Origin of the sequence: Flavobacterium sp. WC2421, from assembly GCF_040822115.1 — a bacterium.
Lineage (GTDB): Bacteria > Bacteroidota > Bacteroidia > Flavobacteriales > Flavobacteriaceae > Flavobacterium.
Window position 1 is genome coordinate 3431028 of record NZ_CP162004.1, and the last position, 57671, is coordinate 3488698.

Annotated in this window: 52 protein-coding genes (1 of these 52 only partly in view); 47 read left to right on the forward strand and 5 right to left on the reverse strand. The window is 32.8% G+C overall.

Annotated features, from left to right (window positions below):
* From AB3G33_RS14640 to AB3G33_RS14670, 7 genes are all read left to right on the forward strand, one after another.
* Window positions 1-107 carry the final stretch of a TetR/AcrR family transcriptional regulator gene (locus tag AB3G33_RS14640; RefSeq protein ID WP_367754050.1) on the forward strand. Its footprint begins 487 nt before the window's first position, so the window shows 107 of its 594 coding nt (coding positions 488-594); the start codon falls outside the window, past its left edge; the stop codon is at window positions 105-107.
* On the forward strand, window positions 104-1360 hold the full coding sequence (locus AB3G33_RS14645; RefSeq protein ID WP_367770892.1) for a TolC family protein: 1257 nt from the start codon (window positions 104-106) through the stop codon (window positions 1358-1360). Before AB3G33_RS14640 ends, AB3G33_RS14645 begins: the two co-directional genes overlap by 4 nt.
* A gap of 141 nt (window positions 1361-1501) precedes the next feature.
* Window positions 1502-2380 (forward strand): HlyD family secretion protein, encoded by an 879-nt coding sequence (locus tag AB3G33_RS14650; RefSeq protein WP_367770895.1) that lies wholly within the window; start codon window positions 1502-1504, stop codon window positions 2378-2380.
* A gap of 58 nt (window positions 2381-2438) precedes the next feature.
* A complete protein-coding gene (locus tag AB3G33_RS14655) occupies window positions 2439-3350 on the forward strand; it encodes an ABC transporter ATP-binding protein (RefSeq protein WP_367770898.1) in 912 nt (303 codons plus the stop codon).
* 3 nt (window positions 3351-3353) lie between these two features.
* On the forward strand, window positions 3354-4088 hold the full coding sequence (locus AB3G33_RS14660; RefSeq protein WP_367770901.1) for an ABC transporter ATP-binding protein: 735 nt from the start codon (window positions 3354-3356) through the stop codon (window positions 4086-4088).
* A gap of 47 nt (window positions 4089-4135) precedes the next feature.
* Window positions 4136-5242 (forward strand): ABC transporter permease, encoded by a 1107-nt coding sequence (locus tag AB3G33_RS14665; RefSeq protein ID WP_367770904.1) that lies wholly within the window; start codon window positions 4136-4138, stop codon window positions 5240-5242.
* 98 nt (window positions 5243-5340) lie between these two features.
* Window positions 5341-6465: an ABC transporter permease gene (locus tag AB3G33_RS14670; RefSeq protein WP_367770907.1), complete on the forward strand. Its 1125-nt coding sequence runs from the start codon at window positions 5341-5343 to the stop codon at window positions 6463-6465.
* A gap of 37 nt (window positions 6466-6502) precedes the next feature.
* Here the strand turns inward: AB3G33_RS14670 and AB3G33_RS14675 are convergent, their stop codons facing one another.
* Entirely contained in the window at window positions 6503-13255 is a 6753-nt protein-coding gene (locus AB3G33_RS14675; protein WP_367770910.1) for a PAS domain S-box protein, read from the reverse strand.
* Between the two features lie 176 nt (window positions 13256-13431).
* Here AB3G33_RS14675 and AB3G33_RS14680 point away from each other — a divergent pair, with 176 nt between their 5' ends.
* The 5 genes from AB3G33_RS14680 to AB3G33_RS14700 all read left to right on the forward strand — a co-directional run bounded on the left by AB3G33_RS14680 (window position 13432) and on the right by AB3G33_RS14700 (window position 19862).
* On the forward strand, window positions 13432-14745 hold the full coding sequence (locus AB3G33_RS14680) for a TolC family protein (protein WP_367770913.1): 1314 nt from the start codon (window positions 13432-13434) through the stop codon (window positions 14743-14745).
* 47 nt (window positions 14746-14792) lie between these two features.
* A complete protein-coding gene (locus tag AB3G33_RS14685) occupies window positions 14793-15872 on the forward strand; it encodes an efflux RND transporter periplasmic adaptor subunit (RefSeq protein WP_367770916.1) in 1080 nt (359 codons plus the stop codon).
* A 184-nt stretch (window positions 15873-16056) separates the two neighbouring features.
* Window positions 16057-19248, forward strand: a complete 3192-nt coding sequence (locus AB3G33_RS14690; RefSeq protein ID WP_367770918.1) for an efflux RND transporter permease subunit — start codon at window positions 16057-16059, stop codon at window positions 19246-19248.
* Window positions 19249-19321: 73 nt separating this feature from the next.
* Complete coding sequence (locus AB3G33_RS14695) at window positions 19322-19627, forward strand: hypothetical protein (RefSeq protein WP_367770920.1); 306 nt, start codon at window positions 19322-19324, stop codon at window positions 19625-19627.
* A gap of 49 nt (window positions 19628-19676) precedes the next feature.
* On the forward strand, window positions 19677-19862 hold the full coding sequence (locus tag AB3G33_RS14700; RefSeq protein ID WP_367770923.1) for a DUF2892 domain-containing protein: 186 nt from the start codon (window positions 19677-19679) through the stop codon (window positions 19860-19862).
* A gap of 141 nt (window positions 19863-20003) precedes the next feature.
* Here the strand turns inward: AB3G33_RS14700 and AB3G33_RS14705 are convergent, their stop codons facing one another.
* Both AB3G33_RS14705 and AB3G33_RS14710 read right to left on the reverse strand, forming a co-directional pair.
* Window positions 20004-21011: a type II toxin-antitoxin system antitoxin SocA domain-containing protein gene (locus tag AB3G33_RS14705; RefSeq protein ID WP_367770925.1), complete on the reverse strand. Its 1008-nt coding sequence runs from the start codon at window positions 21009-21011 to the stop codon at window positions 20004-20006.
* Window positions 21012-21031: 20 nt separating this feature from the next.
* On the reverse strand, window positions 21032-21382 hold the full coding sequence (locus tag AB3G33_RS14710) for a hypothetical protein (protein ID WP_367770928.1): 351 nt from the start codon (window positions 21380-21382) through the stop codon (window positions 21032-21034).
* A gap of 489 nt (window positions 21383-21871) precedes the next feature.
* On the opposite strand from AB3G33_RS14710, the gene AB3G33_RS14715 reads away from it, so the two are divergent.
* The 14 genes from AB3G33_RS14715 to AB3G33_RS14780 all read left to right on the forward strand — a co-directional run bounded on the left by AB3G33_RS14715 (window position 21872) and on the right by AB3G33_RS14780 (window position 33808).
* Window positions 21872-22954, forward strand: coding sequence for a DNA alkylation repair protein (locus AB3G33_RS14715; protein ID WP_367770930.1), 1083 nt, complete (start codon window positions 21872-21874; stop codon window positions 22952-22954).
* 58 nt (window positions 22955-23012) lie between these two features.
* Complete coding sequence (locus AB3G33_RS14720; protein WP_367770933.1) at window positions 23013-23543, forward strand: GNAT family N-acetyltransferase; 531 nt, start codon at window positions 23013-23015, stop codon at window positions 23541-23543.
* Window positions 23544-23874: 331 nt separating this feature from the next.
* Complete coding sequence (locus AB3G33_RS14725; protein ID WP_367770936.1) at window positions 23875-24330, forward strand: MarR family winged helix-turn-helix transcriptional regulator; 456 nt, start codon at window positions 23875-23877, stop codon at window positions 24328-24330.
* A gap of 11 nt (window positions 24331-24341) precedes the next feature.
* A complete protein-coding gene (locus tag AB3G33_RS14730) occupies window positions 24342-24974 on the forward strand; it encodes an NAD(P)H-dependent oxidoreductase (RefSeq protein WP_367770939.1) in 633 nt (210 codons plus the stop codon).
* Window positions 24975-25014: 40 nt separating this feature from the next.
* A complete protein-coding gene (locus tag AB3G33_RS14735; RefSeq protein WP_367770941.1) occupies window positions 25015-25581 on the forward strand; it encodes a YceI family protein in 567 nt (188 codons plus the stop codon).
* A 331-nt stretch (window positions 25582-25912) separates the two neighbouring features.
* Complete coding sequence (locus AB3G33_RS14740) at window positions 25913-27313, forward strand: anthranilate synthase component I family protein (RefSeq protein WP_367754089.1); 1401 nt, start codon at window positions 25913-25915, stop codon at window positions 27311-27313.
* Between the two features lie 93 nt (window positions 27314-27406).
* Window positions 27407-27970: an aminodeoxychorismate/anthranilate synthase component II gene (locus tag AB3G33_RS14745; RefSeq protein ID WP_367770943.1), complete on the forward strand. Its 564-nt coding sequence runs from the start codon at window positions 27407-27409 to the stop codon at window positions 27968-27970.
* 53 nt (window positions 27971-28023) lie between these two features.
* Window positions 28024-29016: an anthranilate phosphoribosyltransferase gene (trpD, locus tag AB3G33_RS14750; RefSeq protein WP_367770946.1), complete on the forward strand. Its 993-nt coding sequence runs from the start codon at window positions 28024-28026 to the stop codon at window positions 29014-29016.
* A gap of 84 nt (window positions 29017-29100) precedes the next feature.
* A complete protein-coding gene (gene trpC, locus AB3G33_RS14755) occupies window positions 29101-29886 on the forward strand; it encodes an indole-3-glycerol phosphate synthase TrpC (protein ID WP_367770949.1) in 786 nt (261 codons plus the stop codon).
* Window positions 29887-29996: 110 nt separating this feature from the next.
* The gene (locus AB3G33_RS14760) at window positions 29997-30635 is read left to right on the forward strand and encodes a phosphoribosylanthranilate isomerase (protein ID WP_367770951.1); all 639 of its coding nucleotides are present in this window, start codon (window positions 29997-29999) and stop codon (window positions 30633-30635) included.
* A gap of 13 nt (window positions 30636-30648) precedes the next feature.
* Window positions 30649-31830 (forward strand): tryptophan synthase subunit beta, encoded by a 1182-nt coding sequence (gene trpB, locus AB3G33_RS14765; protein WP_367770954.1) that lies wholly within the window; start codon window positions 30649-30651, stop codon window positions 31828-31830.
* Window positions 31831-32024: 194 nt separating this feature from the next.
* The gene (locus AB3G33_RS14770) at window positions 32025-32345 is read left to right on the forward strand and encodes a gamma-glutamylcyclotransferase family protein (protein ID WP_367754100.1); all 321 of its coding nucleotides are present in this window, start codon (window positions 32025-32027) and stop codon (window positions 32343-32345) included.
* A 50-nt stretch (window positions 32346-32395) separates the two neighbouring features.
* Window positions 32396-33157: a tryptophan synthase subunit alpha gene (gene trpA, locus AB3G33_RS14775; protein WP_367770957.1), complete on the forward strand. Its 762-nt coding sequence runs from the start codon at window positions 32396-32398 to the stop codon at window positions 33155-33157.
* Window positions 33158-33292: 135 nt separating this feature from the next.
* Window positions 33293-33808, forward strand: coding sequence for an N-acetyltransferase family protein (locus AB3G33_RS14780; protein WP_367770960.1), 516 nt, complete (start codon window positions 33293-33295; stop codon window positions 33806-33808).
* A gap of 117 nt (window positions 33809-33925) precedes the next feature.
* Here the strand turns inward: AB3G33_RS14780 and AB3G33_RS14785 are convergent, their stop codons facing one another.
* Window positions 33926-34489, reverse strand: a complete 564-nt coding sequence (locus AB3G33_RS14785; RefSeq protein WP_367770964.1) for a DUF4494 domain-containing protein — start codon at window positions 34487-34489, stop codon at window positions 33926-33928.
* Window positions 34490-34820: 331 nt separating this feature from the next.
* On the opposite strand from AB3G33_RS14785, the gene AB3G33_RS14790 reads away from it, so the two are divergent.
* Genes AB3G33_RS14790 through AB3G33_RS14805 form a run of 4 tightly spaced genes read left to right on the forward strand, consistent with a single transcriptional unit; the run spans window position 34821 to window position 39445 of the window.
* A complete protein-coding gene (locus AB3G33_RS14790) occupies window positions 34821-35453 on the forward strand; it encodes a TetR/AcrR family transcriptional regulator (protein ID WP_367754114.1) in 633 nt (210 codons plus the stop codon).
* Window positions 35443-36771: a TolC family protein gene (locus AB3G33_RS14795; protein ID WP_367770967.1), complete on the forward strand. Its 1329-nt coding sequence runs from the start codon at window positions 35443-35445 to the stop codon at window positions 36769-36771. Before AB3G33_RS14790 ends, AB3G33_RS14795 begins: the two co-directional genes overlap by 11 nt.
* Before the next feature lie 12 nt (window positions 36772-36783).
* The gene (locus AB3G33_RS14800) at window positions 36784-37863 is read left to right on the forward strand and encodes an HlyD family secretion protein (RefSeq protein WP_367754118.1); all 1080 of its coding nucleotides are present in this window, start codon (window positions 36784-36786) and stop codon (window positions 37861-37863) included.
* A gap of 1 nt (window position 37864) precedes the next feature.
* A complete protein-coding gene (locus AB3G33_RS14805) occupies window positions 37865-39445 on the forward strand; it encodes an MDR family MFS transporter (protein WP_367770970.1) in 1581 nt (526 codons plus the stop codon).
* Between the two features lie 64 nt (window positions 39446-39509).
* Here AB3G33_RS14805 and yaaA read toward each other — a convergent pair whose 3' ends face one another.
* Window positions 39510-40268, reverse strand: a complete 759-nt coding sequence (yaaA, locus tag AB3G33_RS14810) for a peroxide stress protein YaaA (RefSeq protein WP_367770972.1) — start codon at window positions 40266-40268, stop codon at window positions 39510-39512.
* Window positions 40269-40445: 177 nt separating this feature from the next.
* Here yaaA and AB3G33_RS14815 point away from each other — a divergent pair, with 177 nt between their 5' ends.
* The 17 genes from AB3G33_RS14815 (at window position 40446) to AB3G33_RS14895 (ending at window position 57604) form a co-directional block, all read left to right on the forward strand.
* Window positions 40446-40967, forward strand: coding sequence for a GNAT family N-acetyltransferase (locus AB3G33_RS14815; protein ID WP_367770975.1), 522 nt, complete (start codon window positions 40446-40448; stop codon window positions 40965-40967).
* A 72-nt stretch (window positions 40968-41039) separates the two neighbouring features.
* Complete coding sequence (locus AB3G33_RS14820) at window positions 41040-42047, forward strand: LLM class flavin-dependent oxidoreductase (protein WP_367770977.1); 1008 nt, start codon at window positions 41040-41042, stop codon at window positions 42045-42047.
* A gap of 274 nt (window positions 42048-42321) precedes the next feature.
* Window positions 42322-43512 carry a Na+/H+ antiporter NhaA gene (nhaA, locus tag AB3G33_RS14825; protein ID WP_367754128.1) on the forward strand — a complete coding sequence of 397 codons (1191 nt, stop codon included), beginning with the start codon at window positions 42322-42324 and terminating at the stop codon, window positions 43510-43512.
* Window positions 43493-44833, forward strand: coding sequence for a TIGR00341 family protein (locus tag AB3G33_RS14830; RefSeq protein WP_367770980.1), 1341 nt, complete (start codon window positions 43493-43495; stop codon window positions 44831-44833). Before nhaA ends, AB3G33_RS14830 begins: the two co-directional genes overlap by 20 nt.
* Before the next feature lie 237 nt (window positions 44834-45070).
* Window positions 45071-45919 carry a transglutaminase domain-containing protein gene (locus AB3G33_RS14835; protein WP_367770982.1) on the forward strand — a complete coding sequence of 283 codons (849 nt, stop codon included), beginning with the start codon at window positions 45071-45073 and terminating at the stop codon, window positions 45917-45919.
* Window positions 45920-46001: 82 nt separating this feature from the next.
* On the forward strand, window positions 46002-46835 hold the full coding sequence (locus AB3G33_RS14840) for a bifunctional helix-turn-helix domain-containing protein/methylated-DNA--[protein]-cysteine S-methyltransferase (protein ID WP_367770984.1): 834 nt from the start codon (window positions 46002-46004) through the stop codon (window positions 46833-46835).
* A 139-nt stretch (window positions 46836-46974) separates the two neighbouring features.
* A complete protein-coding gene (locus AB3G33_RS14845; RefSeq protein ID WP_367770986.1) occupies window positions 46975-47262 on the forward strand; it encodes an Ada metal-binding domain-containing protein in 288 nt (95 codons plus the stop codon).
* Window positions 47199-47813 (forward strand): alpha-ketoglutarate-dependent dioxygenase AlkB, encoded by a 615-nt coding sequence (locus AB3G33_RS14850; RefSeq protein WP_367770987.1) that lies wholly within the window; start codon window positions 47199-47201, stop codon window positions 47811-47813. Before AB3G33_RS14845 ends, AB3G33_RS14850 begins: the two co-directional genes overlap by 64 nt.
* Before the next feature lie 165 nt (window positions 47814-47978).
* Window positions 47979-48521, forward strand: coding sequence for an STM3941 family protein (locus AB3G33_RS14855; RefSeq protein WP_367770989.1), 543 nt, complete (start codon window positions 47979-47981; stop codon window positions 48519-48521).
* Between the two features lie 164 nt (window positions 48522-48685).
* The gene (locus tag AB3G33_RS14860; RefSeq protein ID WP_367770991.1) at window positions 48686-49714 is read left to right on the forward strand and encodes a primase-like DNA-binding domain-containing protein; all 1029 of its coding nucleotides are present in this window, start codon (window positions 48686-48688) and stop codon (window positions 49712-49714) included.
* Between the two features lie 157 nt (window positions 49715-49871).
* Entirely contained in the window at window positions 49872-51860 is a 1989-nt protein-coding gene (locus tag AB3G33_RS14865; RefSeq protein ID WP_367770994.1) for an AAA-like domain-containing protein, read from the forward strand.
* Between the two features lie 166 nt (window positions 51861-52026).
* A complete protein-coding gene (locus tag AB3G33_RS14870; protein WP_367770997.1) occupies window positions 52027-52878 on the forward strand; it encodes a tetratricopeptide repeat protein in 852 nt (283 codons plus the stop codon).
* A gap of 308 nt (window positions 52879-53186) precedes the next feature.
* A complete protein-coding gene (locus AB3G33_RS14875) occupies window positions 53187-53612 on the forward strand; it encodes a GNAT family N-acetyltransferase (RefSeq protein ID WP_367770999.1) in 426 nt (141 codons plus the stop codon).
* A 24-nt stretch (window positions 53613-53636) separates the two neighbouring features.
* Complete coding sequence (locus tag AB3G33_RS14880; protein WP_367771002.1) at window positions 53637-54113, forward strand: DinB family protein; 477 nt, start codon at window positions 53637-53639, stop codon at window positions 54111-54113.
* A 138-nt stretch (window positions 54114-54251) separates the two neighbouring features.
* On the forward strand, window positions 54252-55565 hold the full coding sequence (locus AB3G33_RS14885) for a M16 family metallopeptidase (protein ID WP_367771005.1): 1314 nt from the start codon (window positions 54252-54254) through the stop codon (window positions 55563-55565).
* A 4-nt stretch (window positions 55566-55569) separates the two neighbouring features.
* Window positions 55570-56952 (forward strand): M16 family metallopeptidase, encoded by a 1383-nt coding sequence (locus AB3G33_RS14890; RefSeq protein WP_367771008.1) that lies wholly within the window; start codon window positions 55570-55572, stop codon window positions 56950-56952.
* A gap of 205 nt (window positions 56953-57157) precedes the next feature.
* Window positions 57158-57604, forward strand: coding sequence for an endo-arabinase (locus tag AB3G33_RS14895; protein ID WP_367754162.1), 447 nt, complete (start codon window positions 57158-57160; stop codon window positions 57602-57604).
* Window positions 57605-57671: the final 67 nt, after the last annotated feature.

Here is a 57671-nt window from a genome sequence, read left to right on the forward strand (position 1 = left end):
TGATGGTAAAAGGAATATTACATATCACTGATCAGGAGTTCAATGAAATGATGGAAAAAAGAAAAACCAGTATAGCAGAACAAATAATAAATTCGATAAAAAAATGAGAAAACTCTTGCTAGTCCTACTATTTGCAATACCTCTATTTTCTGTTGCACAACAAACGTTGTCACTAGAAGACTGTTACACTTTGTCCAATAAAAACTACCCATTAGCCAAACAAAATGAGTTGTTGCAACAAAAATCCAATTTAGATACTCAAGTGCTCAATACAGGAAAACTTCCAAAAATGGATTTGAATGCACAAGCTACTTATCAATCTGCAGTAACACAATTACCCATTAAATTACCAAACGTTACTGTAAATCCTCCCAACAAAGACCAATACAAAGCGACCCTAGACATCAATCAATTATTGTATAATGGAGGTTTGATCGATGCCAACACCAAAATTAAAAAAGCACAAACCAAAACCCAACAACAACAAGTTGAAGTAAATTTATACCAATTGAAAACTAGAATCAATCAATTGTATTTCTCTACCTTATTATTGCAAGAACGTGCTGCCTTATTGCTATCCAAAAACGAACAATTAGACTCGAAAATTAAGGAGATAAAAGTAGGAGTAAAGTTTGGTGCTATCCTTCCTGCATCCGAAAAAGTGTTAGAAGCAGAGAAACTAAAGATTAAACAGCAACTTGTTGAAATTCGCTTTGACAAAAGTAAAGCACTCGAAAGCCTATCGACACTCACTTATTCAACTATAGATGAAAAAGTGACTTTGCTAAAACCAAATTTAGTAAGCACTTTCGACACCCAAAATAATCGACCTGAATTAAAACTATTTGATTTACAAAACGAACAAATCAACCTTTCGAAAAATATACTTTTAAAAAACAATTTACCCAAAGTAAATGCTTTTGGACAAGCTGGTTATGGAAATCCAGGACTTAACATGCTTGACAATTCATTTCAACCTTTCTATGTTTTGGGAGTAAAAGCCAATTGGAATGTTTTTGATTGGAATAAAACCAAAACAGAGCAGCAAGCATTATCGATCTCCGAAGCCATTGTCACGACCGAAAAAGAAACTTTTGAACTCAACACCAATTTGCAATTGCAGGAAATGGTAAACGAAATCAAGAAAATAGAGGAAGTCATTACTACCGATGGGGAGATAATTGAGCTGAGGGAATATGTAGTCAAATCATCAGATGCTCAACTAAAAAACGGAGTCATCACAGCATCCGAATATGTAGTCGAACTAACCAATTTATTTGAAGCCAAAACAAATGAAAAACTCCATCAAATTCAATTGGCTTTAGCCAAGGCAAATTACCAAGTTATAAAAGGATTATAACTTGAAAATGACTTTTCACTTCAATGCAAATTATCAAGTTATAAAAGGGTTAAAATATAATTATAAATGATGAATTATAAATTTTGAATTATCCGCTTTGCACATTCAATTCATAATTACAATTCACAATCCAAAACTAAAATGAAAAAAATACTAACATTATTGATTTTCGGCTCTTTGTTCTCTTGCAATAACAGTGATGACAAAGCAGATGGATACGGAAACTTTGAAGCTACCGAAACGACCATTTCAGCAGAAACCAATGGAAAATTAACCTTTCTAAATGTAGAAGAAGGAGCTGTCCTAGAACCAAACATCCAGATAGGCCTTGTAGACACCATACAATTGTATTTGAACAAGCAACAACTAATTGCCTCTAGAAATACGATTGTTTCAAAATCTAAAAATGTTTTATCGCAAGAGCAAGTTTTGCTAGAGCAATTAAAAACGACATTGATTGAGAAAAAAAGAATTGAAAACATGTATGCCGAAAATGCGGCCACAAAACGACAAGTAGACGAGATTGACGGGAAAGTAAATGTCTTAAAAGAGCAGATAAAAAGTGTAGGAACACAAAATGCACCTATCACAAATGAAGCCAAATCAATCGATGTTCAAATTGAAAAAATCGACGACCAAATCCTTAAAAGTAAAATTATCAACCCAATAAAAGGAACGGTACTGGCCAAATATGCGGAACCAAATGAAATAACGTCATTTGGCAAACCTTTATACAAAATAGCCGATATATCCCAAATGACTTTGCGCGTTTATGTAAGTGAAACCCAATTACCAAAAATAAAAATTGGTCAAAAAGTGACCGTTAAAATTGATGCGGAATCAGCAATGAAAAATTACAGCGGAACCATTTCTTGGATATCAGCTTCGGCAGAATTTACCCCAAAAATCATCCAAACCAAAGAAGAACGCGTCAACTTAGTCTATGCTGTAAAAGTAACTGTAGTCAATGATGGTAGTCTTAAAATAGGAATGCCTGCCGAAATGTGGATCACACCATAAGTCCTAACAGTTTGTAGTAAAAATGTAAAAGCAATTTTCCAATTAAAACCTTTGTAACGTGAGTATTTCAGTTCAAAATATTTCAAAATCCTACCAAAAAACTGTTGCGGTGGACTCCATTACTTTTCAAGTGAAGACAGGGGAATTGTTTGGACTTATTGGACCTGATGGCGCCGGAAAAACAACCTTGTTTAGAATTCTCACTACACTCCTACTTGCCAATGAAGGCACTGCTACTGTAGCTGGTTTTGACGTTGTTAATGACTATAAATCCATAAGGAATGTGGTAGGATATATGCCTGGAAAATTCTCGTTGTACCAAGATTTGACTGTAGAAGAAAATCTTAACTTTTTTGCCACCATATTTGGTACTACAATTGAAGAAAACTACGATATCATCAAAGAGATTTACGTACAGATTGCCCCATTTAAAAACAGACGCGCTGGAAAACTTTCGGGCGGAATGAAACAAAAATTGGCTTTATGTTGCGCATTAATTCATAAACCCAAAGTATTATTTCTCGACGAACCTACCACTGGTGTAGACCCCGTTTCTAGAAAAGAGTTTTGGGAAATGTTGAAACGATTACAACAAAAAGGTATCACCATTCTTGTTTCTACACCCTACATGGACGAAGCGGCTTTGTGCGATAGAATTGCATTGATCCAAAAAGGAAGTATCTTAAAAATTGACAGTCCACAAAACATTATTGACAACTATGAAAAAACAATATATGCTGTTCAGGCAAAAAACACCTACCAACTTATCGAAGATCTAAAAAATTATTCAACTCAATACAGTGTTTTTGTCTTTGGGGAATACATTCATTACATTGATAAAAACGAATTTTTCGATACGCAGGAATTAGAAAAATATTTGCATAATAATCATCATCAAGACATTGTAATAAAAATTTCAAAAACTACAATCGAAGATGTATTTATGGATTTAACCAACCTAAATCAATAAGTTTTGAGCCAAGAAAAAATCATATCTGTAAAAAACCTCAGCAAAAAATTTGGTGCTTTCACCGCAGTGAACGCTATTACTTTTGAAGTGAATAAAGGAGAAATTTTTGGTTTTCTAGGAGCAAACGGTGCGGGTAAAACCACTGCCATGAAAATGCTTATAGGAATTTCAAAACCCAGCTCAGGAGAAGCAATCGTAGCTGGTTATGATGTCAAAACCAATTCAGAAATGGTGAAGAAAAGTATTGGTTATATGAGTCAAAAATTTTCAATGTATGATGATTTAACCATAAAGGAAAACATCACTTTTTTTGGTGGAATCTATGGATTGAACAAAACGCAAATCAAAGAAAAAACAAATCAATTGATTCAAGAATTACAACTTGAAGCCGTTGCTGATAAACTGGTTGGTTCGCTGCCATTGGGCTGGAAACAAAAACTGGCTTTTTCAGTCGCTTTATTGCACGAACCTAAAATTGTATTTCTAGACGAGCCTACAGGCGGTGTGGATCCCATTACTAGAAGGCAATTCTGGGAAATGATTTACGCAGAAGCACACAAAGGAACTACCCTATTTGTAACTACACATTATATGGATGAAGCCGAATATTGCGACCGAGTTTCTATCATGGTGGAAGGTAGAATCGAAGCGCTGGATACCCCGAAAAATTTGAAAAAACAGTATAATGTGGATTCTATGAATGAAGTATTTTTAAAATTAGCGCGGAATATTGAATAAGAACAAAGAGTAAAGAGTAAAGAGAAGTAGAAAGTAAAACAAAAAAAATGAAACGATTTATCGGTTTTGTAACCAAAGAATTCTACCATATTTTTAGAGATAAACGCTCCATGTTTATCCTTTTTGGGATGCCTATTGCCCAAATTATGCTGTTTGGCTTTGCTATTACTAACGAAATCAATAATGTCAATATTGCTATTCTGGATCAATCAAAAGATACCGAAACTCAAAAAATAATCAATAAAATCAGTGCTTCTCCCTACTTTCATATCGAACAAGAAATTAGTAGTGAAACTCAGATTGAATCCATCTTTAAAAAAGGAAAAGTAAAAGCCGTTTTGGTTTTTCAAAACCATTTTATTAAAGATTTACAAACCAAAAAATTAGCAAAAGTACAAGTCATAACGGATGCCACTGATCCCAATATTGCCAATACAATTACCAATTATATCAATGCCATTTTGCAAAATTACCTGCAAGAAATCAATAAAATAAACCAACCTGCTTATCAAATACAAACCCAAACTCAACTGTACTACAATCCAGAACTCAAGAGCGTTTTCACCTTTGTTCCTGGGGTAATGACGGTGATATTAATGCTGGTTTCGGCAATGATGACCTCCATTTCAATCACTCGCGAAAAAGAATTAGGCACAATGGAGGTACTCCTTGTCTCGCCACTAAATCCTTTACAAGTCATACTTGGCAAAGTATTTCCTTATATTTTCCTGTCTATTGTAAACGCAATTGTAATATTGACCTTAGGTATTTTCGTATTTGGAATGCCACTCCAAGGCAGCTTATTTCTATTGGCACTAGAGAGTATTTTATTCATTATCACCGCACTTTCATTAGGAATATTAATTTCAACCATTTCTGCTTCACAACAAACTGCCATGATGCTTTCATTGATGGGATTAATGTTGCCTGTAATTATATTATCTGGATTTATATTTCCTATTTCCAGTATGCCTCTGCCCTTACAAATCATCAGTAACATTATACCTGCAAAGTGGTTTATCATTATTATAAAAGCAATAATGCTCAAAGGCGCTTCTATTGCTATCGTCTGGAAAGAAACACTGATTTTAATAGTAATGACCGTATTTTTCATTGCATTAAGCATTAAAAAATATAAAATAAGATTAGAATAAGTTTTAGGAGCTATTTCCTGTTTTACGCTTCAATCTTTTCTCTCTTAAAAAAACGAGAGAAAAGGATTTCCACTTCAACCAGGGCTAAAAAATAAAAAATGAGAACAATATTATTCATCATACAAAAGGAGTTCCGACAAATCTTTAGAAATAAAGCCATGTTGCCTATTATATTTATTTTGCCATTTATACAATTATTAATTTTATCCAATGCAGCAAGTTTTGAAGTAAAAAACATTAAATTTTCCTATGTTGACAGTGACCATACGGCTGCTTCAAGGGAATTGATTAGTAAATTTCAATCTTCTGATTATTTCAATATTATTGATGACTTTCCTTCAAAAAAAGAGGCCAATCTTCAAATGCAAAAGGGTAAAGTTGATGTCATCTTAGAAATTCCAAATCATTTTGAACGCAATTTAATAACCGACAAAATATCGACACTTTCAGTTAGCATCAATGCCATAGATGGAGCTGCGGCCGGCGTAGAAAATGTTTATATCTCTCAAATTATAGCCAGTTACAATCAAAAAATACAAAGCCAATTGTATCAATACAATGAGGGATCCTACATACAGCCTCAAAATATTATTACAATTCCCTCTTTCTGGTTTAATAATACTTTAAACTACAAGACTCTTATGGTTCCGGGGATTTTAGTTTTATTAGTGACGATGCTTACACTTTTCCTATCCGCCATGAATATTGTTCGTGAAAAAGAAATAGGAACCTTGGAACAAATCAACGTGACGCCTATTAAAAAACACCAATTCATTATAGGAAAACTGTTTCCATTTTGGGTTTTAGGATTACTTATTTTAACGGTAGGCTTGACCATAGCAAGATTAGTATTTCACATTCCTATAATAGGGAATATTGGCTTAATCTACCTATTTACTTCGGTCTATTTATTAGTTATTCTTGGTATTGGTTTGTTTATTTCTAATTATACCGAAACCCAACAACAAGCCATGTTCATCGCTTGGTTTTTTACGGTTATTTTTATTTTGATGAGCGGATTATTCACTCCAATTGAAAGCATGCCCAACTGGGCACAGCAAATCACCCTATTCAACCCAATACGCTACTTTGTGGAGATTATTAGAATGGTAATGCTCAAAGGAGCTACTTTTAGCGAAATTTCCACTCCTTTTTTTATAATTGCTTTTTATGCTTTTGTTATTAACGGATTTGCAGTTTGGAGCTATAAAAAAACAAACTAGAAATCACAATTGACTTAATAGTAATTGCGAATTAATCCTATTTATTTAACCATTTTAAAAGCATGCTTTCTAAATCAGAAATAATGATCGGTTTTGGGAGATAATCATCCATTCCTGATTCAAAACATTTTTCTTTTTCTCCGGTCAAAATACCTGCAGTAACAGCAATTATTGGTGTTTTTGATGTATCCCCTTCCAATTTTCTAATTTCATAAGCGGCTTCATATCCATTCTTATTTGGCATTTGAATATCCATTAATATAACATCCGGTTTCTCCTTCACATACATTTCAACTCCCTCATTCCCATCCTTAGCTTCAAAAATAATACAATTTGTAATTAATCTTTTTACCAATGTTTTCGCCAAAAGCATATTGATTTTATTATCCTCAACAATTAGCACTCTCTTATTATTCAAAATTTCTGAAGGTATACTTTCCGTCTCAATTGAAGATTTTCCAAAATCTAATACGTTAACTATTGTAGGAGTGATTTTTTTAAATTTAACATCAAAGTAAAAATTACTTCCTTCCCCATATTCACTTTGCAAATGTAATTTACTGTCCATTAGAGCTAATAAATTATTGGAAATAGCTAGCCCCAAACCTGTTCCTCCAAATTTCCTACTCGTTGAATTGTCTTCTTGTACAAAGGAGTTAAATATTTTTTCATTGTTATTTAACTTTATACCAATTCCAGTATCTTTTACAGAAAAATTTAAACCTAAATAATCATCTTTAAATGTACCTGTCTCACTTATATCTAATCTAATTTCTCCAAAATCAGTAAACTTCAAAGCGTTACTCAATAAATTTACCAATATTTGTTTTAATCTTATTGAGTCGGCTAAAACATATTCAGGAACGTTATTATCCATTGTAAAAGTCAATTTAAGACCTTTTTGAACAGCTTGATATTTAAACAAATCAACAACTTGTTTAATTAATTCAAAAAGGTTTACTTCTTCAATACTTAATTCTAACTTTCCCGATTCAATTTTAGAAAAATCCAAAACATCATTTACTATGTGCATCAATGTTGTAGCTGATTCACTAACAGTACCCATATATTCTAATTGATTTTTTTCCAGATTTGTTTTCATTAACAAATGAGTAAAACCTATTATTCCATTTAATGGGGTTCTAATTTCATGACTCATGTTGGCAAGAAAATCCGTCTTTGCTCTATTAGCAGTTTCAGCTTGTTCTTTGGCTTTTACTAATTCTAGTTCCATCACCTTTTGTTCTGTGACATCGATAAAACTAATTACTACTTCAAATATTTCTCCATTAGCATCAATCTCTGGAAACCCATTAACTAAAAGCCAAATAACATCCTTGGTTTTAGGATTATTTATTCCAATTCTGAAATTCTTAAGTGATTTTTTATTGGAAATAATTTGGTTTATAGGGTATTCTTCAATTGCCATTATTGATTTATCTTCTCTAAAAAACACCCAAGCGGTATCCGCATCTGTTTTCCCGATCATTTTCCCATCATTTAACCCTAATAACTCTGCTGCTTTTTGATTGTTGACTATTATAGAGGTGTCAGGAGCATGAACTACAATTCCTGCATCAAGATTATTCATTAAACCACGGTACCTTTCCTCGCTTTTTAAATGTGCGTAATCCGATTGTTTTGCATTTGTAATATCTCTAGACAAACATATATAATGTATTTCATCATCTTCTCCCTCTTGCATAGGAGCTATTGACAGTTCAAACCAATGAATGCGGTTTTCTAACTGTAAAGAATATTGTCGACCAGTAGAAAAGCCTTTTTCTGCAGCTTCTAAAATTGCTTCTTGGCATATATTTGAAACATCAGAAGGTAATACATCTGAAAACCTTTTGTTCAAAAACAAGTCTGGAGGCAAAGCCAACAAATCATTGCGGCGAGAATGATAGTTATAAATTAGGCCATTAATATCTACTTCAAACAATAAATCAGGTATAGCTTCTAAAATTGCTTCCAATTTTTTATGCATTTTTTTAAACTCATCTTCTGATGCCTTACGCCTGCTTATATCTCTTACTATTGCCACAATACGTTTATCAACTAGCATTTTTGCCGAAATTTCAACAGGAATTAATGATCTATCTTTATGAATCATATGGCGCTCTAGAGATGTTTGGTCACCACTAAATAGTTCATTGTACATAATAGGCCTGCTCGCAAGCTCATCAATTGTATATAGATCCGTTAGATTTTTTGTGCAAAGCTCTTCTTTTGTATATCCAAGCATATCGCAAGCACTTTTATTTACTTCGAGTAAATTACCTGAAAGATCATTAATAAAAATAGCATCAGATGCTTGTTCTACTAGACTACTGTATTTTTCTTCACTATTAAAAAGCTGTTGTTTTATATTTTGTAATTCTGTGATTTCAGTCATACTTCCAATATAACGTACGGCCTTTCCTGATTCATCTCTGATTATAACAGCACGGTCAAAAAAGTAGCCATAATTTCCATCTTTTTTTAGAAAACGAAACTCATCTGACCAAGTATTCACATCACTTAAGTATACTTTTTCAAGTTTATCAATAACTCTTTCTCTATCATCGGGATGAAGTTTAGATCTCCAAATTTCTTTATTATCAGTATTACTTAATTGGTCATTATTACCAAAATTAAAGAGTTCAACAAATGCTTTATTATTCCAATTTTCCCCTGTCACTAGATCAACTTCGGATATCGCATCATTTGTTGCAACCGAAATTCTCTCAAATCGTTCATTGGCTATTTTTATTTCATTTTGAGCTTTTTTAATTTCACTTAGATTCAATCCCATTCCTAAAACGCATCTTTTTCCTTCGTACTCTACAGGAAGAGAGTTGATATAATAGGGAACTCTCTTATTGCTTTTAGTATAAAACTCAATTTCAATACCTGGTAATTTATTTTCTCCTACACAATTATCTTTGGCAAAAACATCTTCTATCCTTTTTTTAACTTTTTCTTTTTCTACTTCATCAAAAAAAGCTAAAGGCCCCATCTGATCAATTTCAATCGTACTATACTCAGTTACCTTTTCAAAATTAGCATTCCACTTCAAAAACTTTCCTGATTCATCGTATAGATAAAATATTCCCGGCAGATTATTTATTACTGTTTCAGAAAGTAGTTTTTCTTTTAAAATTAAACTCTCAATTTTTTTACGTTCTGTAATATCTGTGATAGTACCTATATACCCTATTATTTCATTTTTCTCATTTTTCTCAGGAATGGCTTGCCCTATAACCCAAGATACCGAACCGTCTGGCCTTACAAAACGGTACTCTGACAATGATTTTTCACCAATATAAGTTGCGTTTTCCCAACCATTTAAAATCCCTACTTTATCATCTTCATGTAGTGCTTTAAGCCAACCATTACCGATCGCTTCCTCAAATGACAAACCAGAAATTTCGCACCAACTTGGATTTACAAAAGTCGTATACCCTTCTACATCAGTACGAAATATCCCAACTGGAGATACTTCTGTAAGTGTATGGTAGCGTTGTTCACTTTCGAAAACTTTTTGTTCCGCTTTCTCTTTTAATTTTTCTTTTTCGAAAATTTCCAAGGCAAAAGCGACATCGCCAGTTGCTTCTTCTAGTAAAGCAATTTCTTCGGCATCAAAAAAGTTCTTTTCTCCAGCATAAAAAGTAAAAACGCCAATTACAATTCCGAATTTTTTTATAGGAAGTGACATTATAGATTGAAAGCCACATTTTAACGCTTCCTCTTTCCAAGGTGCCATTATCAAATCATTTTCAATATCATTACTTATACAATAATTTCCAGTCCTTATTGCTGTCCCTGCAGGTCCATTTCCTTCAACTGTATTTACATCAGTAGTAATCGTTTTTATTATATCCAGATATTCTTGATGAATTCCCGCAACCACTGTGGGTGTAACACTACTGTTTTTGGAATCAATTAATCCAATCCATGCCATGCTAAATTCTCCAAAATCAACCGCTATAGTACAAGCTTCCCTAAATAGTGTTTCTTGATCGACAGTTCTAACAATCATTTGATTAATCTGACTTATAAATAAATAAAGTCTATTGGCTTTAAGTAATTTTTCATCTGCCTTAATTCGATCTGTAATATCAGTAACAATTCCATGACATATCACGGTCCCTTCTTCCTCAACAACAGGTAAAGAGTTTACTTCATGCCAAACGAGTCCTTTTACAGGGTGATAGTAGCGATATTGTCCTTTAAGAGGTACTAATTTCGTTTTCGTTTTTTTAATCTTTGCAAGTACGTTACCAATATCATCAGGATGTATTAAATCGAAAATTTTATTTGCGTTATTTTCTATTTCTTCAAAACTAAATCCATAAATATCTTTTACCGCATCACTCGCATAAGGATAGCATATTGAACCATCATGATTTTGGCGCATAGAATAAATTAAACCAGGTGAAGTAGCTGCAATTTTAGCAAATACATCACGCTCTTTTACAAGTGTTTCATTTGATTCTATTCTAGCTGTAACATCTCTAAAATTTGCTACAATGCCTTTCACACTATCATCATGAAGTCTATTGTTTAATATACCTTCCAGCCAAATATAATCTCCGTTTTTATGTTTCGCTTGAAACAAAATAAATACTGGTTCTTTTGGATGCTCTAATATTTTTTTGAAATTTTCATGAATATACTCTAAATAATCAGGATGAAAATAATCTGATTCAGGAAGCTCATCATACTCTTTGTCTGTATATCCAGTAATTTTCCGTGACGAAGGACTTCTAAAAATAACCTTTAATTTCTCATCAACAACTGTTATAATACCGTCAATATTTTCGACTAAAGCCCTAAAACGTTTTTCATTTTGTTCAATTAAGTCTTGAGCTATTTTACTTTGAGTGACATCTTTTAAATTAGCAACAATACCTTTTACATTGCTGTTATCAATTAGATTATTCAATATTCCTTCTAACCAGATATAGTGTCCATTCTTATGTTTTACCTGAAATAAAACTTGATTCTGTATACCCGGATTTTCCACAGTTTTTTGGATGATCTCCTGCATGTATTCTACATAATCTGGATGGTAATAATCTAAATCAGAAATTTTCTTTAACTCTTCGTTGCTATATCCAGTTAATCGTTCCGATGAAGGACTGCGAAATATCGTTTTTAAATTTTCGTCAAGAACGGTAATAATTCCCTCATTATTTTCAACTAAAGCACGAAAATACTTTTCGTTACTTTCAATTTTTTCTTTAACAATTTTTTCTTCAGTTATATCTCTAAAAAAATTAGATATACCATTTTCTGATGGATAAATATGATTTTCAATCCATCGCTTACTAGACTTATGATAATCTTCAAAACGATTATACTCCTGAGTTGCTATTGATTTATGACATACATTATAAAAGTCTCCTTTAACAGCATCTGGAAATTCAGTCCAAATATGTTTACCAATCATTTGATCAGGATCACGTTTAAGAATTTCTCCTGCTTTTTTATTCATGTAGGTGTAACACCAGTCATTATCAAGTGCTACAAAAGCATCCGTAATACGCTCAAAAGTATTTCTAAGTAACTCGTTTGCACGTTTAATTTCAGTAATATCTTTAACAAAACCCATAAATCGATTTTCAGAAAGTTTTACTGAATCGACGCCACACCATTTAATTTCTCCGGATTTGTGGACTGTTTTAAATTCTCCTTTTGATACTCCTACTGTTTTTAGCCTATTAAAACACACTCCCAAATCATCCATAGATTCTTGGTATGTTAAATCCATCATTGATAATTTTAAGAGCTCTAGTTTTGAATAACCCGACATTAAAGTCACAGCATGATTTACCTCAATAAAATTACCGTTTTCATCAACAATAAAAATTCCATCAGGTGCATTTTCAATATAATTTTTAAACTTATGGTTACTCTGTTCTTCTACTAATTTTAGTTTTAATTCAGCTTCTGTTTGTTTTCTTGTATCAAGTTCTTCTCTAATTTGCCTTTTTTCGTTAATATCTTGAGTATTCCCCCTTAAACCAATTACATCTCCTTTTTCATCGACAATTGGGTAAACAATAGCATAAACCCATTTTGTTTTATTCTTACTAATAATGGCAATTTGTTCAGCTTCAAATGGTTTTTTATCTATTTTAGATTTCTTTATTTTGTCTAAAAATATATCTACATCTGATTTAGAAAATCGTTTTACATATTCCTGAAATAAATCTTGATTATCTTTTTTCTCTAATTCATAAATCGAATACAATTCGTTTGACCAAATCATTTTATGATCAACATAATTATACTCCCAACTTCCTATTTTTGATATTTTTTGGGCATTTTCCAGTAGCTCTTCACTTTCTAATAAATCAGCCTCTGCTTTTTTAATTTTGGTAATATCTCGTCCTATTGCATAAATATTTTCTTTTGAAGAATCCACGCTGGTTGTCCATTGTATATAAACAATTTCCCCGTTTTTTTGGATAAATCTGTTTTCAAAATGTAATGATGAAATTCCTTGTCCTAATTGTTTTAATTCAGCATTTGATTTCGCTACATCATCAGGATGGACTAATTCTATGAAGGGGGTGTTCAACAATTCTTGCTTAGTATAACCCAATATTTTTATAAAAGCGGGGTTGATTTCTTTAAAAAAACCATCAAACCCAGCTAAACACACTAAGTCTAAAGATTCTTTGAAGTAGAACTCAAAATTTGCTACTAATCGTTCTTTTTTAATTAAACGACTAATTTCATACTCTTGATCTTTTGTTATTTTGAGTAACTCCTCATATGTAGGTCTTTTCTCTTTCATACTCATTATTAAAAATCATTATATATATGCTAAATATAATGAAAAAATGTTAAGATAAATTCTTGATAGTTTTTTAAAAACAAATAAAACCACAAACCTAATCTGAATGTGACATTTGTTACTGTGCATACCTAGCTCTGAATTTATCTTTGCCTTAATAATTAGAAATAAAAATTATGAAGAAAATAAATTTAATAGTACTATTAGGAACAATTTCCATCTCTACTATTAGTTATAGTCAAGAAACTTTGCCTATTTCTAAGAGTGAGCTTTCGCAAAAAGTCTCCGATAAAAACTTACAGATTAAAATCGCCGAACAAGATTTTAAATCGGCAAAAGCAGATTATAGACAATCTAATTCTCTTTTCTTACCCAATATTACGGCTTCACATACTGCCATTTCGACAACAAATCCATTAATGGCTTTTGGATCTAAATTAAATCAAGAAATCCTTACGGCTTCCGATTTTGATCCAAATTTATTAAATAATCCAAATCGCACACAAAATTTTGCTACTAAAATTGAGGTTTTACAGCCCTTAATTAATGTAGATGGAATGTATGGAAGACAAGCTGCAAAAGCTAAAATGAATGCTTACGGATTACAAACCGAGCGCACCAAAGAATATCTCGAGCTAGAGGTGAATAAATCGTATATGGAATTGCAATTAGCGTATAAAGCAGTGGCCGTTTTAGAAAAAGCGAATGCTACCGCAGATGCTAATTTGAAATTAATAGATAATTATTTCAAGCAAGGAATGCTGCAAAAAACAGATTTACTTTCAGTACAAGTACGCGTAAATGAAGTTAAAAATCAATTACAATATGCTAAAAGCAATGTGCATAATGCTTCCGATTATTTAGCTTTTTTATTGAATGAAGATATTGGTGATAAAGTTTACAAACCAACCGAAGAATTAGAAAACACGATTACTATTAAAAATATAGATACTACACTTTCTGAAAACAGAAAGGATATTCAAGCCATGGATCAATCGACTGAGGCCTATCAAAAAATGTTTCTTTCCAGTAAAATGAATTTCTTACCACGATTGAATGCTTTTGGTAGTTATGAATTGTATGACGACGTACTTTTTGGAACTAAGGCTAAGGGATATGTTGTAGGAGCTCAATTATCATGGAATGTATTTGATGGTTTTAAATCAATAGGAAAAATGGAAAAAGCGAAAGCTGACTTTCAAAAAGCGGAAATTGAAACCCAACAATACAAAGCCAAAAGCCAATTGGAACTAAATAAAACTAACCGCCAGCTGAATGATGCCGAAAACAAGGTTGCTCTTTCTAAATTGGATTTAGAACAATCTCAAGAAGCATACAGAATAAGAAGCAATCGTTTTGCACAAGGATTAGAAAAAACGACTGACTTATTACAAACTGAAACTCAAATGTTCAAAAAAGAATTAGAATACTTACAATCTGTTTTTGAATATAATTTTACACAACAATATTTACAATTTTTAACGAAGTAAGATTTGTTAGAACAAAGAAGAAAGACAAAAAAATCAAACGAAAAACCATGAAAAAAATAATAACACTAATTTCAATCTCCCTTTTTATTTTAACATCCTGCAACGGAGAGAAAAAAGAAGCAGTTGCTGAATCTCCTGCAATTGCTGTTAAAGTAAGCGGAGTATCCGAAAATGATAACAGTCCATTTGTAAGTGCAAGTGGGAAAATTGAGGCCGAAAATAGTGCCGATTTAAGTACCCGAATGATGGGTTATGTAACTAAAGTTCATGTAACTATAGGTCAAAAAGTAAGCGCTGGACAATCATTAGTAAGCATCAACAATTCAGATTTACAAGCTAAAAAAGCACAAGTAGACGCTAGTATTCTTCAAGCAACTGCAGGTTACAATAGTGCTAAAAAAGATTATGATCGTTTTACAAACTTATTCAAACAACAAAGTGCTTCTCAAAAAGAACTAGACGACATGACGGCTCGTTACGAAATGGCTAAAGCAGGACTTGAAGGAGCAAAACAAATGCGAAATGAAGTATTGGCACAATTCAATTATTCTAATATTACAGCTCCATTTTCAGGAGTGGTAACGAATACTTTTGTAAAAGAAGGTGATATGGCAAACCCAGGAATGCCTTTAGTTAGTATCGAAGGAGCTTCTAAGTTAGAAGTTAGTGCGATGGTTTCTGAAACTGATATTAATGCTATTAAAAAAGGAATGCCAGTACAGGTTTTGGTAAAATCTTCTAATGAAAAATTGACAGGAAAAGTGAGCGAAGTGAGTTTATCAGCTACAAATACAGGTGGCCAATACCTAGTGAAAATAAATTTAGATAAAACGCCTAGTTCAGTCTTGTCAGGAATGTTTGTTAATGTTCAGTTTCCAGTTGAAAACAAAGAAAAAACTGCTGAAAGTAATGTTATTTTAGTTCCGGAAAGCGCTTTAGTACAGCAAGGACAACTTACTGGAATATATACTATTGGTAATGAAAATGTAGCGATTTTAAGATGGTTGCGTATAGGGAAAACTTTTGGCAACCAAGTAGAAGTTTTGTCTGGATTATCAGCAAACGAACAATACATTGTTTCTGCCGAAGGTAAATTGTACAACGGAGCGAAAGTTAGTATTCAGTAAAAAAAGTTTAAAGTTTAAGGTTTAAAAATCAGAACACCTAAACTGAAAACGAATAAAATAAATGTCATTGTTAATTCCAGCGTGAGGGATAGAAGTGAAAATCCTTTATGTTTTTTCTTTAAAAACATAAAGATTGAAACGAATAGCCCGACCCTTGTGGTCACGCCCAAATAAATAAAAAATTATGCAAGAAGGAATTTCAGGTAAAATCGCCAATTTTTTCATCAATTCAAAACTAACCATTTTGATGATGGTGGGTTTGATGATCATTGGTGTATATAGTTCTTTTCTCATTCCAAGAGAAGAAGAACCACAAATTAATGTTCCTATGGCCGACGTAATGGTAGGTTATCCAGGAGCGAGTCCTACTGAAGTAGAAAGTCGTGTGGCTAAACCGCTAGAGAAAATCATCTCGAATATTAAAGGGGTGGAACACGTGCATACGATGGCTATGAATGGTCAAGCGATGCTTATTGTTCAGTTTTACGTAGGTCAAGATGTGGAGCGTTCGTATGTAAAATTATACGACGAACTAGCAAAACACGAAGATATGTTCCCAAAAGGAGTGTACAAACCAATGGTAAAAACACGTTCTATTGATGATGTTCCTATGCTTGGAATCACGCTTTGGAGCGACAAAATGGACGATTTTCAATTGCGTCAAATTGCTGAAGAGGTAACTTCGGAAATTGAAAAAGTAAAAGATGTTGCTATTACAAAAGAAATTGGTGGACGTAGTAGAACACTAAAAGTAGTTTTAGACAAAGATAAAATGGCCGAGAATGGCATTGATGCTTTGGGTATCATGCAAATGATTCAAGCCAATAACAGTAGTTCTCAATCGGGAAGTTTTGTAAATCAAGATCAAGAATATTTGATTACTACAGGTAAATTCTTAACCTCAGCCGATGATGTAGAAAATCTTGTTGTAGGTGTCAATAAAAATATGCCGGTTTACTTAAAACAAGTGGCTACGATTCAAGACGGACCATCGACTGCTAGAAATTATGTGTCTTTTGGTTATGGTAAAACAAACGAAAACTATAAAAGCGCCCAATCTGAATATCCAGCGGTTACGATATCTGTAGGTAAAGTAAAAGGGGCTGATGCCATGAAAATTTCGGAGAAAATCATTGAAAAAGTAAACCATTTAAAATCGAACTTGATTCCGAACGATGTTCATGTTGAGGTAACTCGTAATTATGGAGAAACAGCATCAGACAAAGTGGGTGAATTGTTAATGCACTTAGGAATCGCTATTTTGGCGGTTACCATTTTAGTGATGTTTGCTATGGGCTGGAGAGGTGGATTAGTAGTATTCTTTTCGGTTCCATTAACGTTTGCATTGACTTTGTTCAGTTATTATATGCTGGATTATACGTTGAATAGAATTACACTTTTCGCCTTGGTATTCGTGGTGGGAATTGTCGTCGATGACAGTATTATTATCGCAGAGAATATGCACAGGCATTTCAAGATGAAGCGATTGCCCTTTAAACAAGCTGCTATTTATGCTATAAATGAAGTAGGAAACCCAACGATTTTAGCAACATTTACGGTTATCGCAGCTATTTTACCAATGGCATTTGTATCTGGAATGATGGGACCTTATATGAGTCCGATGCCTATAGGAGCTTCGATTGCTATGATTTTATCTTTATTTGTTGCCTTGACGGTTACGCCTTATTTAGGATATCATTTATTGCAAGAAAAAGACGAGCAAGGTCATAAAGAAGCCGAAGGTTTAGAAACTAACTTTATTTATAAAATATACAACAAGCTAGAGCGTCCTTTATTGGAAAGCAGCATGAAGCGTAGAGTGCTTGTAGGGGTAACTGTTTTGTTATTATTTGGTTCTGTTGCTATGTTTTTCACTAAATCAGTTTTGGTAAAAATGTTGCCTTTTGATAATAAAAATGAATTTCAAGTGGTAATTGATATGCCTGAAGGAGCAACTCTGGAAAGAACATCAGCGGTTACTAAAGAAATTGCACAGTATCTAACGACAATTCCAGAAGTCGTTAATTATCAAAACTACATTGGAACATCGGCTCCAATCACTTTTAACGGATTAGTTCGTCATTATGATTTGCGTGGTGGAAGTAATATGGCTGATATTCAAGTAAATTTATTACACAAAGAAGATCGAAAATTACAAAGTCACGACATTGCAAAAACGGTACGTCCTGAAATTCAGAAGATAGCTAAAAAATATGGTGCAAATGTAAAAATTATCGAAGTTCCACCAGGACCTCCTGTATTATCAACATTGGTTGCTGAGGTTTACGGACAAAATTACAAAGACCAAATTAAAGTAGCGCAACAAGTAAAAGACATTTTACATAAAACAGATGGAATTGTAGATATCGATTGGACTGTAGAAGACAATCAAACAGAATACAAACTGGAAGTGGACAAAGAAAAAGCAATGCTGAACGGGATTGCACCACAACAAATCGTGGGGAATTTGACGTATTTATTGAAGGAATATCCTATTTCTAATTTGTATGCTGAGAATTCTAATGACAATGTAGGTATTGTGCTTTCGCTAGACGATAAAGACAAAACAAGCTTGCAAGACATTCAGAACTTAAAAATAAAAGGAAGCCAAGGGAATATGATTCCTGTAAGTGATTTGGTAAAAGTAAAAACAGATACGCTACAAAAAACCATTTATAGAAAAGATCAAAAACGGGTAGTTTATGTAACCGCTGATATGGCTGGAGCGTTAGAAAGTCCTGTGTATGCCATTCTGGGAATGACCGAGAAATTGGACAAAATGAATATTCCAAAAGGTTATAAGGTCAATGAATTGTACATGGAACAACCTACAGATGAAAGTGATTTCACTGTAAAATGGGATGGAGAATGGCAGATAACTTTAGAAGTATTCCGTGATTTAGGTGTTGCCTTTATGGTAGCCATCGTAATCATCTATATGTTGATTGTGGGTTGGTTCCAAAACTTTAAAACACCAATCGTGATGATGCTTGCGATTCCGTTATCGTTAATAGGGATTGTATTTGGTCACTGGTTATTGGGCGCTTATTTTACTGCTACTTCTTTCATTGGTATGATTGCCTTGGCAGGAGTTATGGTGAGAAACTCGGTTTTACTGATTGACTTTATCGAAATCCGACTGAATGATGGTATCGAATTAAAACAAGCGATTATAGAGGCTGGAGCAGTAAGAACCTCCCCTATTCTATTGACAACTGGAGCTGTAGTTATAGGAGCATCTATCATCTTATTTGATCCATTGTTTCAAGGATTGGCTATTTCATTAGTATTTGGAGCTATTGTTTCTACTATTTTAACATTGATTGTAGTGCCGTTGATTTATTATGTGACGGAGAGAAAGAAATGGGAAAAATAAAAATTGTTCAAAGTTTAAGGTTTAAAGTTACAGCACTAAAACCTTACACTTCAAACCTTAAACAAAAAAACAAATGAAACTACTTATCATAACAGCCATCGCGGCATTTGACGCAGCCATCAAAAAAATGCTTAAAAAAGCAGATGTAAAAACATTTACCTATAAGGAGGTGACAGGATTTAAAGATATTTCTGAAGAAGCAATTGAAAGTAATTGGTTTGGAAGCGAAATGAATGAAAACGAATCTATTTTGTATTATGCTTTTGTAAAGAAAGAAAATGTAGATCTGTTTTTTGAACTGGTAAATGAATTTAATTTGGAACAAAAGACTTTGTCCAATATTCATATTGCCGTATTAAACATCGAAAAATCAAATTAACAACTCTTAAATTAGAGGAGAAGATTGCTTCATTCCTCGCAATGAAATTATGAAAAATAAAGTATTTAGAATTATCGTGGGATCTTTTATCTTAATCAGTTTGTTATTGACAATCTATGTAAATCAAAACTGGATGTGGTTTACCGTTTTTATAGGCGTTAATTTAATTCAATCTGGTTTTACCAAATGGTGTTTACTAGAGACTATTTTAACTAAAATTGGTTTGAAAGACTAATTCTAGTTTTTATATAAAATTCAAAACCCGAGTTGTTAAAGCAGCTCGAGTTTTTTTATGGATTGGAGAGAAGTAATCGATAAAACGTAAAAAGTTGTATATATTTGATGGTATAAGTTACTTGGCAAACATTTGAAAAAATCAGACGTGAATTAATTCAAATGCATAATTATAATCTATTAAACTTTTGCTTTTTTCATTCTCTAACCAAGCTTTTTCCTCATGGCTTTTCCCCATTATTTGAGTAGCATTGCAACCTCTGAATGTATTTACAATAACGTTTAAAGACTCTATTTCTTCGGAATTGAATAATTCTGAATTAAAATCTTTTTGACTGGATTTATAAAAGCATTTACCCCAATATCCATTTCCATAATCTTCCACTTTCATGAAAATATAGTCCTTATTTACAGCGTAATCAAATATACCTCCAAATCTTACTGGAACTGGACCATAATTATGCGCCATATAATTTGCGCCACTTATTGAATATGCTGTATTCTTATAATTATAAAAATCAGAATAAAATAATAATTTATTCATCATTGTTTCCGTAGGATTCAGCTTTTCAGCAAAAAACAAAATCATATTTGACATCTTTTCCATATCAGGTTTTCTATAACCTGTATAATTATCAGGTAACCTATTTTCAAATAAAATGCCTACATAATTTTTATCATCTTTGCTTTCTCGATAATTTTCAATGACAACTTCAATCCTTTTAAGGATTTTTATTTTTTCTTCATCATTCAAATCATTGTTTAAATCAACTAATAACTTAAAGTTCAAAATACTATTTGAAACCGTATTAATTAAATTAGCATTTGCTAAACTTGGAACTTCCCCCTTTTCATAATTCCTATAGCTATTCGTCCCAAAACCCAATATTTTGGACATCATACTTGCAGATAAACCATAAGTATTCCTCAATTTAATAATTTGGTCCGGAAATGGGATATTATGCTTATCCCTATATTGATTATACACTTGATTTAAATTAAATTCATCCAACTCTGTGGTTGTAAATGATTCTCCGCTATCTGCACAATAATAACTTTTGTGATTATATTCGAATTTTTCTTTTCTAAATTCCAAAATACTTTTTTCAATTTGTAAGGTCATTTCCTTACCTGTGATTGGACTTTTCATAATTAATTTGTTTTTTTAGTTTAATCCTTAAGAGGGAATTCCATTGGGAATTCGGCCTTATGAAAAGAAATACAAATTGCTTGGTCTGTGATTTTTGAAATAGTCAACTTAATATAAATTTGCTGACCTTTAATTGTTTTACCGAAAACCCACATTTCAGCTCCCCCTTGTTGAGTTTCCTCTAAAGGACCTTCACTATAATCATCAATTTCTAGATTGAAAATTATTTCTTCACGCATTTTGGCAGTAATGCTTAAATCTGCAAGATTTTGAATACTATTTTTGGGGCGATTGGAGAAGATAATGCACCATACTTTAATAATCTGCTTCAGTTTTTGCAAAAAAGATTTTGCAATTGCTTTATCCGCCATCTTAACGTGTTAAATTATATGCAAATATATAAACATTAAAATAAAAAACACTATAAAGTTGAACTATTAACAAAATATAAACAATTAAACAACTTTAAAGTTTATATAAAAAAAACAAACATTAGTTTAATTTAATGATTTGTCTATATTTTTAAAGGCTTGGTATTGGCTCATTAACACCGAAAGCAAGCCTCGGGAATGTTATAACAATTAAAAAATACAAAAAATAACCAATAAACAACTCGCCCTATCTTCCAATACAATTTACTCTTTTTTCAAAATTACAGAACGCAAACGCTCCTCATTTTCATCTCCCCAATGACTTAAAACTGAAATCACCGGAATCAGTGTTTTTCCAAAATCAATGAAAAACGTATTTCATCATTGAAAATAACGGTTTAATTATTTTCTTAACAAAACGAGATAGACCTTAAAATAAAGAAAATGCTACCTTTGTTGGTGGCATTTTCTAATTAGTAAAAATAAAATATGGCAGCAGAATTGAAGGAGATGTTCAATAAAAAATTCTATGAGCGTTTAGCAACAGCATTTAATAATGCAGATGTGAATTTTAATACTACAAAATTCATTGATGAAGTAACTATTGGTTTAGAAAACAGGTCGTTAAATGAACGATTGCGTTTTACATCCATTACACTTAAAAATCACCTTCCAATAGATTTTAAAGAAGCGATACAAGTATTAAACAAGGTAATTCCAAACAGTCCAACAGGTTATACGGCACTTATTTTTCCTGATTATGTGGGGCAATTTGGTATTCATGATTTTGAAACTTCCATGGAAGCACTGGCTTATTACACCCAGTTTGGCTCCTCTGAATTTGCCATTCGGGAATTTTTAAAACACGATTTTGATAAAACCATTGAAATGATGAAAGTATGGGCAAATTCGCCAAATCATCACATACGAAGACTGGCTTCCGAAGGTTGCAGACCCCGCCTACCTTGGGCTATGGCTATTCCTGAACTTAAAAAAAATCCTTCTCCTATTCTACCGTTATTGACCAATCTCAAATCAGACACCTCAGAATATGTTAGACGAAGCGTAGCAAACAATCTTAACGACATTGCCAAAGACAATCCAAAAATAGTTATTGAAATTGCCACCAACTGGAAAGGACACAGCAAGGAGACCGATGCCATTATAAAACACGGTTGTAGAACCTTGTTAAAGCAAGGAAATACTGAAATTTTAAAACACTTTGGACTTGATAGTTCAAATATAGCCATCGCCAATTTTGAAATAAGTACTCCAAAAGTAGCTATTGGAAACCATTTGGAGTTTTCGTTTTCTGTTCAAAATAATAATGAAAAACAACAAACAGTACGACTTGAATATGCGGTTTATTATCTTCGACAAAACGGCCAACTTTCAAAGAAAGTATTTAAAATAAGTGAACGTCTTTTTGAGCCCAAACAATCTTCTGATATTAATCGAAAGCAAAGTTTCAAACTCATTACCACTCGAAAATTTTACGTTGGACAACAAAAACTTTCGATTATCATAAACGGAGAAGAAAAAGATAGTGCTGCATTTGAACTGATTGATTAGAAATCATCTTCCAATACCCAAATAGTGCGTATATTCGGTACCAACAAAACAAAGTCAAATGAACTTTTCATCTTTTCCAAAAATAAAAACAGAGCGCCTATTATTGCGAAAAATCGAAGAATCAGATGCTCCAGTGATCTTATACTTACGCTCGGATGAAACCATTAATCAGTTCATCGAAAGACCTGAGAACCGAAAAACAAAAACACTCGAACAAGCCTTACAATTTATTACCGATATCAATCAAGACTTCGAAAACAATAAATCGGTGACTTGGGGAATCGTTTATAATAACCAACCTGAACTTATTGGTACCATTTGTTTTTGGAATTTTTCGGACAACCATACCATTGCTGAAGTGGGTTATGGTTTAAGTCCTGAATTTCAAAATAAAGGAATCATGACAGAAGTGCTACAGCGTATTATCGATTTTGGTTTTAACGAACTAAAACTCGCCAAAATAGAGGCATTCACACATACTAAAAACGAAAATTCTAGAAAACTACTAGAAAAATGTGGTTTGCAATTCATACAAGATCGAAAAGATGATGATAATGATTCCAATGTTATTTACGAGATCCTAAATTAGAAGAGTTAGCTTTTTATCTTAATAGTAAGTAAATTATCTTACAATGGGAACTCAAAGCAAATCTAAAAAAGGGATTCAAAAAGAGCTACACCCTACTTCTGTCTCCTTTTAAAACTAATCTAAAAACCACAATTTCATACTAATTAAAAAATACGGCTTTTAGATTGAACATATAACTACTTCAAAAAAAAACACATAATACACTAAAAAACAAATACTTATAAGCTAATCGATTCCGTCTAAATAAAATAATAACAAATAATTAACTTAACACTTGTATATACAAATAAAAAAAGTGTTACATTTGTACCAACAAATAAGATAAGGTATTATGAAAATTGAAGATGAAATAAAAAGCACCATACCATTAGATATTTCAAAAAAAATTATTTTGAATATTTTATATACTCAAAATATCACAAATGAAAAATTTAATGAGGTGATGAAACCTTATGACATCTCTGGAGAACAATATAATGTTTTACGAATTTTAAGAGGTCAAAAAGGAAATCCAGCTAACATGTGTGTGATACAAGAACGCATGATAGCAAAAACCAGTAACACCACTCGCTTAGTTGATAAATTGTTATTAAAGAATTTCGTGACTAGAAATGTTTGTCCTGAAAACAGAAGAAAAATTGAAGTGATGATTACTCAAAAAGGATTAGATGTTTTAACTGAATTAGATCCTAAAGTAATAGAACATGAAAAACACTTCTCGAAGAATTTAAATACCGAAGAGTTAGAATTATTAAATGAATTATTAGAAAAATACAGAAATCAATAAATATAAAAATTATGAATACCTTTTTAGATAAACAAAACTGGCGTTATGCTACAAAAAAGTTCGATAGCTCAAAAAAAATTACTGAATCTGATTTAGATTTTCTTAAAGAAGCAGTTCGTTTAAGCGCTTCTTCATTTGGACTTCAACTGTACAAAGTGATAATTATTGAAAATCCAGAAATTAAGGCACAATTATTGCCCGTTGCTTATGGTCAATCTCAAATTACTGATGCTTCGCATTTATTTGTTTTTGCCAATCAAACAAACGTAGGAAATACAGAAATTGATGCTTACTTAAAAAACACAAGTGAAATTAGAGAATTGCCATTGGAAGCATTAGCAGGATATGGTGATTATATTAAAGGGTTTGTGAATCCAATTCCTGAAGATGCTAAAAATGTTTGGACAGCAAAACAAACATATTTGGCTTTAGGAAATTTATTGAATGCCGCTGCTGAATTAAACATAGATGCAACTCCAATGGAAGGTTTTAATGCAGCACAGTTTAATGAAATATTAGGATTAGACAAACTAAACCTAAACGCAGCTGTAATAGCACCAGTTGGATACCGTCATACAGAAGACGATACCCAACATTACAAAAAAGTTAGAAAATCAAACGAAGATTTATTTATCACATTATAATTAGTAATCAAAATTCAATTCAAACAAAAAAATTAAACAAATGAAAAATTTAAAATCAATTGCATTAGCATTAGTAGTAGTTTTATCTACAGTATCAGTATCTGCACAAACTAAAAAAGTAGATGCAGCAGCAAGTACAATCAACTGGGTTGGAAAAAAAGTAACTGGACAACACAATGGAACAGTAAATCTTAAAGACGGTGCACTTGTTTTTAAAGGAGCAAAATTAGTAGGTGGAACTTTCACAGTTGACATGACTTCATTGACTTCTACTGATCTTTCAGGTGAATACCAAGGAAAATTAAACGGTCACTTGAAATCAGAAGATTTCTTCGGAACTGAAAAATTCCCAACTTCTACATTAGTTTTCAAAAAAATTGGAGCAAAAGCTAAAAATGTTTACACGGTTACTGCTGATTTAACAATTAAAGGAATCACTAAACCAGTAACTTTTGATATCGCTGTGAACGGAAATACAGCAACAACAGCATTCAACGTAGATAGAACTAAATATGACATTAAATACGGTTCAGGAAGTATTTTTGATAACCTTGGAGACAAAGCAATCTCTGATGAATTTGAATTAGCAGTAGCTTTAAAATTCTAAATATTATATAATACCACGTTTACTAATTCACCCAACAAGTAATTGTTGGGTTTTTTACTTCAATCTATCTAATAATCTAACAAAAAAGATTAAAAAATTAGATTTTTTTTAGTTTATTGTATTTGAATAACCAATTTACATTTATATATTTGTAACATGAAAACAACAATAAACAATACTTGGTGGTGGAACAATTTACGTCAATAGTCGTGAACTAAGCTCCTATAGTATTATCAAATATAAATATAAAAGGCTTGTCATGACGACAGGCCTTTTTTTTGTGCTAAAAAGTTGCCTTTCATCAAATTATAAATCATAAAAATTATTTCAATTGAAACTATTTACTTTAAATACTAAATACAAACAAATACTTGCAGATACGATAACTCCTGTGAGTGTTTATTTAAAAATACGTGATAAATTCCCTAATAGTTTATTGCTTGAAAGTAGTGATTATCATGGAAGTGACAACAGTTTTTCTTACATCTGTTGCAATCCTATCGCTTCGATAAAAATCGAAAACGAAACTATTTTCAAAACCTATCCTGATGGGACTTCTGAAAAAATAGCGATTGATGAAAATACTTCAATTCCAGAAGTTATTCAAGAATTTTCACACCAATTCAAATCAGAAAAAAATGATTTTAAATTCATAAACAATGGGTTGTTTGGATATATCTCTTATGATGCAGTTCGTTATTTTGAAAAAGTAAAAATTGCCAAAAAAGAAAATAGCAATACCATTCCTGATGTGTATTATGCCGTATACCAAAATATAATTGCGATTAACCATTTCAAAAATCAAGCTTATATTTTCTGTCATAGTTTAGACGGAAGAAATAATATTTCAGAGATGGAGCAACTGTTACAATCAAGAAATATTGCCTCTTATAAATTTACCAAAGAAGGAGAAGGTTTCTCTAACTTAACTGATGAAGAGTTTAAACACAATGTGGCTCTGGCCAAAAAGCATTGTTTCCGTGGAGATGTATTTCAATTAGTATTATCACGCCGTTTTACTCAAGGTTTCAAAGGAGATGAATTCAATGTCTATAGAGCATTAAGAAGCATCAACCCATCCCCTTACCTCTTCTTTTTTGATTATGGTGATTTCAAAATATTTGGCTCTTCGCCCGAAGCTCAAATTATAGTTAAAGACCGTAAGGCAGAAATTCATCCTATAGCAGGAACGTTCAAACGTACTGGTGATGATGAAAAAGATGCGGTTCTTGCCAAACAATTATCTGAAGACAAAAAAGAAAATAGCGAACATGTGATGCTAGTCGACTTAGCTCGTAATGATTTAAGTCGCAACGGTCATAACGTAAACGTAGAACGCTATAGAGAAGTGCAGTTTTTCTCTCATGTAATTCATTTAGTTTCAAAAGTAACGGGGCATTTACATGAAAAAGCCACTACAATGCAAGTGGTAGCGGATACTTTCCCAGCTGGAACATTGAGTGGAGCACCTAAACACAGAGCGATGCAATTGATTGAAGATTACGAAAAAACAAATCGTAATTTCTACGGTGGCGCCATCGGTTTTATGGATTTTGAAGGCAACTTTAATCACGCGATAATGATACGAACATTCTTAAGTAAAAATCACCAATTGCATTCGCAAGCCGGCGCCGGAATTGTAGCCAGCTCTGATGAAGAAAGCGAAATGCAAGAAGTATATAACAAATTAAGAGCATTGAATACCGCACTTGATTTGGCAGAAACAATTTAAAAAATAATTAAAAGATTTAATAATTTAAGTATTTAAAGATTACTCGAAATGAGCTTTTTTCAATCTTTAAATCTTTCAATTTTCAATAAAAAAATGAAAATACTAGTTATAGATAATTACGATAGTTTCACATACAATCTGGTACATTACCTAGAGGATTTAAACTGTGAAGTGACAGTATATAGAAACGATGAATTTGATATAGATGAAATAGCGCGTTTTGATAAAATACTACTTTCTCCAGGTCCTGGAATTCCAGATGAAGCAGGATTATTGAAAGCTGTAATTCAAAAATACGGTCCTACCAAAAGTATCTTTGGAGTATGTCTTGGTCAACAAGCCATTGGTGAAGTATATGGAGGAACGCTTTCTAATCTAGACAAAGTGTATCATGGTATAGCTACCAATGTAAAAACCGTTGTCGACGATGAACTTTTATTTGAAGGATTAGGTAACGAATTTGAAGTAGGACGCTACCATTCTTGGGTGGTTGATGCCAGTTTACCCGATGTACTTGAAGCTACTTCATTCGACGAAAATGGACAAGTAATGTCGTTGCGTCACAGAACCTATGATGTACGCGGTGTACAATTTCATCCCGAAAGTGTTCTGACACCAAACGGGAAAAAAATGCTAGAGAATTGGGTTAAAGCATAATGTTCAATTTTTAGAACTTGAAACTTGAAACCTAAAACTTTAAACAAAAAAAAATGAAAAACATACTAAATAGATTAATCAACCACGAAATGCTATCCAAAGAAGAGGCAAAAAATGTATTGATTAATATCTCAAACGGAAGTTATAATCCAAGTCAGATTTCCGCTTTTTTAACCGTGTATATGATGCGTAGCATTAGTATTGAGGAACTTGCAGGATTTAGAGAAGCACTATTGGAATTGTGCATTCGTGTTGATTTAGCATCCTATAATGCTATTGATTTATGTGGAACTGGTGGTGACGGAAAAGACACTTTCAATATCTCTACATTGGCTTCATTTATAGCGGCTGGTGCGGGGATTAAAGTCGCCAAACATGGTAATTACGGTGTTTCTTCCATCTCTGGATCTAGTAATGTCATGGAAAAACTAGGAATCAAATTCAGTAATGAAAATGACTTCTTGGAAAGAAGTATTGATAAAGCTGGAATTTGTATTTTACATGCTCCCCTTTTTCATCCCGCTATGAAAAATGTAGGTCCAATCCGAAAAGAATTGGCCGTAAAAACCTTTTTCAATATGTTAGGACCAATGGTAAATCCTTCCTTTCCAAAAAATCAGTTGGTGGGTGTTTTTAACTTAGAACTAGCTAGAATGTATGCGTATTTATACCAAAATACCGATGTGAATTTCACTATTTTACATTCATTAGATGGCTATGATGAAGTTTCATTGACTAGCCCAACAAAGATTATCACTAGCAGTATGGAAGGAATGTTATCCCATGAAAGTTTTGGTGTTCGCCTTTTATCACAAAGTGAAATAGAAGGAGGGAAAACAATTGATGAATCAGCTCAAATGTTTACTGACATTCTATCCGGTAAAGGAAATGAAGCGCAGAATAATGTGGTATGTGCCAATGCGGCCATGGCAATTGCAACAGTGACAAAATGCACGCCACTAGAAGGATTTGGTCAAGCCAAAGAAAGTTTACTTTCAGGAAAAGGATTAAAAGCGTTGAAGACGTTGCAGGAGTTAAGTAAATAAAAAAATAGTTTAAATTTTAAGGTTTAAAGTTGATCAAAACGGGGACTTTAAACTTTAAACAAAGAAAACTTTAAACAAATAACAATGAACATACTCGATAAAATAATAGTTGATAAAAAACGAGAAGTCATTCTCAAGAAATCCATAATTCCCGTTTCGCAATTGGAAGCTTCGATTTTCTTTGATAAAAAGACTATTTCATTAAGTGAAAACTTAAGAAACAGTACTACTGGAATCATTGCGGAGCACAAACGTCGTTCTCCTTCAAAATCAGTTATCAATCATAGTTTTACCGTAGAAGAAGTGGTAAAAGGATATGAAACTGCCGGTGCTTGTGGTATTTCAGTATTGACTGATGGGAAATATTTTGGAGGTTCTTTGGATGATTTGCTTTTGGCAAGAGCTTCAGTGAATATTCCGCTATTGCGAAAAGAATTTATTGTCGATGAATACCAAATCCTAGAAGCCAAAGCACATGGAGCCGATTTGATTCTACTAATCGCAGCGGTTTTAACGCGTGACGAAATCAAATTATTATCTGAGTTTGCCAAAAGTTTAGGTCTCGAGGTTTTACTTGAAGTGCATAACCAAGAAGAATTAGAAAAATCAATCATGCCTACCTTAGATATGATAGGTGTGAACAATAGAAACCTAAAAACCTTCGAGGTAAGTTTGGATTTCAGTAAGCAATTGGCTGATAAAATCCCGAATGAGTTCGTCAAAGTTTCCGAAAGTGGAATATCGTCAATCGAAGCCATAACCGAATTAAAGCCGTATGGATACAAAGGTTTTTTAATTGGTGAAAACTTCATGAAAACAGATAATGCTGGTCAAGCTGCAGCAGAATTTATAAAGCAATTAACTCGTTAGAGAAAAGAAAAAAGAGCAAAGAATAATATAGAATAAAATTAAAGCAAAGCTTAGCGAACTTCGCGAAACCCTTGCGCACTTTGCGGTTAAATACGTTTAAATAAAAGATTATGAAAATCAAAATCTGCGGTATGAAATATCCCGACAATATTCTCGAACTAGGACCGCTCCTACCCGATTATATGGGATTTATATTTTGGGAAAAGTCAGCGCGCTATTTTGATGGAATTATTCCTGAATTGCCAAAATCAATAAAAAAAACGGGCGTATTTGTCAATGAATCGATAGCAAATATTGTTGAAAAAGTAAAGCAACACGATTTACAAGCCGTACAATTGCATGGCAAAGAATCAGTGGTTTTTTGTGCCGAATTAAAAAAAACATTGTTAAAGGATATCGAAATCATAAAAGTATTTTCAATTTTGGATACCTTTGACTTTGAACAGCTTAAACCATTTGAATCGGTTTGTGATTATTTCCTTTTTGATACCAAGGGAAAATTACCTGGCGGAAACGGAACCACATTTGATTGGAAAGTATTAGAGAACTACCCTTCGTCAAAACCCTTTTTCCTAAGTGGCGGAATAGGACTCGACGAAATGGAAGCGGTTAATGAAATTTTAAAAACTAATTTACCTGTTTATGCTATTGATGTAAACAGTAAATTTGAAATAGAACCAGGATTAAAAAATATATCATTCTGTAGAGAAGCGCTGCAGTGCGTCTCCACGTTGAATGATCCACAATAAAAAAAATAAAAAGATGTCATACAACGTAAACGAAAAAGGCTATTATGGTGAATTTGGAGGAGCCTACATTCCTGAAATGTTATATCCAAATGTAGAAGAGTTGCGTCAAAATTATCTAAAAATCACGGCTGAACCTGAATTTCAAGCCCAGTTTGACGCGCTACTTAAAGATTACGTAGGTCGCCCTACACCATTATATTTTGCAGAACGTTTATCTGAAAAATACGGAACTAAAATCTACCTAAAAAGAGAAGATTTGTGCCATACTGGTGCGCATAAAGTGAATAATACTATTGGACAAATATTATTAGCCAAGTGTTTAGGTAAAAAACGCATCATTGCTGAAACTGGTGCAGGTCAACATGGTGTGGCAACTGCCACCGTATGTGCGTTGATGGGATTGGAATGTATCGTGTACATGGGAGAAATTGACATCAAACGTCAGGCACCAAACGTAGCACGTATGAAAATGTTAGGTGCAGAGGTTCGTCCTGCACTTTCGGGTTCAAAAACTTTGAAGGACGCTACAAACGAAGCTATTCGCGACTGGATCAACAACCCTGTAGATACCTATTATATCATTGGGTCTGTAGTTGGACCGCATCCGTATCCTGATATGGTGGCGCGTTTTCAGTCGGTGATTTCTAAAGAAATAAAAGAGCAATTATTAGAGAAAGAAGGTCGTGAAAACCCAGATTATGTAATCGCTTGTGTAGGTGGTGGTAGCAATGCCGCTGGTGCTTATTACCATTTTCTAGACAATCCTGATGTAAATATTATAGCTGTTGAAGCTGCTGGTTTAGGTGTGCATTCTGGTGAAAGTGCTGCAACTTCTGCTTTGGGAAAAGTGGGGGTTATTCACGGAAGTAAAACTTTGTTGATGCAAACGCCTGATGGCCAAATTACCGAGCCGTATTCTATTTCGGCAGGGTTAGATTACCCTGGTGTTGGACCTATGCACGCCCATCTATTTGCTTCGGGTAGAGCACAATTCATTTCAATTACCGATGATCAAGCCATGAATTGGGGATTGCAATTGTCCAAAATGGAAGGAATTATCCCTGCCATCGAGAGTGCTCATGCCTTTGCTGTACTAGACGAAATGAAGTTCAAAAAAGAAGATATTGTGGTCATCAATCTTTCGGGACGTGGCGATAAAGATTTAAATACCTATATCGATTATTTCAAATTATAGTTGGGTATACCCTGAATTTATTTCAGGGCGTTACCGTTTACCCTGAAAAAGTTCAGGGCAAGCGGTCGGGCTATTCGCTAAATTTTTTGTTTCGTTCCTAGAGGCGGGACAAAACAAAAAGATACCGCTGCTATCCCTAACGCAAACAAAAACGAGAAGATTAAATTTTTAAATAAATTTTCAAAACAGAAAAAATGGAAAAATTATTCGCTTACGGAACCCTAAAAGACAAAGACATTCAAGAAGATGTTTTTGGACGAACACTTCGTGGAGTTCCTGAAACATTGATGGGATACGTAGTAAAAGAAATCCTAATTGAAGAAGAATTTGGAATGGAGCCTTATCCTATTATTGCTCCTACTCAAAACAATGAAGACACCATTGAAGGGATGGTTTATGATTTAACCGAAAAGGAATTGCAGCTTGCTGACACCTATGAAGGGAGCCATTACAAACGTGTTGAAGTACAGTTGCAGTCCAAAGAAATCGCTTGGGCCTACAGTGCAAAAATTTAAACACCTATAAATAAGCTAAAAACAGATTTTACATCTGAAAAAATACAAAAATGAACAGAATAAATCAAAAACTACAAGAAGGCAAAAAAATACTCTCTATTTATTTTTCTGCTGGATATCCTAACTTAAACGATACGGTACAAATCATTGAAGATTTAGAAAAAAACGGTATCGACATGATTGAGATTGGTTTGCCATTTAGCGATCCATTGGCCGATGGGCCTACTATTCAAGCCAGTTCGACTCAAGCCTTGCATAACGGGATGACAACGCAACTGTTGTTTGACCAACTAAAAGACATTCGTAAAACGGTTTCAATTCCGTTAGTGATTATGGGTTATTTCAACCCCATGTTGCAATACGGAGTAGATAATTTTTGCAAGAAATGCCAAGAAATAGGCATCGATGGCTTAATCATCCCAGATCTTCCAGTTGATGTGTATGCAGAACAATACAAAGTCACTTTTGAAAAATATGGCTTAATCAACGTATTCTTAATAACTCCACAAACATCTGATGCCCGCATTCATTTTATTGATAGCGTTTCTAATGGATTTATCTACATGGTAAGTTCAGCAAGTGTAACAGGATCTTCGGCAGGTTTTGGAAGCACGCAAGAAGATTACTTCAAGCGCATTGCGGGAATGAATTTAAAAAATCCACAAGTGATAGGCTTCGGAATCAACAATGCCGAAACCTTTAATCAAGCCACTCAATTTGCCAAAGGAGCCATTATTGGTAGTGCTTTTATTACGCATTTAACGGAAAATGGAACAGGAAAAATTGCCGAATTTGTAAAAGCAATTCGATAAATAAAAATGTATTTATATACCGCAAATTCGCAAATTATAATAGCTATTTATTTAATTTTCGATTTTGCGGTTTCCTTTTTCATCATAATGATTAGAAAAGAATCAATCAACTACAAATAAAAATCATTCCTCCTCATGAACTACCAATTTAGAAAAGCCAATCTATCCGAAATAACTCCTATTTGGGAAATATTACAACAAGCAATCATTCGAAGAAAAGTAGAAGGTAGTGCGCAATGGCAAGATGGTTACCCTAACCCGGATGTGGTACAAAATGACATTGAAAAAGGAGAAGGTTTTGTTCTGGTTGATGGAGAAACAATTATTGGGTACAGCGCAGTAATCATAAATGACGAACCTGCTTATGCTGGTATTGAAGGAAAATGGTTGACAAATGATGATTTTGTAGTAATTCATAGAGTCGCGCTTTCTGAAAACTATTTGGGCAAAGGACTCGCTAAATTGATTATGGGTTGTGTTGAAGATTTTGCACTACAAAACAATATTTACAGCATCAAAGCCGACACGAATTTTGATAATTTTCCGATGATGAAAACATTTGAAAGCCTTGGTTATGTTTTATGTGGCGACGTTTTTTTTAGAGGCGCTCCTAGAAAAGCATATGAAAAAGTATTGAATAAACGCAACTAGTTCCTATTCAGTACGAACTTCAATCTAAAAAGTAAAAGACCGCAAATTAGCAAATTATTAAAACCGCTTCATTGGTTTAATTTGCAAATTTGCGGTCTCTATTTTTTATAAATAGGATTAAACAGTAGTCTCTTCTTCCACTTCGTCTTCTGTGACAAATTCCATATGATCTTCGACTTCAACAGCTACTTCAGGTTTAGAGGCTTTCAGTGCATTGAATCTTTCTAATTGTTCTAATTCTCCTTCTTCACCACTAAAATAAGGAAATACATCCATTATAGGCGATTCAGTAATAGCAGGAATACTATAATCGCCCATAGTTCCTTTCATCACAGCTGTTGTATTATCAAACGCTTCTTTTACATCATTGGCTTGCAATAAGATATACATATTGGTCTTGCGTTCTTTACCGCTTTCTTCGTCATAAGCCAATAAAGATACTTTGGATTTAAACCACCGATCACTATTTTCGAAGGGATGGATCTCCGCATAATTCGCCACTTTGATATTCGTGATTTTAAACTCTTCACTAATATAAGCCGACATCTCTTCGTTAATTCTGCTCTCCGCCTCTGTATATGATAAAGCGTCAACTAAATAAGGTTCCGTTGTAACCTTTTGTAATCCAGTTTCATCAGTTTTTCTATATTTTACTTTGCATTCGTACCAAGTTGAACTCATAATTTTTTATTTAAGGATGTCAAAGATAGATTTTAAAGCAAAAAATAAACCCTATTCGTGAAATAGATATTCACAATTTCAAAATGATATTTAAACTGCTGACTTTCCAACTTTTTAATTAACAAAAAAGATACAATAATACAAACCCAATTGCGAAGAAGTGACCTAGAGCCTTTTAAAATAGATTTTTTTAATTTTTAAATTCCAAAATGCGTTCTAAAAATACAAGCACCAAAAAACACAACGATTTCAATGTTAATATTATGTTAAATTTAAATTAAACGATTGTTTAAATTAAACGGTTGTTTAATTTTGTGTCCAATTAAAAAGTATGTCAGTAGAAACCAATTTTAACGATAAGCAAATTCAAATACTACAAGTAGCTGAATCCCTTTTTGCCGAAAAAGGATTTGATGGTACTTCGATTAGAAATATTGCAAAAGAAGCCAAAATAAATATAGCAATGGTTTCTTATTATTTTGGATCAAAAGAGCGTTTGTTAGAATCATTAATCCTCTATAGAGCTACCGATATTAAATTACAATTAGACAATTTAATATTAGAGAATTTAGACCCAATGGAAAAGATTAACAAACTAATCGAATTATACATAGATCGTGTTCTTTGCTACAAAGGAATTTATAAAATTTTACATTTTGAATTTTCTTCTAAAAAGAGAAACGTAAACTTGGAGGCTTTTATTGAGTTAAAAAAAGGAAACTTAAAATCGCTAGAAACAATTATTGTTGAAGGTCAAGCAAAAGGTATTTTTAGAAAAGATATTATCATCCCACTTATAACACCCACGATACTAGGTACCTTTTTTCATTTCCAAACTAATAGACCTTTCTTTGAAACATTATTAAACCTTCATACCGACGAATTGTATAACAATTATATAAAAACTGATTTAACAAAACACATTCAACAAACAATAAAAGCGCTATTAATATATGAAAGTTAGTCAACTCATGCTTTTTGGATTTTTCTTTATTGGAATTTCCTCCGTGGAAGCACAAGACAAAACGAGTTTAACACTCGATCAAGCTATTCAAATGGCTTGGAGCAAAAGTAATGAAGTCACATTAGCAAACACAAAAGTGGAAACTTCAAGACTTGAATTGCAATCAACCAAAAATGACAAGTATCCTAACTTTAAAGTTTCTGGACAGTACCAAAGGTTAACTAAAGCAACTATTGACTTAAAAATCAATAACAATAGTAGTAGCTCAGAACCTATGCCAGTGGTTGATCAATTATTACTTGGGCAAGCCAATGCTACTCTACCTTTATTTGCTGGTTTTAAAACGGTAAATAAAATCAAGGTATCAGATAATATGTACCAGGCCGAGACTGCAAATGCATTACAAACTAAAGAAGAAGTAGCAATGAAAGTGGTTAATTTCTATGCTAGTTTGTATAAAGCACAAAAAACGGTGGAACTGCTAAAAGAAAATCAAAAAAGTGCAAAACAACGTGTAGTTGATTTTATTCAATTAGAAAAAAATGGAATCATTCCTAGAAATGATTTATTAAAATCACAACTTCAAGTTTCAAAAATTCAATTGACATTAGACAGAGCCATTAGCGATTTAAACGTGGTAAACTTTGAGCTGATTAGTCTTTTAAAAATGGACCCTAAGACGAAACTAGAAGTTAGAGAAAGTGATTTTGCTGACTTTCAAATGAATAATATTCCTACCGATGACCAACTTGCATTACAAAATCGTAAAGATCTTGAAGCGGTACAATTACAAGAAAAAGCAAGTTTGGCTAATATAAAAGTAGCCAAAAGTGGTTACTACCCTTCTATCTCGCTTATTGGAGGTTATACAGCCTTGAGTTTAAAAAATGTTATTACGGTGCAAAATGCAATGAATATTGGTGTTGGCGTATCTTACGATATCAGCGGGATTTTGAAAAACGGAACCAATGTAAAAATTGCGGAAAGCAAAGCACTTGAAATTCAAAACTCAGAGGCTATGCTTACTGACTACATCAAAATACAAGTTCAAAAAGCAATCGAAGATTATGATTTGGCTCTAAAACAAAATGTGGTTTATAACCAAGCAGTGGAACAAGCATCCGAAAATTATAGAATCATAAAAGATAAATATGACAATGGGCTTTCGGACACCAATGATTTATTAGAAGCCGATGTGGAACAACTAGGCTCTAATATTAATAAAACATTGGCTAGAGCAAATGTTATTCAAAAATATTATGAGCTGCTTTCCGTAAGCGGACAATTAAACCAAACCTTCAATCTTTCAAAAATATAATCAATACCCAAAATGGAAAAGAAAAAATCAAACCCAAAGTTTATCATAATAATAGCTTCATTAGTGCTATTAGGTCTTGCTTATGGAACTTATAAATACATCCACTCGCTTTCTCATGAAGGGACTGATGATGCCCAGATTGAAAAAAACATGAATCCTATTATACCAAGAGTATCAGGATATGTGAGTAAAGTTTACATTAAAGACAATGACTTTGTAAAAAAAGGAGATACTCTATTTACAATTGACAAAAGAGATTATCAATTAAAAATTGATGAAGCAACTGCAAATTTAGCTGCAGCCGAAGGAAATTTTGAAGTTTCAAAAGCGGATATTGGTAGTATTTTAGCTAGTATTTCAGTATCAGATGCCAACGTAAGATCAGCAGGTGGAAATATCGAATCTGCGAGAATTAAATTGGGACGTATGACTAGCGATTACAACAGGTATAATAATTTATATCAATCACATACGATTACAAAACAACAATACGAACAAGCATTAGCAGCAAAACAAGAAGCTGAAAATGAAGTTCGCATTTTACAACAGCAAGAAAAAGCGTCAGCTTTTCAAAAATCGGTTAATGTAGCTAAGTCAAAATCATCCGACAAACAAACGGATGTAGCAGCAGCCAACATTAAAAGAGCAAAAGCATTATTGGATACGGCCATTTTAAATTTAAGTTACACAATTGTAACAGCTGCAATTGATGGTCAAGTTTCTAAAATTGATATTCAACCAGGACAATTAGTTCAACCGGGACAATCCCTTTTTTATATCATCAATAACAATCAAGCTTGGGTTATTGCTAATTTCAAAGAAACGCAATTGAACAAAATGGTAGCTGGACAAAAAGTAACATTGAAAGTAGATGCGTATCCTGATTACGAATTTAAAGGGACTATCACTTCATTTTCACCAGCCACAGGGGCACGTTTTTCTATCTTGCCTCCTGATAATGCAACTGGAAATTTTGTTAAAACAATTCAACGTTTGCCTGTAAAAATTAATATCGATACAGACAACGATGTTGAGAAAATAAAATTATTGCGTCCGGGAATGAATGTGGATGTTGACGTACATATAAAATAAAATGGTAAAATCAGAAGACGATTTAGTAGAATACGGCTTTAGAAGAATCATTATTACAATAACAGCAGTACTATGTGCTTTACTGGAAATTGTAGATACTACTATTGTCAATGTTGCACTAACTAATATGCGAGGAAGCCTTGGAGCTACGTTAACTGATGTGGCTTGGGTAATTACTGCTTATGCTATTGCAAATGTAATTGTGATTCCAATGACGAGTTGGCTTTCACAACAATTTGGAAGACGTAATTATTTTGCCGTTTCCATCATCATTTTCACAACAGCGTCCTTTTTATGTGGTAATGCAACCAATATTTGGGAACTAGTAGCCTTTCGATTTATTCAAGGGCTTGGTGGTGGCGCACTATTGGTGACTGCACAAACGATTATTACGGAGAGTTATCCTATCGCTAAACGAGGAATGGCACAGGCTATTTATGGAATGGGAGTTATTGTAGGACCTACATTAGGACCGCCTTTAGGAGGGTATCTTGTGGATCATTTCTCCTGGCCTTATATTTTTTATATCAATATCCCTCTAGGAATCATTGCTACACTTTTGACTTTAACTTTTGTTAGAAGTCCAAAATATGGTGAGAAATTAAAAGCAAACCAAGTAGATTGGATAGGAATTATACTTTTAGCTTCTTTTATCGGTTCTTTACAATTTGTTTTAGAACACGGTCAGCAAGACGATTGGTTTAATGACGGATTGATACTAAGTTTAAGTGTTATCACCATATTTGGTTTGATTTTATTTATTTGGAGAGAGTTGACTTACAAATACCCCATTGTAAACTTGAGTGTTTTAAAAGATGGAAATTTAAGAATTGGTACTGTTATGTGCTTTATCTTAGGTTTTGGATTATATGGTTCGACTTTGATTATCCCTATTTATACGCAATCCATTTTAGGCTGGACCGCTACAGATGCGGGTCTATTATTAATTCCTGGATCTATAACAACCGCTTTCATGATGCCTATTATAGGTAAATTGATTCAAAAAGGAGTGCCGCAAGGATATATGGTAGGTGTAGGATTTTTAATTTTCTTTTTCTTTACTTTAATGATGCATAATAACATGACTCCTGATACTGGAACTGAGCATCTGTATTGGCCATTAATTTTAAGAGGAATTGGTTTAGGATTATTATTTGTACCTATCACAACTTTATCTCTTTCTACTTTATCCGGTAAACATATTGGTGAAGGAGCTGCATTTACAGGGATGATGAGACAATTGGGAGGGTCGTTTGGTATTGCAATCATTACCACATTTATAACAAGATTCAGTCAAGAACACCGTGTTAACTTAGTAGCTCATTTAGATGGAAGTAGATTTGAAGTACAACAACGAGTGATACAATTACAGCGTGCTTTTATGTCTAAAGGTTTTACTGCTAATGAAGCATTAAAAAAAGCCTATCAAGCCATTGATTATGCAGTTATGAAACAAAGTACAGTTTTATCGTATATGGATATTTTCTTATACTTAGGAATCATGTTTTTATGTTGTATTCCAATTATATTTTTAATCAAAAAAGGAAAAAATAAGATCAATCCTGCCGATGCTATGCATTAATACTAAACAAAAAAAACGCCGATATCACAATTGATATCGGCGTTTTTTTTATAATGTGAAATGCTTATCTAGTAAAAACCAAATGATTTCCTTTGGATAAATTAGCATCAAATTGGTAGCCATCATAATTGAATCCTTTCAAATCATCAATCGTTTTGGCATTGGTATCAATAATATAACGCACCATCATTCCCCTTGCCTTCTTAGCAAAAAAACTAATTATCTTTAGTTTCCCATCTTTATAATCCTTAAAATCTGGAGTAATTACAGGAACTTTCAAGGCTTTTACATCAATTGCCGAAAAATATTCATTACTAGCCAAATTAATAAATAAATCCCCTTTTTTAAGTTCTTTATTCAACGCTTTTGTAATAGTTGTTTTCCAATATTCATATAAATTTTTGCTTTCGCCAATAGGCAATTTGGTTCCCATTTCCAGTCGGTACGCTTGCATTAAATCCAATGGTTTCAACAAGCCGTATAGGCCTGATAGAATTCGTAAACTATCTTGTAAAGTAGCTAACTTATCCAATGGAATCGAGTAAGCATCTAATCCAGTGTAGACGTCACCATCAAATGTGTAAAGAGCAGGACGTGCGTTTTCTATGGTAAAAGGTGTTTTCCAATCTTGGTTTCTTTGCCAATTTAAATTAGCCAGCTTTTCTGAAATATCCATCAATTCTGATAAATTTTTTGGAGATTCTTGTTTCAATACTTTATGAATCTGTCTTGATTCTTTCAAAAATGAAGGTTCAGTATGTTGTAGTGTAGGCAATTCTTTTTCAAAATTCAAAGATTTGGCAGGCGAGATAACAATTTTCATAAATAATCCTTTTTCAGGTTGATGCTATTAACGTCCCAAAAGTACAAATTGCAAATAAGAATTCCCTATTTGTAAATTGAATAGTTCTATGGAGAAATAGAAATTAAAAATGGTTTCAAGTTTTATTTACATTATTTTTGAGTTTGATAAGAAATTAAAAATATAGTTTAAAATATCATGACACTAATCTCCATAAAAAAAGCTTCTTTATCGGATTTAGATACGCTGCAAAAAATAGGTAAGCAAACCTTCATAGAAACATTTGAACCGGTAAATACCCCCGAAAACATTGCTAATTACCTGGAACAAAGTTTCAATACTACTCAATTGACAACCGAACTTAACAACCCTGACTCTCAATTTTATCTAGCTGTTTTAGAACAAGAAGTAATTGGGTATCTTAAAATAAATTTTGGCAAAGCCCAAACTGAATTAATCAATGAACGCGCTTTAGAAATCCACCGAATTTATGTATTACAACAATTTCACGGAAAAAAAGTAGGTCAACTATTTATTGATGAAGTATTGAAAGTGGTACAACAAAAACCTGTTGAATATATTTGGTTAGGCGTTTGGGAAGAAAATCATAGAGCAATAGCATTCTATACTAAAAATGGCTTCACTCCATTTGACAAACATATTTTTACACTAGGAAATGATGTTCAAACTGATCTATTAATGAAACGTCAAATCCATTAATGAACAGACTGCATCTCCACATTTAGAATACAAAGGGGACTTATATAACGTCTCCAAATTAAATCAATAACAATGAAAAACAAATTCCATAACATCCCCATATCCATTTTAGATTTAGCCGTAATTTTAGAAGGAAAAACAGCAGCTAATTCTTTTAAAAATAGTTTGAGTTTAGCCCAAAAAGCAGAAAACCTTGGCTACAATAGGTTTTGGTTAGCAGAACATCATAATATGGCAAGTATCGCTTCATCAGCAACTTCAATTTTAATAGGTCATATCGCCAATGGGACTTCAACAATTAGAGTGGGCTCAGGAGGCATCATGTTACCCAATCATGCTCCTCTAATTGTTGCAGAACAATTTGGAACTCTAGCTTCCCTATATCCTGACCGCATTGATTTAGGTCTAGGACGTGCTCCAGGAACAGATCAATTGACGGCAAGAGCGTTACAAAGAAACGATCAGGCTGCATTTGAATTTCCAAAAACGGTACGAGAATTACAAGAGTATTTATCGATTGAAAATAGGGACTCACCAGTAAGAGCCATTCCTGGGGAAGGATTAAACATCCCCATTTGGATATTGGGTTCAAGTACGGATAGCGCTCGATTAGCGGCTTCGTTTGGGTTGCCTTATGCTTTTGCAAGTCATTTCGCACCACAACAACTGCTAGAAGCTTTACGCATTTATAGAACCAATTTTAAACCATCTGAACATTTAAAAGAACCGTACGTAATGGCTTGTGTAAATGTTACCGCTGCCGAAACTACCCATGAAGCACAAGTACTTGCCACTTCGATGCAAAAAATATTTTTAGGAATACTTACTAATGATAGGAGACCGCTACAACCTGCAGATGAAAATTTTAAAATCAATGACAAAGCAAAAAGTGTTTTGAGACAGTTTTTAGCCTATTCATTTGTAGGAAGCCCATCTGATATAAAAACAGCACTTGAACAATTTGTTGAAGAAACTCAAATCGATGAACTTATGGTTGTTTCGCATATCTATGATCATGAAGCAAGATTAAATTCTTATAAAATTATTAAAGAATCACAAGATGTTACAAAAAAAGATTAATCCTATTTAATTTAAACTAATCAAACCACAATTAGATTCAATGAATTGGAATCCTACTCCTTAAAAGAGATGTTATTTTAGGCAGATTGTAAAAAATAGGCCGTTAGAATACATTTTTAAAAATTTCTATTGCTAATTTTTAAAACATTATTATCCCTTTCTACAATGGGATTTACTTTGAATTGGTTATTTTTGTGAATCCTACCCTAACCAATAAAAATCAAATACGCCATCGGCACATTTCCGAGTTTTGGTAAAAAAAAATAAAGACTACATGAAAATAAAAATGAAGAAGACAATAAAGAAGATTTATAATAGTGAATTATTTAATGAGTTTTTTGAAAATGAGAAAGCCAGCGGAATCATCTTAATAGGATGCACTTTATTTTCCTTATTTATGGCCAATTCGATTTTCGGATCACAATATTTACATACTTGGCATACTCAATTTGCAGGTGAAAGCTTAGAATATTGGATAAATGATGGTTTAATGACCATTTTCTTTTTATTGATTGGATTGGAATTAGAGCGCGAAATATATGAAGGAGAATTATCCAATATAAAAGATGCTTTGTTACCTATTTTTGCTGCCTTAGGTGGTATGATAGTGCCCGCAGGCTTGTACCTTTTTCTAAATTATGGAACTGTTGCCCATTCAGGAGCAGGAATTCCTATGGCGACTGATATCGCCTTTGCCTTGGGTATCCTATCATTATTAGGAAGCCGAGTTCCGCTGTCATTAAAGATCTTTTTAACAGCTTTAGCCGTTATCGATGATTTAGGGGCTATATTAGTAATCGCCATTTTCTATACAAAAACCATTTTTTGGGGCAATCTATTTAGTGCTTTTGGAGTATTATTAGTTCTTTTCATATTAAATAGAATGAAAGTCCGTAATTTAATACCTTACCTTATTGGTGGTGTAATTATGTGGTGGTTCATGCTTCATTCAGGAATACATGCTACAGTTACGGGAGTATTATTGGCTTTTGTAATTCCTTTTGGTAATGGTGATAAAAAATCAACTTCTTATAAATTACAGCATTTTCTACATAAACCTGTTGGATTCATTATTCTTCCTTTATTTGCATTAGCGAATACCGCTATAGTAATTGGGGCTGATATCGTTGATATTGTAACACAACACTATAGTTTAGGAATCGCCTTAGGATTAGTCATAGGAAAACCTGTAGGTATATTTGTATTTAGCTTTTTAGCGGTTTCAGTAGGGTTATGTAAATTACCTGACGACTTAAATTGGAAAACAATATTTGCAGTAGGCTTTTTAGGAGGAATTGGCTTTACCATGTCAATATTCATTACTTTACTTGCTTTTACTGATCAAACCATAATTAGCCATGCAAAATTTGCGATTCTACTTTCTTCATTAATTGCAGGTATAATTGGATTGTTATTCTTGAAAAAAACGTTAAAAGTGGAAGCAGATGCAAGCAACTCTAATTAAATTAATTGCTTATATCAACCTCCATAAAGGGGAAGAAGATAAAAATAAAGTCTTGGACGACGTAAAGTCCAACATTTCATTTAGAGGCTCTAATCTATGGATTTTAGCATGTGCTATTGTAGTGGCGTCTATAGGGTTAAATGTAAATTCGACTGCCGTAATTATTGGAGCGATGCTTATATCTCCGTTAATGGGACCTATTGTAGGTGCTGGATTTAGTCTAGGAATTTATGATTTTAATTTACTTAATAAGTCCCTCAAGAATCTTTTGGTAGCCACATTAGTTGGTTTATTTGTATCGACAATCTATTTCTATGTTAGCCCTTTTAAAGAAGCTCAACCGGAATTATTATCCAGAACTGCACCCAATATCTATGATATTTTGATCGCCTTTTTTGGTGGAATTGTGGGTGCCGTAGCAATAACCCGAGTTGAAAAAGGAAATCCAATTCCGGGAGTAGCAATTGCAACTGCCCTAATGCCTCCACTTTGTACTGCTGGTTATGGATTGGCATTAGGGAATCTAAAATTCTTTTTTGGAGCTATGTATTTATACTCCATAAATTGTGTTTTTATTTGTATTTCCACTTTTTTAATTGTCAAGTTTCTAAAGTACCCTGTAAAAAAACAGCTAGATGAAAAGCATCAAAAACAAGTTAAAAATAGTATCACCATCTTAATCACACTTTTAGTACTTCCTAGTATTTATTTTGCCTACCAACTGTTTCAGGAAAAAAAATACCAACATCAAATAGACGTTTTTATGGAAACGGAATTTACAAATAAAGGGATTGCTATTTTATACAAAAAAACCAAATTCAATGTCAGTCCAAAAAAACTCGAACTTGGTTTTCTAACCAAACGATATAGTGAAAAAGAGATTAAAGCACTTAATGAAAAATTAAAGCTTTATGATATCAACAACACTAAATTGATTGTGATACAAGACACCACAGATCTTAAAAGTGATATTCTAAACGAAATCAATTTCAACAAATCTGTATTAAGTCAAAAAGATGTGACGATATTAAATCTAAAAAAAGAAATTACAAATAATAGATACGATAACAAAGCCATTCTATCCGAGATAAAAATTCTATTTCCTGAGATTGAAAACATTTCGATATCCAATCATACTTTTAATGAAAACACGGACAGTACAAAAATAGTTCCTGTTGTGATTTATAATAGTAAAAAAGAAATATCTGATTCCTCAAAAGCAAAATTAACTCTTTGGTTAGAACAACGCTTGACAAAAAAAGAAATCGAAATTTATAATAATCCCACTAAGGAAAAAACCACTGGTAAAACTAAAAAATAATCTTTTGACACACTAGTTTCATAAAGAAGTCCCTTCTGATTAAATCACAATCTTGACTTATCTCGATTGTGATTTTTTTTTTGTTCTAGTTCATCCTAGCAAAGTATAAATTCGATTTTCTTCAAAACACGCATTTTACCCAAATAATCTGATTATAATCGGTTAATTTAGTTAATACTGCATTTAATTATTAGCTTTAAATTAGTTTGACAGACACGAACCTAAATTTCACACATTATGGGTAAATCTTTACACTGGTACTTACGAAGACATCCTTTATTATACAAAATACGCTATAGATTAGTTTCTAAAAAAGTGCCTGTATCTACTATTGAAAAATTTTGCTACAATACAATCAATAAGAAAAAAGATATCCCATCTCTTTATTTTGAGTTGAACCAATCCATTTTTGGTGATAACTATAAAAATCGAACTGATCTAAAAAAGGCGAAAAAAATTGCGAAATGGCTTAAAAATAATATTAAAGGAGGGCCTGGCTTGGGGAAATCATCTCAAAACGCATTGATTAAAATGCTTGCTGGACAAGGTGGCGTTTGCAGTGATTTAGCACAGGTATTTAATAATTTTTGTGTTATTAATGATCTAAAAGTAAAGGAATGGGGCTTAAAAATTGAATCCAAAGACAGTAATCTTAGAGGGGGACATTCCTTCAATGAAGTGTATTCTAGCGAAGTAGAAAAATGGATTGCAATTGATGTTTCAAAGTCGATTTTATTTTATCAAACGAATTCGAAACAACCCCTATCGGTTATCGAAATGATTGATTTAAAAACAGAAAACCAAGAAATTTATTTTACTAATTTCAACAAAAAAAAGCAACTTGACGAAGACCGCGTTAGAGATCTTTACTTCACCCCTAATTCAAACCCTTTTTTAATTACCCATTACAGCAATAAAACCTACGATACTTTTCTGGATACTTTAGGATTTCTTCCAGAATCCATTATTCACGGATTAATTTATCTTACGGGGAACAGTTATGTATATGAGTTTCCGATTATTACCTCTAAAAAGCAAGTAGCTGCCAATAAAATAGTGGTTCAAGAACACCATTTTTCCATTTAAAAGTCAAGCAAAACTAAAAGTAGCAAGTTTCGGATTTTATATTCCTATTTAACTTCCGATATTTGTCTTCTAAAAAGAACCTATGGACACTCCAGAAACGCTTAATTACCATCGCATAGCTACCGCAATTGAATACATTAAAAATCATTTTAAAGACCAACCCAATCTGGATGAAGTGGCTGCCAAAGTAAACCTAAGCCCATTTCATTTTCAGCGTCTTTTTACGGAATGGGCAGGCACAAGTCCCAAGAAGTTTCTACAATACATTAGCGTAGCCCATGCTAAGAAATTACTGAAAGAAAACCAAACCACCCTTTTTGAAGCAGCCTTTGAAACAGGACTTTCGGGCAGTAGTCGCCTGCATGATTTGTTTGTCAACATCGAAGGCATGACCCCAGCCGAATATAAAAATGGGGGTAAAAACCTAGTCATCAATTATAGTTTTGCTTTCACTCCTTTTGGGACCATTATTGTGGCTTCGACTACAAAAGGAATTTGCTATATGGCTTTTTCCGAAGAGAAGTTGTTGGCAATTAATACTTTACAAAGTCAGTATCCCAATGCCCAATTCCAGGAAAGAGAAGATCAATTGCAACAAAATGCTTTACATATTTTTAAGAATCCTAAGGATAAACTACAAGAAATAAAACTGCATCTCAAAGGCACTAATTTCCAACTAAAAGTATGGGAAACGTTGCTTAAAATCCCTTTAGGCCAACTCACCACTTACGGTGGCATCGCCCAACAAATAGATAAACCAAATGCCTCCAGAGCGGTGGGCACAGCTATTGGCAAGAATCCCGTAGCGTTCTTGATTCCGTGTCACCGCGTGATTCAGTCCACAGGAACACTGGGCGGTTATATGTGGGGAAATACTCGAAAAACAGCGATTATAGGTTGGGAAGCCTCTAAATAGTAGTAAAATCTATGCCGCTATCTGGTAAAAATTAAATTGCAAATAGAATTAGGGCGTGCCCCTACGGGTCGGGCTTTACGTTACAATCTCCCGTAAAAACGGGAGGATTTCCACTGCAATCCCTCACGCAAATCCAACTATGATCACACACACTCAAATCACCGATACCGAGCTCAAAGTCAAAATCAAGAACCAAGAAATTGCCTTTGGCGGCAACCTCAAACTCCACATTTATGGAACCCTACATTGCAAATCCGGTAAACGAATGAAAAGAGAAAATCGCGTGTTTTTTTCCTCCGAAGATGAAGCAATCCAAAACAATTTCCGACCTTGTGGTCATTGTATGAAAACCCAATATAAGCAATGGATTTATTCAACCCAGAACCAGACCAAAACACAAACCTATTGCCCAAAGACGGCACCGTAAACTATTATGGCACCTTAATGACGCCAACCAAAGCCAATGAATATTTGGCCGAATTACTGGAAAACATAGACTGGCAAAATGACCAAGCCATCATTTTTGGCAAACTTATCATTACCAAACGCAAAGTCGCTTGGTATGGCGATGCCAATTACAACTACACCTACTCTAACACCACCAAACAAGCCTTGCCTTGGACAGCCGCTTTACTGGAACTCAAAGCACTGGCCGAAGCCACCACTGGCGAAACTTACAATTCCTGCCTACTCAATTTATACCATGACGGCAACGAAGGCATGGCATGGCACAGTGATGGAGAAAAAGACCTCAAGAAAAACGGCGCCATCGCTTCCCTAAGTTTTGGTGCCGAACGCAAGTTTGCTTTCAAGCACAAAGAAACCAAAGAAACCGTTTCTAGAATACTACAAAACGGCAGCCTGCTCGTCATGAAAGACCAAACCCAAACCCACTGGTTGCACCGCCTCCCTCCTACTAAACTCATCAATAAACCCAGAGTAAATCTTACTTTTAGAACAATTGTGGTAGGGCAATAAATTAATTCCTAAATATCACTAAATGTGGGTATAGGATTATTAATTTATAATTAAGTTATTTACTACAAAGTAAATTAACAGCAATACCATTGTATTGAAAAGGCAATAGAAGTTGATGTTATATACAAGTTAGTGGTCAGCTTAAAAAACGAAAAGCGAAAAATTATGATGCATAAAATTGAAATTCCATCCAGCAAAATTAAACTTATTTTAATGTTGATTGGAACATCTGTTTTTATTGTAGGTAGTTATTATCTTTTTCAATATCCAGAACGGTTTATTTCTTATAGATTCAGAAGCGTTGAATTTATAAAAACAATAGGATTGCTTCTGCTTGTTTTTTGTAGCACTGCTTGGGTTTATATTCCAATAAAATTATTTGACAAAAAGCCAGGATTAATTCTTGATGAAGACGGAATTTATGATAATTCTAGTGCCGTAAGTGTTGGATTGATATTATGGAAAGACATTGAATCAATTCGGGTCGAAAAAATAAATTCGACAAAAATGCTAATAGTAAATATCTATAATCCCGAAAAATATATTGACCGCTCAAATAGATTTAAAAAAGTGCTTCTAAATTTAAATACTAAATTATATGGAACACCATTAACCATTGGGTTGGCAGGTTTAAAATATAACCGCGAAAGGCTCGAAAAATTAATTATTCTAAATTATGAACTTTACAAAGAAAAGCCGAACCACTAACAGCCATTTTGAGCTAGCTGGAATTTAGTGGAATTGTCGTTTCACATCAAGTTTTCGTTAAGCCGAAAATTGAGCGGTTACGAACTTCCAGCCATCTCAAAGTGGCATAACGTTAGCTGAAATATTAGAAAAAACGGAGAATTCAATAAAAATTAAATATAATTATGCCAGAAAGTCTTTTATCTATTCAAAATTCATTTGGAAGTAATTCATTCAAAAACCTAGCTGATTCACTTAGAAAATCGAATGAAATAAACTTAAGTCTTTCAGGACTCGGCGGAATTACAGATATAGCGAAATCGGTAGCTATACAAATGAAAACAAGTAGCGAATTTACTAACTCCATTACTACAATTGGTAAGACATTGAGTTCTCAATTCGTTAATCTAAATATCCCGAAAAATAATTTCGCGCTATATGGATTATCTTCTCATATCGCAGAAATTTCAAAAAATAGTCAGTTGATAGGACAAAGTTTCTCAAATTTAGCATCAAGCCAAATATTGCTTTCAAATAGTTTATTAGAAATTTCAAAAACACTTTCAAAATCACATTTAAATCAATTTAACAGCCTAAATGTTGCGTTACAGGGATTGTCAAAATCTTTTCTACAAGAAATCGTAAGAAATAGAGATTGGGAAGATTTTGACTTTATTAAAGAAACTAATGAAACAATTTCTATAACCACAAATGATTTTGTTAGTAGTCATAGTGAAGTAACAATTCAAGATTTAGAAAATTTAAAATTGTCAATTGTTGAAAATTTATCAACATTATTAAGCAAAACAAATTCTGAAAAGAACAGAACATTTTTGTTTGATTTGATGGCTGTTATTAGTTTTATACTTAGCTTGTATGGAACATATGGTACATATCAATCATCTATTGATAAAAATAATAAAGAAACTTATTTGGAAGTTAAAAAAGATATGGACACTTTCAAAAAAGAATTATATGCTAAAATAGATGAGAAATTTAATAACAAACATAAATCTAAAATTGCAAAGACTAAACTTAATCTAAAATATTCCACTAAAAAAAATAGTAAAATTATTGGAATAATAAACATCGGTCAGAAAGTAACAGTAATTGAAATTAGACATAAATATTTTTTAATCACATATCTTGATAAAGAGACTCAAGAACCAAAATCAGGTTTTGTTTTGAAAAAATATTTTGAAACTGAAAAATAAATACTTCAGCTAACAGCCATTTTGATATAGCTGGAATTTAGTGGAATTATCGTTCCGCATCAAGTTTTCGTTAAGCCGAAAATTGAGCGGTTACGAACTTCCAGCCATCTCAAAGTGGCAAAACGTTGGGCGACATTATAAAAAACAGAACAAAAATATGGCTATAGGAATACATCGATCAGTTAATTTGGATAAAGCTTTTTTTAATCAAGCTGAAAAAGAAATTATTCAAAATTTCGGATTACTATTTGAAATAACATTTGCTAAAACACATGTTTTTAAAGGCATATCATATAATTATGTATTCCTTAAACCAACTGATTCATTAAGAGAACAATTTAGATTTCAAAATGAAATATTATTATTAATAACTAATCATCATGATTTTGATAATCGAACTTTTGATTATGTTGATAAATTAATGTCAGACTATCAAAATAGACTTGATAAATTATGTCTAATTTTAATAAGTAAAGACAATAATATTAAAAAGAAAGTAAATTCTTTAATTCAACAAAATCCAGATTCAAGAATAATAATTCCTTTCAATTACTTGGATTTCTACAAAAACTTGCCAGAACAAATAATAAATCAACGTCTTAAAGAATATTTCTATGGCAGAGATTTATTTGCATTTGAATCACCTTTACAAAATGATGCATATTTTTATGGTAGAACAGCGACTGTCCAATTCTTTTATGACAAATATAAATCAGGAGAAAATAGCGGTTTATTTGGATTAAGAAAAATTGGAAAAACATCTGTACTATATGCATTAAATAGATATTTAAATTTACGAAATGAAAACACTGTTTTTATTGATTGTCAAGAACCTTCTTTTCATTTAAGAAGATGGTACGAGTGTTTAGAATATTTGATAAATGAACTAGTCCAACAAATCCAAGAAAGAAATGATATTATTTTAGATATTGAATTTAATAAAAACTATAATGAAAAGGATGCCTCAAAATATTTTGAAGAAGATTTAAAAAAAATATTTAATCATCAAAATAATCAGAGAATATTAATAATTTTTGATGAAATTGAAAACATAACATTTGAAATATCTCCAACAAAACATTGGAGAGAGGAAAATGATTTTCTTTACTTTTGGCAATCACTTCGAGCAATTTATCAAAAAAATCAAACTTTATTTTCTTTTGTTATTGCAGGAGTAAATCCTAAAACAATTGAAACAGGTACCGTTAACGGACATGACAATCCTATTTACAGAATGATTACACCAAATTATTTAAAACTATTCAATCATAATGATGTTGAAGAAATGGTTAAGAATATTGGTAACTATATGGGATTAGATTTTGATAAAGAAATATTTACTTTCTTAACTGATGATTTTGGAGGACATCCTTTTTTAATTAGACAACTTTGTTCAAAAATTCATCAATCCCTTTCTAAACAAAGACCTTTGAAAGTAACAAAATTATACTACAAGGAGAAAATTCAAGATTTTAATAAAGGCCTAATTGACTATGTAGAAGTAATTGTTGATGTTCTAAAAAAATGGTATCCGAACGAATATGAACTTTTAGAGGCGCTAGTTCTTGATAACAGAGAAAAATTTGAAGAAATAACTAGTTTTTCTGAACAACCAATCATTCACTTATTAGGCTATAACTTAATTGAAAAATCAGACACTAATAAATATCACATCAAAATTAATGCAGTAAGAGATTATGTGATTGAAAAATCTATAAATAAAAGAAAAATAGTTACCGTTGAAGATAAATGGGAACTTGTAACAAATAGAAGAAATCAACTTGAATTAAAAATCAGAGAAATAATTAAGTTGAATATTAAATCAAAATTTGGTGCTAAAGCTAAAGACCATTTCTTAAAGTGTATTGAAGAAAGAAGAAGAGAAAAATTAAATCAATTAAATTTAAATGATATTTTTTCAGATAAAGGAGAAATTTATTTATTAGACTTAAAAGTCTACATAACAAAAAATTGGAGTGATTTTGAGAATATATATTTGGATAAACCAAAATTTGAAATGTATTTAGATATTGTAAATACAAATAGAATTGATGCACATGCAAAAGATTTAAATAATGAAGATTTAACCATAACAATTAGTGCTTTGAATTGGCTCAATGATAAATCTGACAAATATTTGGAATAATAACGATCGCCCAACACACGTCTTGCGCCATTTGCGAATTTAGTGGAATTCGTTTCGCATCACCTTTGCTGCAAAGGAGAAAGTTGAAAGATTACGAATTCCCAACCATCTCAAAGGCAACACGTTAGCGGTTATATTACAGCAGAACTTTAAAAAACAACATTTTATGAAATATATTTTAATCCTTTTTACATTTTTTTCAATTACTTTAAATGCTCAAAATATTTTAAAGTTTGACAAAACAAACGTTCAATGTGAAGATAAGTGGATTGCATACCAAATGGAAAAAGATAGTACTTATACATTAGGATTTATTTATATCGATTCACAAGCAGGATTAACCTTAAACTATGAGGGAAAATTTAAAATTGAAAAAGATGGTAAATTTATTAGAATAGATAATGAAACTAAAAATGAAGTAGGTTTTATAAAAGCAAGGCTTCAACCAAACAGAACTGCAATAGCTGAAATTCCTGAAGCAAAATTTAAAGAACTAAATATTGAAAAAACACCTAATTGGTTAAAAACATATAAAACTGATGAAAATTCTGTTGAAAGATTATATCGTTGGGGTTATATGTATAATGGCTGGAACGAATGCGAGAAGGCTTTAACTTTTTTAGAAAAAGTAGATAAAATTAATCCGAAATTTAAAGGATTACAAACTGAATTAGCATTTTCTTATAATGCTTTACAGAAATTTGATAAGGCAGAAATATCATTAAAAAAAGCAATTATAGAAAATCCAGAAGACTGTTATACTTATAAAGAATTGGCTTATACTTATACAAAACTTTTGAATTTTGAAAAAGTAGCAGAAACTTATTTAACAATGTCTAAAATATGTAAGGAACAAAATTTCATTCAAGAAACTGCATATAATTTAGCATATGAATATTTTAAAACAAAAGATGTAATTAAGTTTAATAAGTGGAAAAGTGAGGCTGAAAAATGGTCTAAATCCGAAAATCAGTACACACAAAACTTAAATAAAATGGAATCTGAATTAAATAAATAAAAAACACAACCGCCAACAGCCCCTCCGCTACCGAATCCTTTCGTGTGGTACTTGTTTGGTAAAGCACTAGTTTTCAATTCAATTTCAAGCGCAACCTACTGGATCAATCCTGTGATGTGGTAGATAATTAAGAAACTAATCATTCTATTTTAGATCCATTGAATTAAGTTCCAAAGTACGTATCCATTCATTATTCGAATGAAAATACAGGTTTGATTTTGAATTATAATTTTACAAAGTCATTTGAAAAATAAATAGTAAATTAGTATTCTAATTTGAATTTAAATCCATTCCTAAAACCACATATAATGGCAGCAATTACAATCGCAATCACTGATCAAGAAATTTTGATGTGCTGGGAAGCACTTTATGCATTAAGACCCATGTTGCAACCCCATCTTTTTGTGAACCAAATAAAAGAAATGCAAAAGGAAGGATATGTTCTTTTATACATAATCGAAGATCACAAAGTAGTTTCAATTGCTGGATATCGCATTTATAGTATGCTCTATTGTGGTAAAATGTTGTATATCGATGATTTGTCCACCCTTGAATCGGCCAGAGGAAAAGGACACGCAACTATGTTATTAAAACATCTTTATGAAATTGCGGCTAATCAAAATTGTAAAGCGGTTCATCTAGATAGTGGACACCTAAGAACGGTAGCACACAAACTATACTTCAAAGAAGATTTTACCATCAGTGCGTTTCATTTTAGCAAACCCATTGTATAAGTTGGGCACAATTATAAAAACAGTATGATGCTAAAAAGAAGAAATGCAGTACTTGCCTTAGTAGCCGAATATGAAAAAGTAATTCGGGAATTACAAGCAGTGATTGAAGATATAAGTCCCACTACTTTAGTTGCAATTCTTGATGAAACGACTACCAACCCCGACTGCAAATCCATACAAGCGATGCTAACACATGTTGTCAGTGCAGGTTACTCCTATTGTATTTACATCCAAAATTTAAAAGACCCAAATGCCAAACGACCTGATAAAAAGTATCATTCCAGCATTTCTGATTACAAAGAGGACTTAGATGCTGTAATTGCTTTTACCCAAAAAACCTTTGAATCCATTCACGATGAGGAACTCGAAGAATATGACAATTCGAAAAAAATAATGACTTCTTGGGGGCAATTGTATGACATCGAGCAATTGATGGAACATGCTATTGTACATATTTTGAGACACCGAAGACAAATAGAAAGTTTTAAAAAAAACAACTAGAAAAAACATACAAAAACCCATTTTTAACTGTAACAATTAGCATAAAAACAGTCTAACAAAAATATAGGCTTTGAAAGGTAGCATAATTGCTATTTATATTTTCCTTACACCCTTTAACCATTTAATAAAAATTGTACTATGAAAAAAATAATACTGCCGCTGTTTCTTTTGCTGTCTTTTATTTCTAGGGCACAAATGAAAGCAGATGATGTAAAAACATTCACTCTTAAAAACGGAATGAAATTTCTGGTTGTGGAGGATTTTTCGATTCCCAATGCCAATATGTATTTGTTTTACAAAGTAGGAAGTCGCAATGAACACCAAGGAATTACGGGACTTTCGCATTTTTTTGAACACATGATGTTTAATGGAGCAAAAAAATATGGCCCAAAACAATTTGACCGTACCATGGAATTTAATGGTGGTGCGAATAATGCTTATACCACCGAAAATGTAACCGTATACACAGATTGGTTTCCAGCATCGGCCACCGAGACTATTTTTGACTTAGAAGGCGATCGTATTGCCAGTTTGAGTATTGATCCCAAAATGGTGGAAAGCGAAAGAGGCGTGGTATTAAGTGAGCGCAGTACAGGATTAGAAAACTCCCCTTGGAGACTTTTATCACAATCGATGCAAGCCACTGCTTTTCAAGAACATCCGTACCACTGGCCAGTTATAGGTTATGAGGATGATATGAAAAACTGGACACAAGCAGATTTAGAACACTATTTTAAAACCTATTACGCCCCTAATAATTGTGTAGTAGTCGTTTCAGGAGCAATCAAATTTGACCAAGTAAAACAATTTGCCGAAAAATACCTAGAGCCAATTCCCGCACAACCAGCTCCACCAGTGGTACATATCGTGGAACCAGCACAAAAAGGAGAACGCAGGATTACGGTTCAAAAAGAAGTGGCTAATCCGTACTTGATGATTGGATACCATACGCCAGAATCAAAAAACGAAGATTATTATGCCTTGAACATATTGAGTTCTATACTTTCAAGTGGAGAATCCTCAAGATTATATACTTCACTAGTAGACAAACAGCAAATTGCCAATCAAATTTTTACCGATTATGGGGATAGTTTTGACCCAGGCCTTTTTAATATTTATGCCGTTGCTAATACTAATGTTAGTGAAGTGGATTTAGAAAATGCCATCTATACTGAAATTGAAAAAATAAAAAAAGACGGAATCAGTGAAAGAGAGCTTCAAAAAATAAAAAATCAAAAGTTAATGGAATTTTACGGTCAGGTAGAAACCATCAACGGGAAGTCGAACAATATTGGAACCTATGAAGTCTTTTTTGGTGATTATAAAAAAATGTTTGACGCACCAAAAAACTACAATAAAGTTACCGTAGCTGATGTACAGCATGTAGCCAAAAAATACTTCACAAAAAGCAATCGAACTGTAGGTGTATTAAAAACTAATGTAGAAAACTAATTTTATGGAATCAATAAATAAAAAATACATACTCATTTGCCTATTGGTTTTTAGTTCAATCAATATAATAGCACAAGGTTATAAATTACCTAACTATACCACTTTCAGATTGAGTAACGGACTTACATTTAACTTAATGGAACAACATGATGTTCCTATTGTTGATGTTTCTATTTTATTCCCTGCAGGAGCTATTTACGATCATGAAAAAGCAGGACTTGCTTCATTGACTGCAACCGCTCTTAAACACGGAACCATCAGTTTTTCCAAAGCCAAACTGGAAGAAGAACTGGATTTTATAGGTGCTAATATTGATACCTACGCCAACAAAGAATACGCTGGACTATCCTCTAATTTTGCTGCCAAAGACAAAGAAAAAGTTCTTTTATTAATCAAAGAAGTGGTACTGAATCCGGTTTTTGATAGTACCGAATTTGAAAAGGAGAAAGCTAGGCTACTAGTTCGTTTAGAGCAACAAAAAGAAAGCCCGCGATCTGTAATAGGATTTTACTTTGATGGTCTTTTATACGGCAATCATGTCTATGGTAATAATATCAATGGTACCAAAACTACTGTAGGTAAACTATCTGTAGATGATGTAAAGGATTTTTACAAAACCAATTATAGACCCGATGAATCTGTTATCAGTATTGTGGGAGATTTTAATTCGGTAGAGATGAAAAAAACGCTAACAAAATTATTTTCTAATTGGAAAAACGGTACACATGAGAAAGAAAACTTGGCTTCAAAACCAATTGCCATTCCTACTGAAAATAAAGTGTTATTAGTAAATAAAGACGATGCCAAAGAGACAACTATGTATATTGGCGCTTCTGGAATAAATAGAAATAATCCTGATTATGTAGCAATTGATGTAGTCAACACCTTATTTGGCGGTCGATTTACATCGATGTTAAATGATGAATTAAGGGTAAACTCCGGTCTTACGTATGGAGCAAGTAGTCGTTTTAGCGCCTTGAAAAATGGGGGTTCATTCATTATGAGTACATTTACAGCTGTAAATACTACGGAAGCTACAATAGATAAATTACTAGAAGTATTAAAGAAATTACATACAAACGGAATTGATGAGCAATCATTGGCTTCAGCCAAAAACTATGTAAAAGGACAATTTCCTCCACGTTATGAAACAGCTGGACAATTGGCGAGCTTGCTTTCGCAAATGCATTGGTATGATCTTGATCGTTCTTACATTGATAATTTTGAGAAGAATGTAGACGGACTAGATTTAGCCAAAGCAAACCAAATTATTGAGAAATACTATCCTAAAGACAAATTACAGTTTGTACTCGTTGGTAAAGCCTCAGAGATAAAAAAAATAGCTGAAAAGTACGGACCTGTTACCCAAGTGGAGATAACAGAATAATGTAAAAATTTATTCAATTAAAAGCAGGACTAGTATCCTGCTTTTTTATGTTAAAAGGGTTTGTAATTTCAAACATTTGTAAAAATTCAGTTTTGTTTTTTAAATTTATATATATTTACATTTAATGCTATATGCTTCCTCTAAAAAAATTTGCTTTTAAAGAACAATCAGTAGCCCTAATTATAATCAATCAAATCGTATCATTATGAACTGGAAAATATCAATTTGTCTTCTTATTAGTTTATTTGCAATGGAAAGTAAAGCACAAAATAGTGAACAGGAAAACATCAAAAAGCTACTTGAAAAAGAATCAGCAACCTATCGTTCAGGAGATAGTAAAGCACACGCTTCTTGCTGGCATATTCAGCCTTATAGTCGAATATTAGTTTCTACAACGGATGGAAATACGTACGACGTACCACCAGCTGAAATGGTGAAAGTTACGGAAGACACCACTCCTAGAGGCGGAAGCTCTAAAAATACCAATTATAAAATGAGTATCAATGGCAATACTGCATGGGTAAGTCACAATGAAGAATCTACTGCCAAAGACGGAACAATAAGTTATTCTTATGAAATTCGATTATTAGAAAAAATAAAAAAGGAATGGAAACTTGTGGGACAATCGATTCATATGTATAAAAAGAAATAAAAAACAATCCTGTTGTTGCTATACGAACGTTAAATTCAAAAACGTACACTCTCAAAATCAATCATAT

Coding starts and splice junctions, on each gene's coding strand:
- AB3G33_RS14715 (WP_367770930.1), top strand. CDS start 21,872: ATGGCAGCAGAATTGAAGGAGATGTTCAATAAAAAATTCTATGAGCGT.
- AB3G33_RS14880 (WP_367771002.1), top strand. CDS start 53,637: ATGATGCTAAAAAGAAGAAATGCAGTACTTGCCTTAGTAGCCGAATAT.
- AB3G33_RS14685 (WP_367770916.1), top strand. CDS start 14,793: ATGAAAAAAATAATAACACTAATTTCAATCTCCCTTTTTATTTTAACA.
- AB3G33_RS14645 (WP_367770892.1), top strand. CDS start 104: ATGAGAAAACTCTTGCTAGTCCTACTATTTGCAATACCTCTATTTTCT.
- AB3G33_RS14725 (WP_367770936.1), top strand. CDS start 23,875: ATGAAAATTGAAGATGAAATAAAAAGCACCATACCATTAGATATTTCA.
- AB3G33_RS14800 (WP_367754118.1), top strand. CDS start 36,784: ATGGAAAAGAAAAAATCAAACCCAAAGTTTATCATAATAATAGCTTCA.
- AB3G33_RS14890 (WP_367771008.1), top strand. CDS start 55,570: ATGGAATCAATAAATAAAAAATACATACTCATTTGCCTATTGGTTTTT.
- AB3G33_RS14780 (WP_367770960.1), top strand. CDS start 33,293: ATGAACTACCAATTTAGAAAAGCCAATCTATCCGAAATAACTCCTATT.
- AB3G33_RS14820 (WP_367770977.1), top strand. CDS start 41,040: ATGAAAAACAAATTCCATAACATCCCCATATCCATTTTAGATTTAGCC.
- AB3G33_RS14680 (WP_367770913.1), top strand. CDS start 13,432: ATGAAGAAAATAAATTTAATAGTACTATTAGGAACAATTTCCATCTCT.
- AB3G33_RS14735 (WP_367770941.1), top strand. CDS start 25,015: ATGAAAAATTTAAAATCAATTGCATTAGCATTAGTAGTAGTTTTATCT.
- AB3G33_RS14855 (WP_367770989.1), top strand. CDS start 47,979: ATGATGCATAAAATTGAAATTCCATCCAGCAAAATTAAACTTATTTTA.
- AB3G33_RS14805 (WP_367770970.1), top strand. CDS start 37,865: ATGGTAAAATCAGAAGACGATTTAGTAGAATACGGCTTTAGAAGAATC.
- nhaA (WP_367754128.1), top strand. CDS start 42,322: ATGAAAATAAAAATGAAGAAGACAATAAAGAAGATTTATAATAGTGAA.
- AB3G33_RS14840 (WP_367770984.1), top strand. CDS start 46,002: ATGGACACTCCAGAAACGCTTAATTACCATCGCATAGCTACCGCAATT.
- AB3G33_RS14690 (WP_367770918.1), top strand. CDS start 16,057: ATGCAAGAAGGAATTTCAGGTAAAATCGCCAATTTTTTCATCAATTCA.
- AB3G33_RS14895 (WP_367754162.1), top strand. CDS start 57,158: ATGAACTGGAAAATATCAATTTGTCTTCTTATTAGTTTATTTGCAATG.
- AB3G33_RS14835 (WP_367770982.1), top strand. CDS start 45,071: ATGGGTAAATCTTTACACTGGTACTTACGAAGACATCCTTTATTATAC.
- AB3G33_RS14865 (WP_367770994.1), top strand. CDS start 49,872: ATGGCTATAGGAATACATCGATCAGTTAATTTGGATAAAGCTTTTTTT.
- AB3G33_RS14720 (WP_367770933.1), top strand. CDS start 23,013: ATGAACTTTTCATCTTTTCCAAAAATAAAAACAGAGCGCCTATTATTG.
- AB3G33_RS14885 (WP_367771005.1), top strand. CDS start 54,252: ATGAAAAAAATAATACTGCCGCTGTTTCTTTTGCTGTCTTTTATTTCT.
- AB3G33_RS14795 (WP_367770967.1), top strand. CDS start 35,443: ATGAAAGTTAGTCAACTCATGCTTTTTGGATTTTTCTTTATTGGAATT.
- AB3G33_RS14790 (WP_367754114.1), top strand. CDS start 34,821: ATGTCAGTAGAAACCAATTTTAACGATAAGCAAATTCAAATACTACAA.
- AB3G33_RS14730 (WP_367770939.1), top strand. CDS start 24,342: ATGAATACCTTTTTAGATAAACAAAACTGGCGTTATGCTACAAAAAAG.
- trpB (WP_367770954.1), top strand. CDS start 30,649: ATGTCATACAACGTAAACGAAAAAGGCTATTATGGTGAATTTGGAGGA.
- AB3G33_RS14745 (WP_367770943.1), top strand. CDS start 27,407: ATGAAAATACTAGTTATAGATAATTACGATAGTTTCACATACAATCTG.
- AB3G33_RS14650 (WP_367770895.1), top strand. CDS start 1,502: ATGAAAAAAATACTAACATTATTGATTTTCGGCTCTTTGTTCTCTTGC.
- AB3G33_RS14670 (WP_367770907.1), top strand. CDS start 5,341: ATGAGAACAATATTATTCATCATACAAAAGGAGTTCCGACAAATCTTT.
- AB3G33_RS14760 (WP_367770951.1), top strand. CDS start 29,997: ATGAAAATCAAAATCTGCGGTATGAAATATCCCGACAATATTCTCGAA.
- AB3G33_RS14875 (WP_367770999.1), top strand. CDS start 53,187: ATGGCAGCAATTACAATCGCAATCACTGATCAAGAAATTTTGATGTGC.
- AB3G33_RS14710 (WP_367770928.1), bottom strand. CDS start 21,382: ATGGCGGATAAAGCAATTGCAAAATCTTTTTTGCAAAAACTGAAGCAG.
- AB3G33_RS14860 (WP_367770991.1), top strand. CDS start 48,686: ATGCCAGAAAGTCTTTTATCTATTCAAAATTCATTTGGAAGTAATTCA.
- AB3G33_RS14845 (WP_367770986.1), top strand. CDS start 46,975: ATGATCACACACACTCAAATCACCGATACCGAGCTCAAAGTCAAAATC.
- AB3G33_RS14705 (WP_367770925.1), bottom strand. CDS start 21,011: ATGAAAAGTCCAATCACAGGTAAGGAAATGACCTTACAAATTGAAAAA.
- yaaA (WP_367770972.1), bottom strand. CDS start 40,268: ATGAAAATTGTTATCTCGCCTGCCAAATCTTTGAATTTTGAAAAAGAA.
- AB3G33_RS14700 (WP_367770923.1), top strand. CDS start 19,677: ATGAAAAATAAAGTATTTAGAATTATCGTGGGATCTTTTATCTTAATC.
- AB3G33_RS14770 (WP_367754100.1), top strand. CDS start 32,025: ATGGAAAAATTATTCGCTTACGGAACCCTAAAAGACAAAGACATTCAA.
- AB3G33_RS14695 (WP_367770920.1), top strand. CDS start 19,322: ATGAAACTACTTATCATAACAGCCATCGCGGCATTTGACGCAGCCATC.
- AB3G33_RS14870 (WP_367770997.1), top strand. CDS start 52,027: ATGAAATATATTTTAATCCTTTTTACATTTTTTTCAATTACTTTAAAT.
- AB3G33_RS14850 (WP_367770987.1), top strand. CDS start 47,199: ATGGATTTATTCAACCCAGAACCAGACCAAAACACAAACCTATTGCCC.
- AB3G33_RS14665 (WP_367770904.1), top strand. CDS start 4,136: ATGAAACGATTTATCGGTTTTGTAACCAAAGAATTCTACCATATTTTT.
- trpD (WP_367770946.1), top strand. CDS start 28,024: ATGAAAAACATACTAAATAGATTAATCAACCACGAAATGCTATCCAAA.
- AB3G33_RS14785 (WP_367770964.1), bottom strand. CDS start 34,489: ATGAGTTCAACTTGGTACGAATGCAAAGTAAAATATAGAAAAACTGAT.
- AB3G33_RS14830 (WP_367770980.1), top strand. CDS start 43,493: ATGCAAGCAACTCTAATTAAATTAATTGCTTATATCAACCTCCATAAA.
- AB3G33_RS14815 (WP_367770975.1), top strand. CDS start 40,446: ATGACACTAATCTCCATAAAAAAAGCTTCTTTATCGGATTTAGATACG.
- trpA (WP_367770957.1), top strand. CDS start 32,396: ATGAACAGAATAAATCAAAAACTACAAGAAGGCAAAAAAATACTCTCT.
- trpC (WP_367770949.1), top strand. CDS start 29,101: ATGAACATACTCGATAAAATAATAGTTGATAAAAAACGAGAAGTCATT.
- AB3G33_RS14675 (WP_367770910.1), bottom strand. CDS start 13,255: ATGAAAGAGAAAAGACCTACATATGAGGAGTTACTCAAAATAACAAAA.